The sequence below is a fragment of the Mycobacterium sp. E1715 genome (assembly GCF_001667625.1).
Lineage (GTDB): Bacteria > Actinomycetota > Actinomycetes > Mycobacteriales > Mycobacteriaceae > Mycobacterium.
The window spans coordinates 1-42,846 of the sequence record NZ_LZJJ01000050.1; the positions used below are offsets into that span (position 1 = coordinate 1).

The window sequence follows — 42,846 nt, forward strand, 5'->3', positions numbered from 1 at the left end:
CCGGTGCCGGCCCGCTGGACCCAGGTGCCCGACCCCAACGTGCCCGACGCGTTCGCGGTGATCGCCGACCGGCAAGGCAGCAGCATCTACACCTCGAATGCACAGGTGGTGGTGTACAAGCTGGTCGGCAACTTCGACCCCCGCGAGGCGATCAGCCACGGCTACGTCGACAGCCAGAAACTCCTGGCCTGGCAACCGACCAACGCCTCGATGGCCGATTTCGGCGGCTTCCCGTCGTCGATCGTCGAAGGCACGTACCGCGACGGCGACATGCTGCTGAACACCTCCCGGCGCCATGTCATCGCCACCTCCGGGAACGACAAGTACCTGGTGTCGCTCGCCGTGACCACCGACCGTGCGGTGGCCGTCGCCGACGCGCCCGCCACCGACGCCATCGTCAACGGCTTCCGGGTGACCGTTCCCGGCGCTCCCGTTCCCGCGCCGGTCCAGACCCCGGCAGCCTCGCCGGTCGGGCTGGCCCCGGCCCCGGTCCCGGCCGCGCAGGTGCCCCCGGTCGCGCAGGTACCGGCTACCGCTCCGGTGGCGCAGGTTCCGGCGACCGCTCCGGTGGCGCAGGTTCCGGCGACCCCGCCGCTCGGGCAGGCGCCCGCCGCGGCTCCGCTGCGGCAGACATCGGCGACGGCTCCGACGGGCCTGCCGGTACAGGGACCCGTGCCCAGCCGCCAGCCCATGCCGAACCTGTTGACGCTGGTCCCCGGCCTGCCCCCACTGCCGAACTTCTCGTTTCTGCAGCACTAGGGCGGTCCCGCGGCACCGCTGGAGCCCGCTGAGCGAACCGGCGGCCGGGCTCGTATTGTGAGGCCATGCTGATTGCGGGGGTGCTGTGCTTATGCGCGGCGGTGGCTTCGGCCGGGTTCGGAACGTGGTCGCTCGCGCGCGGCCAACATGTCGATCCCACCGCGTTGGCGTTGCGATCGGTGGCCCCCGCGCAACTGGCGGCGGCGATCATGCTGGCCGCCGGCGGGGTGGTGGCGCTGGCGGCCCCGCCGCACACCGCGCTGGTGGTGGTGATCGTCTGCGTAGCCGGCGCCTTCGGAACGCTGGCCGCCGGGTCGTGGCAAAGCGCGCGCTTCGCGCTCCAGCAGGAAGCGGCGGCGCCGACGTGCACCGGTACCTGCTCCGGCTGCACGCAGTCCTGCCACTGAGCTAGCGCGGACCCCCCGGGCGTGGGGGAGTGGCGTTAGTTGCGGCTGAGGTCGATCGGATGGGTCGCCAGCAATGACAGCGGCAGCGGCTGGCGACGCAGCACCTGCCCCCACAGATCGGACCTCGCCCCAACGAGAACGTCAGATGGCAACGCCGACAAGACAATCCAGTCGTCGCGTTCAATCTCGCCTTCCAGCTGACCGATGGTCCAGCCGGAGTAGCCGGCGAAGATTCGCACCCCCTCCACCACGGGCGCAATCGTGTCGGGGTCGGCGTCGAGATCGACCATCACCACCCGGCCGGCCACGTGCCGCAGGCCGGCCACACCCTGGGGGTCGGCACCGACCCGCAGCGTCGCCAGGCAGAGGGCCGCGTCGCGCTTCACCGGGCCGCCGATGAACATCGTTTTCGGCTTGGCGGCCAATTTGGTCCACTGCGGCAGCACGTTGTACACCGCCGTTTCGCTGGCGCGGTTGAGCACTACTCCCAGGGTGCCGCCGTCGTTGTGCTCGACGATGTAGATGACGCTGCGCCGGAACGTCGGCTCGAAAAGATCGGTGTTGGCAAGCAACAAGGTCCCCGCCCGCACCCGCTGCGCGGCCGGCGCGACATAGTCCTCTGGATCCTCGGGCGGCGGCACCACACCATCATCGCATCCAGCACTTGCCGCCCGGGGGAATCAAGCGCGGGACGCAAATATTTGTACTGTTGGTAAGTCAGCTCGGGCCGTGACGAGCTTGCTAGACCCTAATCGTGGAAGTCGGTTTTGTGATCCAATCCCGGATGCACTCAAGCGCACCCGCCGAAATCTGGCGGTCGGTGCGCGGTTTGCCGGACTTCTGGCGGTTGCTGCAAGTGCGCATGGCGAGTCAATTCGGCGATGGGCTGTTTCAGGCGGGTCTGGCCGGCGCGTTGTTGTTCAATCCCGACCGAGCCGCCGATCCCATGGCGATCGCGCGGGCGTTCACGGTGCTGTTCCTGCCCTACTCGTTGTTGGGTCCGTTCGCCGGCGCGCTGATGGACCGTTGGGACCGGCGGCTGGTGATCGTCGGCGCCAACGCCGGCCGCCTCGTCCTCATCGCCGCGATCGGCACGATCCTGGCGGTCAGAGCAGGCGACCTGCCGCTGCTGTTGGGCGCGTTGTTTGCCAACGGCTTGGCCCGATTCGTCGGCTCCGGGCTGTCGGCTTCCCTGCCGCACGTCGTGCCGCGCGAACAGGTGGTGACGATGAACGCCGTGGCCAACGCGTCGGGGGCGATCGCCGCCTTCATCGGCGCGAACTTCATGCTCGTGCCCCGGTTCGTGTTCGGCGCCGGGGACAAAGGCGCCTCGGCGATCATCTTTCTCACCGGCGTCCCCGTCGCGACCGCCTTGCTCCTGACCTTGCGATTCGGCGCCCGCGTGCTGGGCCCGGACGACACCAAGAGGGCAATCCACGGACCGGTTTTCTACGCAGTGATCACTGGCTGGTTGCACGGCGCGCGCACGGTGGCGCAGCGGCCCACGGTGGCCGCCACCCTGTCCGGATTGGCCGCCCACCGCATGGTGATCGGCATCAATTCGCTGCTGGTCTTGCTGCTGGTCCACCACATGAGAGACCCGCAGGCCGGGGGATTGGGCACCGCGCTGGTGTTTTTCGGTGCCGCCGGCCTCGGGGCGTTCCTGGCCAACGTGCTCACTCCGCCGGCGGTCCGGCGCTGGGGCCGCTACGCGACGGTGAACGGTGCGCTTGCGGCGTCGGCGGGCATCGAGGTGGCGGGAGCGGGATTACTGCTGCCGGTGATGGCGGTGTGCGGGTTCTTTCTCGGTGTGACCGGGCAGGTGGTCAAACTGTGCGCCGACTCTGCGATGCAGATGGACGTCGATGACGCCCTGCGTGGACACGTCTTCGCGGTGCAGGACGCGCTGTTCTGGGTCGCGTTCATCGCCTCCATCACGGTGGCCGCGGCGCTGATTCCCGCCGACGGGCATGCGCCCGCATTCGCCTTGTTCGGCTCGGGGCTCTACCTGGCCGGGCTGGCCATGCACAGTTTCCTGGGCCGGCGCGGCGATCAGGCGAATAATCGTTCCCCGGCGGGGGCGACCGACGAGCGGAGGCAATGATGGCGGGTCCCGAATCGATCGTGGCCGACCTTCGCGCCGAGAGCCACGACCTCGATGCCCTGGTCGCGCCGCTGCCGGCCGACCGCTGGGCCGACCCGACGCCCGCGCCGGGATGGTCGATCGCCCACCAGGTCGGCCACCTGTTGTGGACCGACCGGGTCGCGCTGACCTCGGTCACCGACGAGGCGGGGTTCGCCGACGCGCTCCGGGCCGCGGCCGCCGACCCGACGGGCTTCGTCGACGCGGGCGCCGAGGAATTGGCAGCTCTACCGCCGGCCGAACTGCTCGCCGACTGGCGGGCCACCCGGGGCCGGCTGCATGAGGAGCTCCTGACGGTTCCCGCCGGACGCAAACTTCCCTGGTTCGGGCCGCCGATGAGCGCGGCCTCGATGGCTACCGCTCGGCTGATGGAGACGTGGGCTCACGGACTGGACGTTGCCGATGCGCTGGGGATCAAGCGGGCCGCGACCGATCGGTTGCGGTCGATTGCTCACCTGGGGGTGCGCACCCGCGACTACGCCTTCTCCGTCAACAATCTGCCCGCCCCGGCCGAGCCCTTCCTGGTCGAACTGCGCGGACCCGGTGGGGACACCTGGACCTGGGGGCCGCCTGACGCGACGCAGCGGGTCACCGGTTCGGCGGAAGACTTCTGCTTCTTGGTCACCCAGCGGCGCCCGCTCAGCGCCCTCGACATCACTGCCGACGGGCCCGACGCCCAGCGTTGGCTGGAGATCGCGCAAGCCTTCGCGGGCCCGCCCGGCGCCGGTCGATGAGCGCGGCTACGCGCGAAGAGAGCCGGCGCCCATCCCAACCAAGCGCCGGTCGATGAGCGCGGCTACGCGCGAAGAGAGCCGGCGCCCATCCCAGCCAAGCGCCGGTCGATGAGCGCGGCTAGTGCAGCGGGCCGCCGTAACTCGCCCGGTTCTCGGCCTCGGCCTCTTCGCGCAGCGCCGAGATAGCAAGGTTCAGCCGGTCCGCCAGCTCACCGTGCGCATAGCCCGTCATCACGCCCGGGTGCAGAGTCAGCTTGAGCAGCCGGCCATCAGAGTTGGCCACCGCATAGATATCACCGAGATCGACGCTGTAGGTGACCGCCTCAGCCTGGGCCACGAGGGCTTCCCACTTGTCGGCCGCGGCGCTCAATTCGCGGAGAACTGATTCGACGAGATCCTTGTCGCTGAGATTCGCGCGACCGCCCGAATCCGACACGATCACAGTATGTCGACCCCTCCAACCAGCGTCAATTCAAACTCGCAGGCCACGAAAGCGCGTCGCGTCGGAGCTACGCGCCCGGTACCTGGGCGACGAGTTTCCGATACCAGGAGAGGTGGTAGTTCGCCGAAACCGGGTCTCCACTCGCGAGGCCTTCGGTTGCGGCCATCAGCAAACACTTCAGCAGGAGTGCCGGGTTCACGGCCGGATACTGGACCAGGAGCTGATAGCGCGCCGTATCGAGGTGCACCCGCAGCACGTCGACCTCCTGGTCGATGATGACGGCTTCGGCCGCAGCAGCATCCGCGAGCCTCTGCACAATGCGGGGGAGTCCGTCGAACCGGCGGGTGGTCTCGCTCAGCACTCTGCCCAGGTCCTCGATCGCGGGCAGCTCCCGCGGCTCGACCGACGACTTCGTCGTCGCGAAGTCCGCCGAGCGGCGCAGCGAATCACCGGGAGCGTAGGTCACGACGCGCGCAGCGTCGCCGATCAACGCGGCGACCCTGCCGGTGCGACGCTCGGGCCCCAACAGCCGCACGCCGGCCGGAAGGTTGATGCCCGCCGGTATCCAGCCGTGGGCCAGATCGGTTACCAGAACGGTCGCGCCGTCCGGAAGGTCGCCCACCGCCCAATTCAGCCGCGGCTCTTGGCGGACCACGAACTCAAGCAGTCGATTCAGCCGCTCTGCATCGAAACCCGTTGTAGTGAAACTTTTTTCGCGAGATAGGTGGGTGGGCTCCGGTTCATCCCGCGCAGCGACGGGTTCGTCGACGATAGCGTGATGGCGACCGCTGTCCGTCGGCTCGTCGACGACAGGGTGGGACTCGGTGATCGCCGGGATAACCTGGGTCTCCTCCATCGAAGCCGCCGGTGCGGCGTCGGCGGGCTCCGCCTCCTCAGCCGGCAGCGCCTCCGGGCCCGGCGCCGCCTCCTCGTCGACATGGTGGCGGCCGTTGGAAACCGGCTCCCACTCGGCCGCCGGGGTCGCGACCGGCGGCTCGACGACCGGACCGACCTCGGTCAACGCGGGAATGACCTGCGTCTCCTCCGTCGAGGCGAACGCTGATTCGTCCTCATCGAACGCTGATTCGTCCTTCTCGAAATGGGGGCGAACCGGCTCATCGAGCAAGGGTGGGCGCTCCCAGTCCGCCGCAGGCACGCTCTCGACCGGCTGGTCAGCGACCTGCTCGACTTCGGTGATCGCGGGAATGATCTGCGTCTCCTCGATCGCGGTCACCGCGGCGTCGGTGTCCGCCGCCGAATCCGGGTCATCCCGCTCCGGCGCCGGCTCCTGCACCTCCACCTGGCGATGACCGTCGGCGACGGGCTCCCGGCCGGGCTCTGCGCGATCGGCCGGCGCTTCGACGATGTGCTTCACGTCAGTCACGCTCGGAATGACCTGCGTTTCGTCCATATCCGGCGTTTTCGGGGTGGTGGCAACCTCCGCAGCGACCTCTTGTGCAGTGGTTTCCGGTTGCGGCCCCGGCTCGACCGCACCGGGGTCCGGCACCATGGGAGCCGGCTTGTCGACCCGCCAGCGCGGCCTACTCGTCGTCCTGGTGGGCGCTTCGGAAGGTCTGGCGCCGCTGACCGCGGGAAGGATTCGGGTCTGCGTCATGTCCGGTGGCGACGGTTCGGCGAGCTGCCTGCGGGGATATCCGGCGCTCACTCCGCTCTTCGCCGCGTGCAGCTGGCGCATCGTCGACTCGACTCGCCGCACGGCGCGGCCGCGCGCTTCATCGATCACGCGGGCTTCTTCCGCCTGGCGGGACAGGTCGGCCAAGCCCGCGCGCTTGATCATCTTCAGCTGCTCGTTCGCGCTTTCGGCGATCCGCTGCAGGTCGGCTTTGAGATACTCTGCGAGCGTGGCGTTTTCGGCCGTCACCGTCGACAGTTCGGCAGGCCAAAGTCCACCGATCACCCATGGGGTGCAATCGATGGGAGAGCTGAAAGCCGGCATCGCCAGTGATTCCCGGGTAGCTCTCCGGAGGCGCTGGCGCGCCGTCATCCGACCGAAGATCGCCACCGGTTAAGGGTACCGGTATTTGATGGATCGCTTATTCGGTGAGTGAATTGTGCAGGTGTGAGGGCCTGGGTAGCGTGGGGACATGGCTGAATCTGCGCTGCAGCAGCAACTCGATGAAGTGCGTGCCTTGCTTGCCCGTGCGCGAGAGTTGTTCGGCCCCAACCCTGTAGAGCCGCCCACCGATATCGCTCCAGATCCCGAGGCGGCCAAGACATGGCTGTTGTAAGCCCTGCGAACCGGCTAGATGGCCCTGTTGCGGCGACGCAGTTTGTGTGCCAGTAGCTTCTCGATCGCCGCGTCGAGGTCTCGCGGGGTCGGAACCTCGGCCGAGGGCGTGTGTCCGGCCGCCACGATCTCGTCGCGGATTTCCAGCAATGCCTTGAGGCAAGAGACGTCGGCGGTCAGCAGAATGCCTCGTGCCAGCGTCTCGGCGTCGGTCTCCATCGCCTCTTCGCTCAGCGCAACGCTGTGCATATAGCCGCCGCGACAAGAGCGGACGAGGATGTGCCCACTCGGATGAACGGTGTCAAAAGCGGGATTCGCGTCCGTCATCGACCGCGGTCAGCGATGCCGCCGAGGTTGCGAGCCGCATCCTGCTCGTGCTGTTCCCAGATCGCCGCCGAGGCCGTCAGTTTGTCCGCCAGGTCGGCGTGGTCCGCGGCCTGTTGCTCGTAGCACTGGCGCCTGAGCTCGAGCAGTTCCCGTCCGGCGTCGCGAAGTTCACCGAAGATCGGCCCGAGCGAATCCAGGCTTTCCTGGATCGCCTCGTGCGACGAAGGAACCGTCCGCAGGTAATCGGAGGTTTCCTGGTGGCGCGCGGCGGCTTGACGCAAGTGCGCGGGTACCACATGGATCGAATCTGCCATCCGCTGTCTCCTGTTCCCGGCCGCCGGCGAAAACCGGCGAGATCACTATTGTCAGGTGGTCGACGAAGCCGCCGGCCGCGTGGGTGTGGGTGTATCGGGTCTCGTCGGCGGGGTCACGGCTGCGGCCGGCGCCGGCGGATGCTCCCAGCCTAGAAAGCTTGGCCCGGTCACGGTGGCGATGTCTTGAATTTGGCCGTCGAGAAGGGCCTTACCTGGACCGAGGGCAAGAGCATGCCGGTCGATGAAGATCCCGATATCCGCCGGGCTCACCCGCGTCGGCTCGATCGGGTTGGTGACCGCGGAGCCCGGGGGCGGAATCGTTATTCCCTGCTGTTGGAACGCATCTGGTATCGCCACTCCGCCGACCGCGGCTTTGATCGCCGCTGCCAATTGGGGGCTCGCGGCCGTCACCGACTCGCCGTCGGGCAGGGTCACCGTGGTGGGACCGGCCGCCGCCGGTTCATTCTCGGCCGCGGCCGCCTCCCGACCACCGTCGTCGTGCTGGTCGCCCGGTTCGTCTGATCCGGACTCGGTCTTCGGATCCGGCCGCTCGGAGGGGTCCACCGGGCCTTCGTCGTCGAGGCCTCGCAGCATCGGGTCCGTTCTCTCCTCACCGCCCAGCGCGGGAAGTGGCAGTCCGGTCGGTGTCGCGCCGAAGCTCGGCAGGCCTGGAGCGACGCTGGGCATCGGCGGCGGCACGGGAGCGATGGGCGCCGTCGGGGCGGTCCCGGCCTCCGGGGTACCCGTGCCCGATAGGTCATCGGTCGCCAGTCCCGGGTCGTCGGCCAGCATCGAGTCCAGCAGCGGATCCCAGTCCGAGTCCCCTGTCGACGCTGCGGTTTCCGCATCGGTGCCAACCGCGCGGTCCGACGCACGCTCGTCGGGACTCTTGGATGCGTCGTACAGCGACGTCCATGCGGCCATCAGTGCCGACTTCGACGTGTCGTCGAGGCGAGCGTTGAGGACCACCGAGCGAATGTCGCGGAGCTTGCCGATCAGGAAGCGCTGGAAGTCGCGTGCGCCTGCCGGGGTGTCGAGGTCCGATCGCATTCGGACCGCGGCTTCCGTGTCTTGCTGCAACCTCGTCAGCGCCTCGCTGCCATCGACGGCATTGAGATGGGCGTTCAGGATAGCCGTGATCACTTGCATGTCCAGCTGAGAGCTGGCCGAATTCTGGTGGGCGAGGGCTGCTTCGGCGTGCGCGATGGCTTCGGCCGCCTCACCCCTCTCTCGATCCGGCGGACCCGCGAGTTGTTGGCGGATCTTCCCCGCGATCGCCTGGAGTTGTTCGGGACGTGTCGTCGGGGTGATCACGGCGGCCAGCTCACCGGGCGACAGGCCCGCCTGCCACGCGTTCGGGTCACCGGTGCGGTCTCGGACATCTTTCACCGCCGCGAGAAGCTCCTCATGCGCCGACATCAGCTACGCGACCACGGTTGCAGTCACGCGAAATGCGTGCGGGATGCGTTGCGACCTCTCCATGCCCGACGACCGTACCCAGGCGTTCGGACGTCGACAATTCACCGTGCCGTGCGGTTGTGGACGACACTGCGACCGTGCCTGCTAGCCGCCGCCGGCGCTGTACTGGTCCCGAAGCGCTTCCAGCACAGCCTTTTTCGCTCGACTGAGTTCGCGCGCGTCCTCGACGACGGAGGTGATCTCGCGGTGTTTGGCCAGCAAAAAGCGCTGAAACTCGCGCGCGCCCATCGGGGTATCGACGGCGAGGCTCGCCTGGTGCGCGGTGGCGTGGTCGAGCTGCTCGGCGATGGCATCCAGTCGACGGGCGCCTTCGCGCATCGCGGCGTGCGCACTAGAGAGCACTTCTCCCAGCACGCGGTCGGCGTCGGCTACCGTGCCGTGCTGGCCGGCGAGCGCCGACTGGCGCGCCTGTATCGCGGCGACCGAAGGTCCGCTTTGTTCCGTCATCGGCTCACCCTGTTCGTCATAGCGGTCGGCGAATAGCGACGTGGGGGCCCAGCGGGCTGATCCGCACCGAGGCACCCGCGTAGGGCGCCTCAATTACCAGATCGTTTCCGATGGCCAGCTGGACGTGTCCGGCGTGCGGGAAGACGAGATCACCGGGCCGGACCTGTGAGCGGGGCACCGGCATCCCGTCGTTGATCTGCTGATAAGTGGTGCGGTCCAAGTGAATTCCCGCCTGTGCGTAGCTCCATTGGACTAGACCCGAACAATCGAACTGGTCGGGCCCCGTCGCACCCCACACGTACGGGCAACCCAGACGCGACAGGGCAGCGCGCACCGCGGTCGCCGCCCGCGCGGTCAAGCCCAATCCCGCGGCGCGCCGGCGCCATAGTTGGTAGCGCAGCGCACGTAATTCGGCGAGGCGCCGACGAGCCCGCAGCCGGGCCGACACGACATGGGCGTGCTGCGCCCGTAGTCGTGCCGCGCGGCGGCGCATCGCTTCGCGCTGGGCCATCGGGGTCGCCGAAATGACGGCGGGTTCGGCGCGGGCTTCATCGACGACGTTTCGGGTCAGCTCGCGGGCCTGGGCCCGGTCCCGGTCGGCGCCGGCGATGACACCCGCCATCGCGGCGTCCGTGGCCGCGGCGGCGCCGAGCCGTTGCCGGCTGTGTTCCGCGGCGAACAGGTAGCCGCGAGCCAATCCGTCGTTCGCCCCGGCAGCCCCGAGCAGCACCTTGCGGTAGTGCGCGGCGCCCGCGTCGAGCGGCGGCTGCCGTGTGCCGCCGGCGAACAGGTCATGGGCGCGGCTCAACAGCGCGATTTCGCTTTGATTCACTGCGGCCCCTCGCCCTGTTGGTTTCCCGATTCGACGGCGTCGACGAACGCGCGCACGCGGGGGAGCGCTCCGGGCGGAATAACCCCCCGGTTGCGGATGTCCCACATCTCGTCGAGGCCGACACCGATCAGCGTGGCGACGATGGCCTCGGGCAAGGCCGACTGCGCGCACGCCCGGTCAAACCGGGCACTCAAGCTGGTCGGCATCCGTTTCAGCAGGGCGGTCCGCGTCGCCTCGAGGGCTTGGAGGTGGTCCATCAGCCGGCCCGTGGAGTCCGCGCCGGCGTTCACCGCGACCCGCCAGGAACCGGCGGCCAGCATCTCTGCCTTCACGCACTGAGCGATCACAGACAGAATATACGTCTCATATTCGTTTGATGTTGTCGCTGGCAACCGATCGATGACCGATTTGAGCGCTTCGAGCTGAGCTTCGGCATACCCTTCCAGCACTTCGGTGTCGCTGTGACGGTCCACGACCACGGGCCCGCTGCGCCTGGCGGGTACGGCGGCAGGCGGCTGCGCGGCCATCAGGCGCGCCAGTTCCGCATCCGGATCGGCCGCCACGAGCAGGCGAGAATAGGTGCCCGGCGGCAAGCCCAGCCCGTTCTCAACCTTCTGAACTGTGCTTTTGTGTGGCTTGCGGGCACCGCGCTCCAGGAAGCTCAGCCCCATGATGCTGACTCCGGTCGCGGCGGCAAGGTCGGCTAGGGACCAGTCGCGCGACTCTCGCAAAGCGCGGATGGCCGCGCCGGCCGATTCACGGCTCACCGCACGCTCCGGCCATAGGCCGGATATTACACAGCCGGTCCCGTATCGCTACGTGTATACGTTTCCGTCACGTTTCTCTTGCGCACCGCACCCGTCTGTGTATACGCTTTTGCCTACGTTTCACGTTCGACCAAGGAGACCGACATGGGACACCCGTGCGCTGCCAACCCGGAACTGTGGTTCGGCTACCCCGACGACGACGGTGGCGACGGCGCGGCGAAGGCCCGCGCGTATGAGCGGTCGGCCGTCGAGGCGCGTCTCCAGTGCCTGCGCCGCTGCCCGTTGGCGCAGCAGCGACGGTGCGCCCAACACGCCATCGCGCACCGCGAGGAGTACGGAGTCTGGGCCGGCGTCAAACTTCCCGGCGGCCAGTACCGCAAGCGCGACCAGTTGGCCCAGGCCCACGACGTCCTGCGGCGCATCGCGTCCGGAGAGATCAACTCCCGCCAGCTGCCGGAGAATGCGGCTCTGCTCGCCAATCATGAGCACGAGGCGGTTGCGGTGACCGCGGTGGTGCTGCACCTGCCCCTCGCAAAGGTGGGGCCTCGCTCGGCGGCCTGACGCTCCGTCGTCCTCAGGGGCCGTTTGCTGGCGTAGCCAACGGGGTAGAGCTTCGGCACGACCGAGTCTGTCGACCCGAAGGCGGGATCCATGACGTTCGACCTGACCCCGACCGCAGCACAGCACGACCTGGCCCGGCGGGCCCACGAGTTCGCCGAAGACGTGATCCGGCCCGTGGCGCTCCACTACGACCAACGGCAAGAGTTCCCGTGGCCGGTCTTGGAGCAGGCGGCCCAGCGCGGCTTCTACAGCCCGCTGTTTTACCGCGATCTGATCGGCGACCCGACCGGCCTGTCGTTGCCGATGTTCATGGAGGAGCTGTTCTGGGGTTGCGCCGGGATCGGGCTGGCAATCGTGATGCCGGCGTTGGCCTTGTCGGCGATCGGCCAGGCAGCGTCACCGGAACAGATGTTGGAGTGGGCACCCGAATGCTTCGGAACCCCAGGCGATCTCAAGTTGGCGGCGCTGGCCATCTCGGAGCCCGAGGGCGGCAGCGACGTGCGGAATCTACGTACCCACGCTCGCCGCGACGGTGACGACTGGATCATCGATGGCCACAAGATGTGGATCGGCAACGGCGGAATCGCCGACGTGCACGTGGTCAACGCCGTCGTCGACGAGGAACTCGGTCATCGCGGGCAGGCGCTGTTCGTCGTGCCCGGTGGAACGCCCGGGCTCAAGCTCGTTCGTAAATTGGACAAGCTGGGCTGTCGCGCGTCCCACACCGCCGAGTTGCTGTTCGAGGGCGTCCGCGTCCCCGGCGCCAATCTGCTTGGCGGAGAAGAGAAGCTGGAGCACAAGCTCGCCAAGGCTCGCGAGGTCGTGGCGGGCGGCAAGCGGTCGGGCTCCGCCACACTGGGCACCTTCGAACAGACCCGCCCGATGGTCGCCGCGCAGGCTATCGGCATCGCGCGCGCTGCGCTGGAGTACGCGACGGCATACGCCACCGAGCGGGAGGCATTCGGCGCGCCGATCATCGACAACCAGGGCATCGCCTTCCCGCTGGCGGAGCTGGCCACCCAGATCGACGCGGCGCGGTTGCTGACCTGGCGAGCGTCGTGGATGGCCGCCAACAACGTGCCCTTCGAACGCGGGGAGGGGTCGATGTCGAAAATGGCCGCCAGCGAGGTGGCTGTCAAGGCCACCGAACGCGCCATTCAGACCATGGGCGGCTGGGGCTACATCACCGATCACCCGGTGGAGAAGTGGTATCGGGATGCGAAGCTATACACCATCTTTGAGGGCACCAGTGAGATCCAGCGTATGGTCATCGCCAATGCGCTGGGAGCCAGCGTCGGCACTCCGCCGCTGCACGTGGTGCTCGAACCGTCCGGCGGACCTTTGAACCGCGTCTTCGGTCGAGGCACTCCGCTGCGCTCCCGCGCCGCCGACACCGCGTTGTCGATGCAGGACCGGGTGCCCGAGCCCGTCATGCGGCTGGCGATGAAGGTGCTCCGACCCCCACGTAAGTAGCGAGTATGGGTACGGTCGGTGTGGACGATGAGCAACCTCGAGCCGGCGCCGATCGAAGTTGCCTGCGCTGCAGCACCGAGCGCGGGCACCGAGGTGCTGCGCCCCCGCGAGGTGCCGTTGGGCGGACCCCGGGCGATGCGCGTACGACGCTCGCTGCCGCAACGGCAGCGCTCGCTGATCGGCGCCTGGTGCTTCATCGACCATTACGGCCCGGCGTCCGCGCGCATGGACGTCCCCCCGCATCCGCACACCGGACTACAAACCGTCAGCTGGTTGTTCAGTGGGGAAGTGGAGCACAACGACAGCGCCGGCGTGCACGCGGCTGTACGTCCCGGCGAGTTGAATCTCATGACCGCCGGCGCCGGTATCTGCCACTCGGAGGTATCGGTTTCGTCGGCGGCGGCCTTGCACGGTGTCCAGCTCTGGGTGGCGCTGCCCGATTCCGATCGGGACACCGACCGGGGCTTCGATCACTATGCCCCCAAACCCGTACCGCTCCGGGGCGGGACGGCTCGCGTGTTCCTCGGGGACCTGGCAGGCAGCCGAAGCCCGGTGCCCACCTTCACTCCCTTGCTGGGAGCCCAGCTCGATCTCGACGCCGGAACTCACCTGGACCTCGACGTCGATCCGGCTTTCGAGCATGGCGTGCTCTGCGATTCGGGTGCGGTCCAAGTGGAGGAAGCCGCTCTGACTGTCGCCGAACTGGCCTACCTCAGACCCGGCCGCTCGTCGTTGCGTCTTCGCAACGAGGGGGAGCGGCCCGCGCGGGTATTACTGCTCGGCGGGACACCGTTCACCGAAGAACTGGTGATGTGGTGGAACTTCGTGGGACGAAGCCACGACGAGATCGTGGCTTACCGCCATCTGTGGGAGGCCGGCGACGAACGCTTTGGCGCCGTCAACGGCTACCGGGGTTCGCTCACCCGACTGCCCGCCCCGCCGCTGCCGACCACCCGGCTGCGGCCTCGACCGATACCGCAACGAAAGGAAGACACCAATGGCCACCGATAAGACCGGGGCAGAGACGACCGTCAGCCTCGAGGAGGGGCGATACACCATTGCCGTGGATGGCAAGCAGGTCGGCCTCGCCGACTTCGCCGACCGCGGCGACCAGCGCGTCTTCTACCACACCGAAATCGACCCGGCGTATGGCGGACGCGGCCTGGCAACCATCCTCGTCGAAGAGGCGCTCAACGAGGCGCGCGGCGAGGGCAAACGCATAGTTCCCGTGTGCTCGATGATCGGCACCGTGCTCAAGAAGCACCCCGAGTACGACGACATCACCGACGCCGTGACGCCGGATATTTTGCGGTGGGTGAATTCTTAGGGCAGATGAACCATGGGCCAAGAACGCCATGGATTGGTGCCGTATCGGACTACTCCACTCCTGTGGTGATGATCCGCTCGATCTCGGCCAGGGATTCCAGCATGAGATGACTGAAAATCTTTGCGTCCGGCTCCGTCAGAAGCGCACGGCCGTCCTCGGAGCGCAATTCGACTCTACCGTTGGTTAGAGCGATCGATTTCACATGCGGGTTGAAACCTCGTGAATACAGCCGCGGCCAAAGACTCGGCTTGCCGATAGGTGTGTAGGCGATGCTCATCCAGTCCCATATCAGGTACTTTTCAGCCAGGTCGAAGGTTGAGAACCTTGCAGTGTCATTACGCCTATGCCCACGGTCGTCGACGGTATCGACTATCCACCAGCGGCCACTCTGACGGAGGTGTAGGGAAAAATCGGCGGTAGCGAATAAGATCGCGCAGTCTGCACAATTGGTCGAAACCGATACCGGATCGCCTCCTAGCCATTTGGCGAACCGGTACCATCGTTCCGTCAGGCGAGAAAAATCCGCCGGGCCACGTTTCGGCGAGTTACGCGCATATTGGAACATCTTCAACTTTCCGATGTCCTTCGCCTACTCTCCGGCGGCGCCGAAATACTTGTTTGCAAGCGATTTTGCGAGGTTGAGAAGTGCTTCACAGGATTGAGCGGCCCTCGCGTCGTCAAAAAGGCCCTCTATTCGGTCCGCGTTATCCCGAATCCACCCCACCATCGCCTCCGGAGATACAGTGTTTGTCTCATCGTAGCCATCCAGGTACTGTCGAATAAGCGATGCGCGGAACCAGTTGTCGGGTTGTGCGGCTAGCTTGGTCGGTGCGAAGGTAAAGCCAATTTGACCTCGATCATTAGAGATATGCCAAATGAGCAGTGGCCCGGTCATGGTCAATGATGCATTGATGGTTGGATTTCCGGATGTCGTTGAATCGGTGATGTGATAACGCGGGTCCAAGTAGAGGAAGCTCAGGTATTGCAGATAGAACTGCAGCAATGTTTTCACTTTACCGGCCTCCTTCAATCGGCGGTAGAAGTACATTTTCGCCCGCCCGCTGATATCCATGTGCCTCGAGATAGCGTACTTCTGCAGCCGTGAAAGTATCGGGGCCAACGCGATAGAACGGGACCGACAACGTGATCTTATCGCCATTTGCGATTGCGACGTCGAGTACATGTTGATTCGCGGCCAGCCGCTGGACGTCGGTGGCTGCATCCCATGCATCCCCGATATCGAAGTAGCTGGCTCCGCGTTGTTCCGCCACCTCGATGTAGGAAGGTCCCCCTGTCGAGGGCTTGAACGGGCCGAGCACGGTTTCACCGCTCCCGGTCAGGTGTTGCTCAGACAGCGCCCGCAACTCCGGCGTCATGTAGTCGAGGGGGTTGTGGAGGGTGAACTCCGGGTGGGCTGGGTCGATCACGACCGGTGGAGGCCCTTCGGGTTCCACCGGCACATGCGGTCCCGCCGGAGGTCCGGCATCGGGCGGAAGCTCACCTCCGCCACCACCCCCCGGGTGCGGCGTGTGCTCCACCACGGGCGCGGGACCGGGGTGGGTGCCCGGCACCGGTTCCCCGCTCACGCCGGAAGTTGGCGAGCCATGCGGGCTCAGGTCCTCTTCGGCACTTGCCGCGCGCTCCTCCGCACCGACCAATGCGCGAGGAAAAACATTTTCGCCGGTCACGCCCTCAATCGCTTCGCGAGTGAAAAGCGTCTTCAGCCCCTGCCAGGCCACCTGACCGCCCGCCTTCAGCACAGCGCCGCCGCCGACCGCGGTGGTGATCGCGCTCCACAACGGCTCAGGGGTGGCTACCACCTTCCCGGGATCCAGCGTGCGCATGCCGGTCAACTTGCCACCGCTGAAGGCGTAGGACGTGCCCATGGCCTGATCGAAGAACTCACCCGTGCCGTCCTTGAGTTGCCCGTAGACCTGCACCGGCTGTCCATCCACGGTGTGGGTGAACATGAAATGACCGTCGGGAGCGATCGTGATCGACGCGGGGTCGACGTCCCTGTAGTCGGGGATCTTGCCCAGGTCGTCGAGCGCGTGAGCGAGGTCCTCCCTGAGCTTGGGCAGCCTCCCGCTCGCGGCCTCGCCCTCGGGCGACCCCGGGCCGTGCGTATAGAGGTCGGCCATCGCCTTGTTCAGGGCATCCTGCGCGGCACGCACCTTGCCCATTTGATCCACCACCGCCTGGTCGGTGCTCCGGCGCAGGTCGGCCAGCGCCTGCAGCTGGGCCTCAGTTGGCTTCGGTGAGCCGTCGGCGTCGAGATCGTGAAGGCGAGCCGGATCATAGCCCTCGATTCGTAGGTTGGTCAGTGAGTTCCGCAAGCCATCGGAGTAGCCATTCCGTATCGAATTGAGCTGTGCCAGTGCGGCTTTGGTGTCATCGATGGCATCCCTCTCGCAATTGCGGATGAGGGCATCGAGGGTGTGCCGGTCCTCCGCGCTCAGGTTGCCGGATCGTTCCATTGCGACGGCCTGCCCGATCAAGTCGTCGAGTGTTTGCAACTGGTTCTCGAGGGTCGCGATCTGTCCCGCCGCGGCCTTCTGCGCCTCGGCTAAGGAGGCCGCGATACTTTCCAGGTCGACGCCGATCTTGGGCAGCTGAAGCGACTGGGCACCAAGCGACTGCGTCACCCGTTGCACATCGGCGGAGTCGGTGATCGGATTGCCGCCGCCGCCCTGGCGATTCCATGCGGCGTCGAAGCGGTTGCGCGCTTGCTCGAAGGCGTGCTGGGCCTCGTCGGTGCATCGGCCCGCTCGGTGGAAGGCCTCGGCGAGCGAGGAGATCTCCCCGGGCCTGCCGGCTTGCAAGCTTCGGTTGATTGCCCACGGATCACCGCCGGCCTCGGCGATCAGCGCCGCAATGCTTATGTAGCGCAGCTGCATCGCATCACCCGTAGCTGCGCAGCGCCACACGCCGCGACGACCATTGCCACCCCTCCTGAGCTGGCAATTACGCTACTAACGCGATAGCAGACGTCAATTCACTGCCGCGGCCAAGCGCGCAGGGCTCGGCACAACATGGCGGAAAACACGAAGGCCACGAACTCCTCGAGTCCGTGACCTCAGCGCATCGGTTCGGAGAACCGCTCAAATGTGGGCGAAGGGGGACTTGAACCCCCACGTCCCGAAGGACACTGGCACCTGAAGCCAGCGCGTCTGCCATTCCGCCACTCGCCCGGAAAAACAACCGATGGACCATACCACTCTAATGGCCGCGTCCCCCAACCCGCCTGGTCGGGCCCGGACGCCGTGGGGCGCTGGGAGACAACGCGTCTGAGCAGGGCCGACCAAGTTCTCAGAGTTTCGACGGTGCCGCGCCGTCGCGCTGTCCCGATAACATGCTGGGGTGAGGGACACGCGCCGAATCGTTTGCCGCGCGCCAGCGGCATGCTGCGGCAAGTGCATGCGAACGGCGGAGCATGAGTAGCCAACGAGGGTTGGCCGCGCGGATCGAGCGCAAGCTCGAGGCCACCGTCGACAACGCGTTCGCCCGCGTCTTCGGCGGATCGATCGTTCCGCAGGAAGTCGAGGCGCTCCTGCGCCGCGAAGCCCGCGACGGCGTCCAGAAACTCCACGGCAATCGGCTTTTGGCCCCCAACGAATACATCATTACCCTCGGTAGGCACGACTTCGAGAAGGTGGGCGCCGACCCTGATCTCACGTCGGGTGCTTTCGGTAGGTACTTGGTCGACTACATCCATGAACAGGGGTGGGAAACGTATGGTGATGTGGTCGTCCGGTTCGAGCGGTCGTCGGATTTGCGTACCGGGCAGTACCGCGCCCGCGGTGCTGTCAATCCCGATGTGCAGCCCCGCCCGACGGTCCACGATCCCGTCCCGCCACAATCAAATAGTGCGTTCGGCGCAGAACGAGGAGTAGCACCAATGACTGACGATTCGAGCTACCGCCCTCCGGGGCCGGGGCGGCCTGGCGACGAGTACTACGACGAGCGCTACGCGCGCCCGCAGGACGACGCGCGCGCCGGTGACCAGCCACAGGGCGGCCCTGACCCGCGCGCGGGGTACCCGCCCGAGCAGGGCGGCTACCCGCCGCAGCAGGGCTACCCGCCGCCACGCCACCCCGAGCAGGGCGGCTATCCGGAGCAGGGCGGCTACCAAGGTCAGGGCGGCTACCCCGATCAGCGCGGCTACCAAGGCCCCGGCGGCGGCTATCCCGACCAGCGCGGCTACCAAGATCAAGGGGGCTACCCCGACCAGCGCGGCTACCAAGGCCCCGGCGGCGGCTATCCCGACCAAGCTCAGGGCGGCCCCCCGCCGCAGTATGAGCAGCGTCCTCCCGCGCCCACGGGATACGGCGGCCAAGGCTACGACCAGGGCTACCGTCAGGGCGGCGGCTACGCCCCGCCGCCCGGGGGAGGCCAGCAGGGTTATGGCGGCTACGGCGATTACGGCCGCGGGCCGGCCCGCCAAGACGAGGGCTACGCTCCGCCCGAGCAGCGGCAGGCCTATCCGGAGCAGGGCGCCGGCTATGAGCAAGGCGGCGGCTACGAGCAAGGCGGCGGCTACGAGCAGGGCTACCAACAGGGCGGCGGCTACGGCCGGCAGGAGTACGGGGCCGGCGACTACACGCAGTATGCCGAGAACGTGCCGGCCGGGGGATACCCCGGTCAGGCCGGCGGATACCCCGAGACCGCCCACCGCGACTACGAGTACGGCCAGCAAGCCGATTACGCCCAGCCGAGCGAGTACGGCCAGCCCGCCGACTACGGGCAGCCGGCGGACTACGGCCAGCAGGCCGGCGGCTACGGCGCTTACGGCGCCGGCGGTTACGGCGCGGCCGGAACGACGGTCACCCTGCAGCTCGACGACGGCAGCGGCCGCACCTACCAGCTGCGTGAGGGTTCCAACATCGTGGGCCGTGGACAAGACGCGCAGTTCCGGTTGCCCGACACCGGCGTCTCCCGGCGTCACCTCGAGATCCGCTGGGACGGGCAGGTGGCGCTCCTGTCGGACTTGAACTCCACCAACGGCACCACCGTCAACAACGCGCCGGTTCAGGAATGGCAGTTGGCGGACGGCGACGTGATCCGCCTGGGTCATTCGGAGATCATCGTCCGGATCCACTAAACCCGCTGGGCTCAACGCTGCCGTGCTTCGCCCCGCGTCGACCGCCGTCCAAGTATCGTGACGTTGCCGATGTGCTCGGGGTCACGGGCGCCAGGGGGACGCTGGATTTCGGGGCCAGGACGGAAAGGACGCCAGATGCAGGGACTCGTACTGCAGCTGACGCGCGCCGGATTTCTAATGTTGTTATGGGTATTCATCTGGTCCGTGTTGCGAATTCTGCGGACCGATATCTACGCGCCCACCGGGGCCGTCATGGTGCGCCGCGGCTTGGCGCTGCGCAGCACCCTGCTGCCCTCGCGGCAACGCAGGCACGCGGCGCGCTACCTGGTGGTCACCGAGGGCGCGTTGGCGGGGGCGCGCATCACACTCAGCGGGCAGCCGGTGTTGATCGGAAGAGCTGACGACTCGACGCTCGTGCTGACCGACGATTACGCCTCGACGCGGCACGCCCGCCTATCGCAGCGCGGTTCGGAATGGTACGTCGAGGATCTAGGATCGACCAACGGCACTTACCTTGACAGGGCAAAGGTGACGACTGCGGTACGAGTTCCGATAGGGACGCCGATTCGGATCGGCAAAACGGCGATCGAGTTGCGCCCGTGACCCTGGTCCTGCGATATGCCGCGCGCAGCGACCGCGGCCTGGTGCGCTCCAACAACGAAGACTCCGTATACGCCGGCGCGCGGCTCCTCGCGCTGGCCGACGGGATGGGCGGTCACGCCGCCGGCGAGGTGGCCTCCCAGTTGGTGATCGCCGCACTGGCCCACCTCGACGACGATGAGCCCGGCGGCGACCTGCTGGCCAAGCTCGACGCCGCGGTGCGCTCGGGCAACGCGGCCATCGCGGCGCAAGTGGAGGCCGAGCCCGAGCTCGAGGGGATGGGCACCACGCTCACCGCAATATTGTTCGCGGGCGACCGAATCGGGTTGGTGCACATCGGCGACTCGCGCGGCTATCTGCTGCGTGACGGCGAACTGACGCAGATCACCAAGGACGACACGTTCGTCCAAACCCTGGTCGACGAAGGGCGGATCACCCGGGAAGAGGCGCACAGCCACCCGCAGCGGTCGCTGATCATGCGCGCGCTGACCGGTCACGAGGTCGAGCCCACGTTGACCATGCGCGAGGCGCGCGCCGGTGACCGCTACCTGCTCTGCTCCGACGGGCTCAGCGACCCGGTAAGCGACGAGACCATCCTCGAGGCGCTGCAGATTCCCGACGTCGCCGAAGCCGCCTACCGCCTCATCGAGTTGGCGCTGCGCGGCGGCGGGCCGGACAACGTGACCGTGGTGGTGGCCGACGTCGTCGACTACGACTACGGCCAGACCCAGCCGATCCTTGCTGGAGCTGTTTCCGGGGACGACGACCAGATGACGTTGCCCAACACCTCCGCGGGCCGCGCCTCGGCGATCAGACCGCGCGAAGAGGCAGCGAAACGGGTTGCGCCGCAACCGGAAACGCCGAGCCGGCCGCGGTGGCCCCGTCGGCGGATGTTCTTCGTGGTGACGCTGGCGGTGCTGTTCGCCCTTTCCGGACTGGCCATCGGATGGTGGGTGATTCAGCGCAACTATTACGTCACCGAGTACGACGGCAAAGTTTCGATCGTCCGCGGAATCCAAGGGTCCTTGCTCGGCGTGCCCCTGCAGCAGCCGTATCTGGTGGGCTGCCTGACCGCGCGCAACGAACTCTCCCTGATCAGCTACGGCCAATCCGACCACTCGAACTGTCAGCTGATGACGTTGCGGGACTTGCGCCGTCCCGGCCAGGTCCAGGTTCAGACCGGACTGCCGGGCGGCAGCCTGGATCAAGCCGAGTCACAGCTGCGTCAACTGCTCGCCGAATACCTGCTGCCCACCTGCCCGTCCCCGCGCGCCACGTCACCGCCGGGGCAGCCGGCCCCCGGGAGCGGCACCCCCGAGTCCAGTGTCGCGACATCTCCAGCACCGACCACGCCACCGACCACCGCCCCTCCCGGCTCCAGCACCCCAGCTCCTACCAGTGCCACAAGCGGCCCCGCGCCCTCGTCGCAGGCGGGCCCCACGACCACATCTCAGACGGTCACCGCGCTTCCAGCGCCTCCACTTCAACCGGGCATCGACTGCCGGACGGTGGCATGACGACCCAACTCCAGCCGCCCGTCGCGGTCACGCCTCCGCTGCCCACCCGTCGCAACGCCGAGCTGCTGCTGCTGTGCTTCGCCGCAGCGATCACCGTCGCGGCGTTATTGATCGTCGAGGCAAACCAGGACCGTGTCTTGCGCTGGAACGTCATCAGCTACGGGCTGATATTCCTGCTCGTGTTCGGCTCCGCGCACCTGGCCATCAGACGGTTCGCCCCATATACCGATCCGCTGCTGTTGCCAATTGTGGCTCTGCTCAATGGACTTGGGCTGGTGATGATCCATCGGCTCGACCTCGTCAACAGCCAGACAAGCGGCCGCAATCATCCCAGCGCCACCCAGCAGTTGATGTGGACGGTGGTCGGCGTGGTCACGTTCGCGCTCGTGGTCACGTTTCTCAAAGACCATCGACAGTTGGCTCGCTACGGCTATATATGCGGCATCACCGGCCTGGTGCTGTTGGTGATTCCCGCGCTCCTGCCGGCTTCGCTGTCCGAACAGAACGGCGCAAAGATCTGGATCCGCCTCCCCGGCTTTTCCATTCAGCCCGCCGAATTCTCCAAAATCCTGTTGCTGATCTTCTTTTCCGCCGTGTTGATCGCCAAGCGGGGGCTATTCACCAGCGTAGGAAAGCATTTCATGGGTCTAACCCTGCCGCGCCCGCGAGACCTCGCGCCGCTGCTGGGCGCCTGGGTGGCCTCGATCGGTGTGATGGTCTTCGAGAAGGACCTCGGCACCTCGTTGTTGCTTTACGCGTCGTTCCTGGTGGTGGTTTACCTTGCGACGCAACGGATCAGCTGGGTGCTGATCGGCCTGGTGCTGTTCGCAGTGGGCAGCGTCATCGCCTACTTCATCTTCGCCCACGTCCGGGTCCGCGTGCAGATGTGGTGGGACCCGTTTTCCGACCCCGACGGCAACGGCTACCAGATCGTGCAGTCGCTGTTCAGCTTCGCCACGGGTGGAATCTTCGGCACCGGGCTCGGCAACGGTCAGCCGGACACCGTGCCGGCCGCGTCGACCGACTTCATCATCGCCGCATTCGGTGAAGAGCTCGGGCTCGTCGGGCTCGCCAGCATCTTGATGCTCTACACCATCGTCATCATCCGCGGCATGCGCACCGCGATCGCGACGCGAGACAGCTTCGGCAAGTTACTGGCCGCGGGCCTCGCCTCCACCCTGGCCATCCAGCTGTTCATCGTCGTCGGCGGCGTCACCCAACTGATCCCGCTGACGGGCCTGACCACACCGTGGATGTCCTACGGCGGATCGTCGCTCCTGGCGAACTACATACTGCTGGCGATCCTGGCTCGCATCTCCAACAGCGCCCGCCACCCCCTGCGCGGACGCGACCGCAAGGATTCCCCGATCGCGGCGGCCAAGACCGAGGTGATCGAGAAGGTATGAACACCTCTCTGCGCCGCATCTCGGTCACCGTCATGGCGTTGATCGTCCTGTTGCTGCTCAACGCCACCATGACGCAGGTGTTCGCCGCCGACTCGCTGCGCGCCGACCCGCGCAATCAGCGCGTGCTGCTGGACGAGTACTCGCGCCAACGCGGGCAGATCATCGCCGGCGGCCAACTGCTGGCCTACTCGGTGGCCACCGACAGCCGGTTCCGCTTCCTGCGGGTGTATCCCAACCCGTCGGTGTACGCGCCGATCACCGGCTTCTACTCCCTGCGCTATTCGAGCACCGGCTTGGAGCGCGCCGAGGATGCGCTGCTGAACGGATCCGACGAGCGGCTGTTCGGCCGCCGCCTGGCCGATTTCTTCACCGGCCGCGACCCCCGGGGCGGCAACGTCGACACCACAATCCGGCCGCGGGTCCAGCAAGCGGGGTGGGACGCAATGCAGCAGGGCTGCGGCGGGCCGCCGTGCAAGGGCGCCGTGGTCGCCCTCGAACCGTCCACCGGCAAGATCCTGGCCATGGTGTCATCGCCGTCGTATGACCCCAACCTGCTCGCGTCGCACGATCCTCAAGTGCAGGCGCAAGCATGGCAGCGGCTGCGCGACGACCCCGACAACCCGCTGACCAACCGCGCCATCTCGGAGACCTATCCGCCCGGTTCCACTTTCAAAGTCGTCACCACCGCGGCGGCGCTTGAGGCCGGGGCGACCGACGCCGAACAGCTCACCGCCGCTCCGTCAATCGCTCTGCCCGACAGCACCGCGACGTTGGAGAACTATGGCGGCCAGCCCTGCGGCAGCGAGGCCACGGTGTCGCTCAAGCAAGCGTTCGCCCTGTCGTGCAACACCGCCTTCGTGCAACTCGGCATGCACACCGGCGCCGACGCGTTGCGCAGCATGGCGCGCGCGTTCGGCCTGGACTCCACGCCGAGCGTCATCCCGCTGCAGGTCGCCGAATCGACCGTCGGAATCATCCCGGACGCCGCCGCCCTGGGCATGTCCAGCATCGGCCAGAAGGATGTCGCGCTGACACCGCTGGAGAACGCCGAGATCGCCGCGACCATCGCGAACGGCGGGGTACAGCTGCAGCCTTACCTGATCGACAGCCTCAAAGGGCCCGATTTGGCCAACATCAGCACCACCGTTCCCTATCAGCAGCGCCGCGCGGTGTCGCCCCAGGTCGCCGCTAAGCTAACAGAGCTGATGGTCGGCGCCGAGAAGGTCGCACAGCAGAAAGGGGCCATTCCCGGCGTGCAGATCGCATCGAAGACTGGTACCGCAGAGCATGGCACCGATCCGCGTAATACGCCGCCGCACGCGTGGTACATCGCCTTCGCGCCCGCGCAGACGCCGAGAGTCGCCGTGGCAGTGTTGGTGGAGAATGGCGGCGACCGCCTGTCCGCGACGGGAGGTGCACTCGCCGCGCCGATCGGACGGGCTGTGATCCAAGCCGCGCTACAGGGAGGACCATGAGCCCGCGAGTTGGTGTGACGCTGTCTGGCAGATACCGCCTGCAGCGCCTGATCGCCACCGGCGGCATGGGCCAAGTGTGGGAGGCGGTGGACAGTCGGCTCGGCCGGCGCGTGGCGGTCAAGGTGCTCAAGCAGGAGTTCTCCCAGGATCCGGAATTCATCGAGCGGTTCCGCGCCGAGGCGCGCACCACCGCGATGCTCAACCACCCCGGCATCGCCCAGGTCCACGACTATGGCGAGAGCCAGCTGGACGGGGAGGGCCGCACCGCCTACCTGGTGATGGAGCTGGTCAACGGCGAGCCGCTGAACTCGGTGCTCAAGCGCACCGGCCGGCTGTCGTTGCGGCACGCGCTGGACATGCTCGAACAGACCGGTCGTGCGCTGCAGGTCGCGCACGCGGCCGGTCTGGTGCACCGCGACGTCAAGCCGGGAAACATCCTGATCACGCCGACGGGCCAGGTGAAGATCACCGACTTCGGTATCGCCAAGGCCGTCGACGCCGCGCCCGTCACGCAGACGGGGATGGTGATGGGAACCGCCCAGTACATCGCCCCCGAGCAGGCCCTGGGTCATGACGCGACTCCCGCCAGCGACGTGTACTCGCTGGGAGTCGTCGGCTACGAGGTCGTCTCGGGGAAGCGGCCGTTCACCGGTGACGGTGCCCTGACGGTGGCGATGAAGCACATCAAGGAGCCCCCGCCGCCGCTGCCCGCGGAGCTGCCGCCCAACGTGCGCGAGCTGATCGAGATCACGCTGGTCAAGAACCCGGCGATGCGCTACCGCAGCGGCGGGCCGTTCGCCGACGCCGTTGCGGCGGTGCGGGCCGGCCGCCGGCCGCCGCGCCCCAGCCAGTCGCCCCCGCCCGGGCGGGCGTCGCCGGCGGCCATTCCGTCGAGCCCGACCACCAGGGCGGCCGCTGTGTCCAGCACCCGGGCCGCGGCGCCGCGCCGATCCCGGCCCGCCACCGGGGGCCATCGGCCACCCCCGGCCCGGCGCACCTTCTCGTCGGGCCAGCGCGCGTTGTTGTGGGCCGCCGGAGTGCTGGGGGCGCTGGCGATCATCATCGCGGTGCTCATCGTCATCAATTCCCGCGCCGATACCCAGCAGGCACCGCCGCCGCCGACCGTCACCGACACCGGGACTCCGCCGGCGCCGCCGGCCACCAACACCCCGAGCGGTGCCGCGTCCGGCCCCGTGCTGCGGCTGAATTGGACGGATCGCGGGACGATAGGTAATTCTGGACTGCAACGAGGGCCGGCCGAATACGGGCGGGTTGAACCACTGACGCCCAGCGCGTCACCGGCCCGACACGAGATACCACGATGACCACCCCTCAGCACCTGTCTGACCGCTATGAACTGGGCGAAATCCTCGGCTTCGGGGGTATGTCCGAGGTTCACCTGGCCCGCGACGTCCGGTTACACCGCGATGTAGCGGTCAAAGTGCTGCGCGCCGACCTGGCCCGCGATCCCAGCTTCTATCTTCGGTTCCGTCGCGAGGCCCAGAACGCCGCCGCGCTCAACCACCCGTCCATCGTCGCGGTGTACGACACCGGCGAGGCGGAGACCCCGACGGGTCCGCTGCCCTACATCGTCATGGAGTACGTCGACGGCGTCACCCTGCGCGACATCGTGCACACCGACGGCCCGTTACCCCCTCGCCGGGCGATCGAGATCATCGCCGACGCGTGCCAGGCGCTGAACTTCAGCCACCAGAACGGCATCATCCACCGCGACGTCAAGCCGGCCAACATCATGATCAGCAACACCAACGCGGTCAAGGTGATGGACTTCGGCATCGCGCGGGCGATCGCGGACAGCGGCAACAGCGTCACCCAGACCGCGGCGGTGATCGGGACGGCGCAGTACCTCTCGCCCGAACAGGCCCGCGGCGACAGCGTCGATGCCCGGTCCGACGTCTACTCGCTGGGCTGTGTGCTCTACGAAATCCTCACCGGCGAACCGCCTTTCACCGGGGACTCGCCCGTCGCGGTCGCGTACCAGCACGTGCGCGAGGACCCGATTCCGCCGTCGCAGCGGCACGAGGGCATCTCTGCCGACCTCGACGCGGTCGTGCTCAAGGCGTTGGCCAAGAACCCGGACAACCGCTACCAGACCGCGGCCGAGATGCGCGCAGACCTGGTGCGGGTGCACAACGGCGAACCGCCCGAGGCGCCCAAGGTGCTCACCGACGCCGACCGCAGCGGCCTGATCGCCTCCGGCGCAAACCAGCCCGGGCCGCGCACCGATCCGCTGCCCCGGCAACCCCTTCGTCGCATCGACGACGGCGACGGCGGGGGGGTCGGCCGGTGGATCGTCGCGGTCGCCGCGCTGGCGGTGCTGACGATCGTCGTCGTCATCGCCTTCAACACCTTCGGCGGCACCACCCGCGATGTCCAGGTCCCCGACATGCGGGGCCAAGTGTCCGCCGACGCGATTGCCGCGCTGCAGAATCGCGGCTTCAAGACGCGTACCTTGCAGAAGCCCGACTCTACGATCCCGCCCGACCATGTCATCAGCACCGATCCCGGCGCGAACGCGTCGGTCGGCGCCGGCGACGAGATCACGATCAACGTTTCGACGGGTCCCGAGCAGCGCGAGGTGCCCGATGTCTCCTCGCTGAGCTACTCCGACGCGGTCAGCAAGCTCAAAGCCGCGGGATTCAGCAAATTCAAGCAGGCCAATTCTCCGTCGAGTCCCGAGTTGCTGGGCAAGGTGATCGGCACCAACCCGCCGGCCAACCAGACGTCCGCGATCACCAACGTGATCACCGTCATCGTCGGCTCCGGCCCCGAGACCAAGCAGGTGCCGGACGTCGCCGGTCAGACCGTCGACGTCGCACAGAAGAACCTCACGGTCTATGGCTTCACCAAGGTCACCCAGGCACAGGTGGACAGCACCCGCCCCGCCGGCGAGGTGATCGGCACCAATCCGCCCAAAGGTCAGACCGTTCCGGTGGATTCGGTGATCGAACTGCAGGTGTCCAAGGGCAACCAGTTCGTGATGCCCGACCTGAGCGGCATGTTCTGGACGGACGCCGAGCCGCGGTTACGGGCGCTGGGCTGGACCGGCGTGCTGGACAAGGGCCCGGACGTCGACGCGGGCGGCTCCCAGTCGCACCGGGTGGTCTATCAGAACCCGCCGGCCGGCACCGGCTGCAACCGGGACGGGATCATCACGCTGAAGTTCGGCCAGTAGCCGCGGGATCGGCCGGGAGATAGGGCTGCACCGCCGCCCGGACCTCGTTCTCGAGCCGGCGCACCAGCGTGTCGTTGCGGGCCCATCCGCAGTAGGCCAGCCAGTTGGCCAGCATGCGGTGGCCGCCCTCGGTCAGGATCGACTCGGGATGGAACTGGACCCCGTGGATCGGCAACTCCCGGTGGCGCACACCCATGATGACGCCGCCGCGGGTACGGGCCGTCACCTCCAGCACCGGCGGAAGCGACTCCGGAAGTATGGTCAGCGAGTGGTAGCGGGTCGCCGTGAAGGGATCTGGAAGTCCTTGCAGCACACCGGCGTTGGTGTGAAAGACGCTGCTGGTCTTGCCGTGCAGCAGTTCGGGGGCCCGGTCCACGGTCGCGCCGAAGGCGACGCCGATGGCTTGGTGGCCGAGGCAGACTCCGAGTAGCGGGGTGCGCTCCGCGGCGCACGCGTTCACCAGTCCGATGGACGCACCCGCGCGTTCCGGGGTGCCCGGGCCGGGGCTGAGCAGCACACCGTCGAACCGCTGGGCGATGGCGGCCTCGTCGGAGAGTCTGGCGTCGTCGTTGCGCCACACCTCGGCCTCGACGCCCAGCTGGCCGAGGTACTGCACCAGGTTGAACACGAAGCTGTCGTAGTTGTCGACGACCAGGATCCGCACCGTGCCAGGTTACAGTCCGGCCGAAATCAGTAGCCGATGGTTCCCATGGGCTGCGCGAAATGCAGCCGATCGGGCTCGGTGTGGCCGACGATCTGCACGTCCGGTTTGACCTCTTCGCGGTAGCCCAGCCCGAATCGGACCACGTACTGGCGGTACAGGGTGACCAGGGGAGCGGCGGCCAGGGCGGCCTGCATGGTGGCCGCGTTGCCGATCGCGGTGATCGTGTAGGGCGGGCTGTAGGTCCGGCCGTTGAGCAGCAGCGTGTTGCCGACGCAGCGGGGGACCGAGGTGGCGATGATGCGCTGGTCCTGCATCTGAATCGCCTCGGCGCCGGCGCTCCACAAGGCGTTGAGCACCGCCTCGATGTCCTGCTGATGCACCACCAGGTCGTCGGGGGACGCATCCCGCGGGAAGCGGCCGTTGGCGTCGCGCGGCGCGTCCTCCAGGGTGACGGTCAGCCCCGGGCCGTGCACCGGGTTCATCCCCGCATCGGCGGCCAGCTCGGCCGAGCGGCGCAGCATTGCCGCCAACGCCCGATCCGAGGACCGGCCGTGCGCGGCGTCGATCTTGCCGGCCAGCTCGTCGCGCTGGGCGTTCAGGTGATTCACCGAGGCCTGGGCCTCCCGGACCAGGTCGACCAACCGGGGCGCGTCGCTGCGGCGGATCTCGGCGCCGCCGGACACCCCGTGCGTGGCAGCCAGGAGCAATCCGGCCAGCAGGCACACCACCGGGACGCCGAAGCGCCAGGGTGACCGGCCTCCGTCGCTCATCTGCTCTCCAATTTCCTGGTCGCCGTGCCAGGTGGGTTAGTCTCGTAGCCAAGCTGTGCGTGCAGCTGCGGTCGTTATCGTTGCACCCCGTCCCGCTCACCGTCTTGTTGAGGTAATCATGCCCAAGTCCAAGGTCCGCAAGAAGAATGACTTCACCGTCAGCGCGGTCAGCCGCACGCCGGTGAAGGTGAAGGTCGGGCCGTCGAGCGTGTGGTTCGTCGCCTTGTTCGTCGGTCTCATGCTGATCGGATTGGTCTGGCTGATGGTCTTCCAGCTGGCGGCCGTCGGGAGTCAGGCGCCCGCCGCGCTCAACTGGATGGCACAACTGGGGCCGTGGAACTACGCCATCGCGTTCGCTTTCATGATCACTGGTTTGTTGCTGACGATGCGCTGGCACTGAGCACGACCAGCGGCCGAATGAATTCATTTTTGGGTTGCCCCGTTACTGCGCCAGCAACATTGCCGCCACCCAATCACACGCGTGTGATTTATCCCCACTGTTGATAGCGTCTGTGGATAACTCCATAGGCCGTGGTGGGAGGGCCTGAGCGGCGCATGCAGCAAACACAATGGGAGCCGCGTGTCCCCGGAATTGCTGGTTGTGGCCTTGCCGGGCTGCTGATGGCTATCGCGTCTGTGACCGTGGTCACAGACGCGCCGGGGCGCATTCTGACGGGGATTGCCGCGGTGGGTCTGATCTTGTTTGCGGGCGCGACGTGGCGCGCGCGGCCCAAGCTGGCAATTACCGCCGACGGCTTGGCGCTCCGGGGATGGTTCCGGACGCAGTTATTACGGCCGTCCGACATCAAGATCATCCGGATCACCGAGTTCCGCCGCTACGCACGCAAGGTGCGGCTGCTCGAGGTCGAGACGGCCGACGACAGCCTGGTGCTCTTCTCTCGGTGGGACCTCGGGACGGACCCGCTCGAGGTGCTCGACGCGCTGACGGCCGCCGGTTACGCGGGCCGAAACCCGCGTTGAGCGGACCGGGAAGGGCCGGGCTTAGGAGATCGTGATCGACTCGATGACGACCGGCTCGGTGGGGCGGTCGTTACTGTCGGTGGACGTCGTCGAGATCGCCTCGACAACCCGCTGCGACTCCGGGTCGGTGACTTCGCCGAAGATGGTGTGCCGGCGGTTCAGGTGCGGGGTCTTGCCGACCGTGATGAAGAACTGGGAGCCATTGGTGCCCGGACCCGCGTTCGCCATCGCCAGCAGATACGGCTTGTCGAATTGCAGTTCGGGGTGGAACTCGTCGGCGAACTTGTAGCCCGGGCCGCCGCGACCCGTTCCGGTCGGGTCGCCGCCCTGGATCATGAAGCCCTGAATCACCCGGTGAAAGACCGCGCCATCGTAGAACGGACCGGAGGAGCCACCCGAGGCGTTCTGGGTCGAGTACTCCTTGGTGCCCTGGGCCAGGCCAACGAAGTTGGCGACGGTCTTGGGTGCGTGGTTTCCGAACAGAGCGACTTTGATGTCGCCGCGGTTGGTGTGCAGCGTGGCGGTAGCGGTCTGAAAGGGGCTGTTGGTCACGGCATGAGAGTCTGCCACTCCGCGCCGGGATGCCCGCACCCGGTGTCACCCCGAGCCGGGCGACGACCGAAAAGGCGGCGCGCGCAGAACAGTTCCGCCGGCATCCCTATGCTGGCAGTCTGTTCGAGTACCCACGAGCCGGTCCCGCGACGGGCTTGCCCGGCGGCGCAGAAAGGCGGCAGATGAGCGCGAAGGCGGAATCCCGGCTGACCCCGCGCGAGCGACTCGCTCGCGGGCTGACCTACTCGACGCTGGGCCCGGTGGACGTCACCCGGGGGATCGTCGGCCTGAGCGCCCAGTCAGCGCAGTCGACCGCGGCGCAGATTCGTCGCAAATATCAAGAGGGGCGCCTCGCCAAGGAACTCGCCGCTGCCCAGGAAACCCTTGCGCAGGAGCTGGCCGCCGCGCAGGAGGTCGTTTCGAACCTGCCTCAGGCGCTGCAGGACGCGCGGCGCGCACAGCGTCGGACCAGGCGCCCGTTGGTGTTCGCGGGAGCGGCCGTTGTGGTCCTCGCCGGCGGCGCAGTCGCGTTCAGCCTGGTGCGGCGCTCGGTTCGCGCCAAGCCCCAAGAGCCGCAGTCCCGCCCGCCCAGCGTCGACGTGCAGCCGCGCCCCTGACGGCGGTCGGCCCTACCGCATCGCCTCGGCCCAGTCGGCGTGTCCTACGAAGCCAAGCGTCCTCGCCATGTCGCGGTAGCGATCTCGGAAACACGCGTAGGCGTCCGACTCGCCTCGCGCCCGCGCCATGAGGGCGCGCATGCGGTACAGCCAGATTTCACGTATCGCCAGGCCCTCATCGGCCGATGCGGCGGCTAACCGCTCGATTGCCGCCTCGGCGTCGGCGACGTCACGGTCGCTTCCCCGGTCCAGCAATGTCTCCACCAGTACCCCCGTCGCCAGAATGCCCCAGGACAGCAGCTGCCCCCCGCGGGCGAGGTGGTCGACCGCGGCGGACATCAGCGGTATCGCTTCGTCATGCTCCCCGCGGCGCGCCGCCTGACGCGCCACGTAGACATCGATCATCGGTAGATCGCACAAGAAGTGGCCCCCGCGCACGAACACGTCGCGAACCCCCAACAACAGCCGCTGCCCGCGATCCCGGTCGGCATCCGTATCGCGGTGCAGCAGCGCAAGGCCCAAGGTCAGCCATGCCACACCCACCTGGAGGTTGTCGCCGGACCGTTCGGCGATCGCCAGCGCGTCCTGGATCTCGCGGACGACGGAATCGTCCGGCCGCAGCGCGCCGGCCGGTACCGCGGCCGTATACACGTAGCTGACGACCGTAACGTAGGACAGCGAGTCGGCGCCGTGGGCCACCGCCAGGCCCCGCCGCTGATCGTCTCGCCAGCCGGCAAGGCCCAGCGCGTAGCGGGCGGTCGCCCGCTGCGCGTAGGCAAGCGCCAGGGGCGACCCGAAAAGAAAATTGCCCTTCGCGGGATCGCCGTCGGCCAGGTCGATCACCCGCTGGGACAAACGCAGCATCTCTGACCACTCGCCGCTTGCCATCTTCGCGCGGATCGGCGTGAAGGACAGCCCCACCGTCAGGGTCGGATCGCCAATGGACTCGATCAGGGCGATGGCTTCGGAGGCCAGCCGTGACGCCTCGCCCACCCTGTCCTGGAAGGCGTGGTCCACGACCAGCCCCGCCATCGCGATGGCCAGCGACGGCTTGTCGCCCGCGTCGCTGCACAACTTGCGCAACTCGTCGAACCGGTCGCCGACGTTGTTGACGTGCAGCCGCCAGGCGATCCCGCACAACATGGTGCGAGGAGCAATGCACATGGCCGCCAGGTCCGGGTCATCGGCAGTCAATGCGTCGGCGATCGTCGTGGCGCTCTCCCAACTCAGACGCGCCGCGGCGATATCGCGGTACGTCGCCCACTTGGCCGCGCGCATGTGCCAGCCGTAGGCACCCCGCAGGTCACCCGCGGCTTCCAGATGTTCGGCGATCAGCGCCGCATTCTGGTCGGCCGATTCCGGCTCGCGGGCCTCGATAGCGGCGGCGAGCCGACCGTGCATCTCCGCGCGATCGGATTTCAGTTGTGATTCATAGGCCACCGCCCGTATCAGCGGGTGGCGGAAGGCGAACTCCGCACCCGGGGTGAACCGGACCTGATCGATCAGCGCGGCGCTGAGCAGTGCGTCGAGGGCAGGGGCGTTGCCCACCGCAGCGAGTAACTCGGGGGTGAACCGCGACCCGATCACCGCGGCGGCGTTCAGCGTCTGCTTGGCATCCGGATCCAACCGATCGATCCGCGCCGCGATGGTTGCCTGCAGGCTGGCCGGTACGGTGACGTCGGCCACGTCTGTGCTGCAGGTGAATTCGCCGCGCTCGCCCTCGAGCACGCCGCGCTCGGCGAGCTCGTGAATCATCTCCTGCGCATAAAACGGGTTCCCGCCGGCCCGTTCGGCGACGAGCGCTTTGATTCCGGAGACCGACGGATCCGAGCCCAACAACTCGTCGAGCAGCGCAGCGGTTTCCGAATCACTCAAAGGGGCGAGCGAGATCGTTTGGGTGCCAGGGACTCTCGCCAAAGCGCCGTGATAGTCGGGGCGATAGGTGATCAGGACCATCGACGGCGTCTGGGGGATGACGGTGAGGAACTCGGCCAGCATCGAGTCGCTGACCTCATCGATCCAGTGCGCGTCCTCGATGACGTAGAGGACCGGTTGGGTGCGGTTCAGCGACAGGGAGTTGATCAATGCGGTCAGCCGACGCCGCCGCGCGTCGGGATGGATCGTGGGAGGCGGCGTCTCGGGGTCTCGAATGCCCATCAGGTCATAGAGCAGCAGCACGTCCTCGTCGGAGGCGTCGGGGAGGCCCGCGCGCACCTGTGCTCGCGCCGCCTCGTCGTCGAGCTCGGTGATCCGGGCGGCTTCGCGCAACAGTCCTGCCGCGACCAGGAAGGGGACATCGCTGGTGTGCGACTCGCAGTACACCGAGGACACTTCGACACCGCGCCGGCTGGCCATCGCGACAACTTCGTCAGCGAGTCGCGTCTTGCCGATGCCCGGCGGCCCGGCAACGCAGACCACACATCCCCGCCCGCTCATCGATCGGTCCAAAAGCCCTGCGGCCGTTGTCACTTCGAGGTCACGCCCTACCAATGCGCCTTGGGGCAGGCCGGTTCGGCGGTGCCCGTCCGTCATGCGCAGCAGACGCCGGGCCAGCACCGGGCCGTCGCTGCCCTTGAAGCGCACCTCCTCGGGATCGCCTAGATCGGTGGCGTGTTGGACGAGCCGGGCGGTCGACTCGCTGAGCATCACCCCACCCGGCGGTGCCACAGACTCCATCCGTTGGGCCATCCCGACTTGCTCGCCGATCGCGGTGTAGCGGAACGGACCGGACCCGATTTCGCCCGCTATCACCTGACCGGAGTTCAGTCCCACCCGCAACTGCAGGTCCACACCGTCGCGCTGTCGGACCTCGCCCGCCAGCCCCTTGATCTCCTCCTGAACCCCTAAGGCCGCCAGACAGGCGCGAACCGCGTGGTCCTCCATTGCTACGGGCGCCCCGAACACCGCCATGATTCCGTCACCGGTGAAGTTGTCCAGGGTGCCCCCGTAGTGCTGCACGACGTCGGTGCAGCGGTCGACAAGCTCGGCCATGATTTCTCGCAACCGCTCCGCACCGACGGCCGCGGCGATGTCCATGGAGTGCACCACGTCGGCGAACAGCACCGACACCTGCTTGTACTCCGCATGCGCGGCGGGCTGGGCAACCGGCGAACCACACCCGTGACAGAACCGCGCATTCTCGAGAAGCTCGGTGCCACACGCGTGGCACGCCGCTACGGCCGTCATCCGACCTCCGCCAATCCGGCCCCCTGCGTTTGCTGTGGTGATCAAAGAATAGGCCGTCGGGCACGGCGCGAGGGAGTGTTGGCTTCACACGGGGTGACGCCGACGTGAAGTCTCAAGACCCGGACGGATCAGTCCTTGGCAAAGCAGAACAACCGGTACGAAGCCTCGCCGTTCTCCAGACGCCGGTAGATCAGCGAACCGCGCCCCCCTGCATAGTCCTCGGCGATGCCGCGTACGAATGGGACGCTGGGCAGACGCCGGGTGATCTGGTCGAACAACCGATTCTGCTCGAGCCCGCGCATGACTTCCGCGTTGATCGTCGTCGCTGAAATCCGGCGCATCGCGATCCCGGCGAGGTCCGCTTCCCAGGAGGCGATCTCGTCGGCATAGCGGATATCCGCGTACAGGAAATGCCCTCCCGGCCGCAGCACGCGTTTCACTTCGGCGAAGAACCGGCGCACGTCGCGGTAATTTATCGCGGCTTCCACATTGATCACCGCGTCGAAGGACCCCTCGGGAAAGGGCAGGCTTTCGGCGTTACCCTGCACGAAGTTCAGGCCGGGCAGACGATGCCTCTTTTGGCAGAACGCTATGCCGACCGTATTGAGATCCAGGCCCGTGTAAGACGCCGGGTGCAGCGTCCGCATCAGATACGAGGCCCCACCGCCGTGGCCGCAACTGACTTCCAGCACATCCTTGCCGGTGAGATCCACCTGGGTCGCGGTGCGGTGATAGAGCTGGATGGGGAACCGGTCGGGCTCGTCGGAGGCCGCCAGCGGCAGGGCCATCGGCGGATCCTCCTCGTACCCGTAATTGAGGAATAGGACGTCATCTCTTGTGAGGAGACGGCTGAGGAACCGGTACCCGTATTTGAAGCGCAAATCCAACAGCGCCACCAAGATTGGCGTGCCGTTCAGCTGGCTGATGACGTTTTCTATAGGCGTACGTTGCAACTGCCCATCGTCTCGAGCCCAAAGCCGACGCAGTGTTAATGGCCCGGGTAACCTGACGCCCATGCTTAAGTGTCCCATTCCGACACTGCTGCGCGAACGCGCCAGTCTGCAGCCCAATCGGACAGCGTTCACGTTTATGGATTACGAGCGCGATCGCAACGGAATCGCCGAGAGCGTGACATGGTCACAGCTCTACCGGCGAGTGCTTGACGTCGCACAGGAGTTGAGGATTCACGGATCGCCGGGCGACCGCGCTGTGATCCTGGCGCCGCACGGGCTCGACTACATCGCCGCGTTCCTTGCGGCATTACAGGCAGGGCTGATTGCGGTTCCACTCGGTGGGGCCAGCGACGAACGCGTCGCCGCCGTACTGAAAGACACCGCACCCTCCGTCGTTCTCACGGTATCGTCCGCCGCAGGCGATGCCGCCCGGTACGTCGAGTCGGGGGCCGGGAGATCCGTTCCGTCGATCGTCGCGGTTGATTCGCTGGCTTCGGGCTCGAGGGCCGGGCCGCGCGGCCGGGTCGGCAGCGGGATCGACACCGTCTATCTGCAATACACGTCCGGGTCGACGCGCACCCCCGTCGGAGTGATGGTCTCCGACAGGAACATCCTGGCCAATTTCGAGCAGATCAACGCCGCCTTCTTCGGCGACCACGGCGGCGTTGCGCCACCGGACACCACCGTGGTGTCCTGGCTGCCCTTCTACCACGACATGGGGTTGCATCTCGGAATCATCTTTCCGGTGCTCACGGGATTCCACACCGTACTCACGACTCCAGTGGCGTTCCTGCAGCGGCCGGCCCGGTGGATTCAACTGCTGGCCGGCAACAGTCACGCACTTTCGGCAGGACCCAACTTCGCCTTCGAACTAGCCGCAAGAAAGACCTCCGACGACGACCTGGCAGGGCTTGAACTCGGCAACGTGCTCAGCATCCTCAACGGCAGTGAGCGAGTCCAGCCCGCGACGCTGCGGCGCTTCACCGAGCGATTCGCCACCTTCGGCCTCCAGGACCGGGTGTTGCGGCCCTCATACGGAATGGCGGAGGCGACGTTGTACATCGCCACCCGCGAGGCGGGTCAAACACCACGAGTCGCGCATTTCGACTCCGAAGAACTGACCGCCGGCCGCGCGAAGCGGTGTGCGGGCGGGGGCGGTACAGCACTGATTAGTTACGGCGCGGCGCGCTCACCCCTCGTGCGCATCGTCGATCCGGAGACGAGAATCGAATGTCCGGCCGGAATAACCGGCGAAATCTGGGTGCAAGGCGACAACGTCGCTTCCGGCTACTGGCAGAACCCACAAGCGTCTGAAACGACGTTCGGCGCAACGCTTGTCGATCCGTCGGCCGGCACGCCGGAGGGACCGTGGCTGCGTACCGGTGACATGGGCTTCTTCGCCGACGGCGAACTGTTCATCATCGGCCGGATCAAGGATCTATTGATCGTGTACGGACGCAACCACTCTCCCGACGACCTCGAGGCAACGATCCAAAGCATCGCGCCGGGGCGTTGTGCAGCCATCGCCGTTCCGGACGAGGGCACGGAGAAACTCGTCGCCATCATCGAGTTGAAGAGCCGCGACGATTCCGGCCAGGAGGCTTTCGATCTCGTCCGGCGCAAGGTCACTTCCGCGATATCCACCGTCCACGGGTTGAGCATCGCCGATCTCGTTGTGGTAGCGCCCGGTTCGATCCCCATCACCACCAGCGGCAAGGTCCGACGGGCGGCCTGTGTCGAGCGGTATCGACAGAATCAGTTCGCCCGGTTGGATGCGCAGCGCCGAGGGCCGGCCGTTCACGCCGACTGAGCACTCACGGACGCCACGGGGACGTGATGAAATTCTCGGAGATGCTGCGCACCGAAAGCGAGCGCGCTTCGGCCGCGGCGCGTTACCGCCGCAGCGGCAACGCTTTCCGCTTCCTATGCGAAACCCACCTGGAGCTTCCGCCGGATCCTCCACCCGGCCGCCGCACGCTTGCCCTGTTTGCGCACTTCGACCCGCAGGGCGTCGTCGATCCGTACGTCGCCTATTACCTGAAAGCCTTGCGGGAGCAGGGCGCGGCCATCGTCTTCGTCTCCGGCTCGCCCACTCTCACACCGGAGTCGGTGGCTTCCATCCGCTCCCTCTGTGATGGCATCTACACCCGCCGAACGCTTTCCTACGATTTCGGCTCGTGGCACCTCGCGTGGTGCATTCTCACGCACCACGGGTGGTCGCTCAATCACTTCGACCGGTTTCTGGTCGCCAACGACAGCGTCTTCGGTCCGCTCTTTCCCCTGGAAGACATGTGGAGTTCGTTTCACGGCGCCGACATGTACGGCGCTGTCGAGAACACCCAATTGGTTCCGCACCTCCAATCTTTCTTTCTCGTCTGGGATCTCGACTCGCACACCCGCACGTTCCTCGAAGACTTCTGGGATGGCTTCCAGTACGTGGTCCACAAGGGGATGGTCATCTGGCGATACGAGATCGGCATATCCGCCCGCGCCCGTAGAGCCGGACTCAGCCTCAACCCGTTCGTCTCCGCCGCCGCCATCGAACTCACCTACGGCCGCCCATCGGCCCGCCCGTGGGCCACCAGACGCTCTGCTCGCAACAACGGCACCCTGCACTTTTGGGATGGCCTCATCGAGGACTTCCGGTTTCCGTTCCTCAAGGCGAACCTGGCCCGCTACGACATGCCGTGGCACGCGTCCATGTCGGACCTGCGCGACGTCATCGAGCGACACACCGACTATCCCTTCCAGCTCATCCAGTCGAACGTGGACAGGCTCGGCCGGAGAGCGCCGTCCCTGATGAGCGGCTACGCCCGGCCCGGCGCCGGGCGGATGAACGGGCGCATGGGATCTGCTCGGCGAGGGCCGCGCGGTTCGAACTGAACGACATCGACCGCTCAGAGGCTGCTGACGCCCGAGGCCACCAGCATGATCCCGGCGAGAGCGGGTGCGGCGATCAGAAGCCGGCGACGGTGAATGGCAAACCACCTTTGCAGCTGCACCATCGCCAGCTGGGTCTGCGCCGGCGCGAGAAGATAGCTGACGAGGGGGACCTCTACCAGGACGAGGACCACGATCGTGAAGATCACGACCGCGCCGAGCTGAGCGCCGATCGCTGCTCTCGAGGAGACGATGATGGTGAGCACCACGAGATAATCGGCGAGTGGCATGGTCGTCACCAGTCCAATCCCAAACGCCACCCACGGGTTCCCGCCTTGCAACGCGCGGCGGACGCGGGCCGTCAGCCGGGCGGCCGCGGTCGGTCGGGGCGGCTGCGGGGCTCGGGACGGTGGGGCGCCGCGGTACGCCCACACTCCGGTCGCGATCGCCAGGGCGAGCACGCCGATCGCGATTTGGAAGTACCCGCCCGTGAAGCGCACGACCGTGGACCTCGCGTCTTCCATAACCGTCGCTGGCGAATCCCGCAGGAGTACGAAGGCGCCGACGCCCGGGGCTACGCCCGCTGTGAGGCCGCCCCACCAGTAGGCGAGGAGGTTGTGCCGGGGCCGGGGGCGTGACATCAAGATTCCGCCGATGACCAGTCGCGTCGGGTCCAGCGACAGCCAAACTGCGATCGGCAGCACCGTTCCCCACATCATCAAGCACGCTCCCCGACGGCGACCTTCTCCAAGAGATCCGCTGCCGCGGCAACACTTTCGGCGGGCTGTGTCATCTGGGCGGCGAATTCACGGGCTCGGCCGGCGTAGTGCGGCGCGAGGATCTCGCGGAGATGCCGGGCGAGTGACTCCACGGTGGTGCTCACCAACCGCTGGGCGCGGCCAACTCGCATCCGGCTGACCTGCGCGGCCCACAGCGGCTGCTCGGCCACATCCCAGAGGATCAGCATCGGGATTCCGGCTCGCAGGCCGGCGGCCGTGGTGCCCCCGCCACCGTGGTGGACCATGGCGCGGCAGAGTGGAAGCGTGGCCGCGTAATTCAGCGGGCCGACGAGCTTTATTCGGTCGGATTGTGAAGTACGTTGTGGGGCGCCCTCGCCCGAATAGACCAAGGCCCGTTCGCCAAGCTGCGTGCAGGCGGCGGCGATCATGGCGATCGTGTCGGCCGGGGATCGGACCGGTGTGCTGCCAAACCCGAAGTAGACGGGGGGCGTTCCCGCGGTAGCCCAGGCGGCCGCCTCACCGTCGTCACAGGTCGGTAAATCCATCGTGAGCGCACCGACGAACGGTCGCCGGCCATCCCATTCCTTCGCCAGGCCCGGAAAACAGGCTCGGTCGTAGGCCTGGATTTCGAGCGCTCCGCGATGCGCCATTCGCTTCGCCGCCGGGGCGGCGGCCCGCGGAAGGCCCAGTTGACGGCGTTGCTCGTCGTCGACCTCCTTGGTGATGCGCCAGTACAGCCACCACGCCGTCCTCAACGCGGTGCGGACCAGGGGGGCCGGCGATGGTACCGACGGAAGGGCCAGCTGGCCATTGACGCAGATCGGCATGTGATGCAGTGTCGCCACTGGGATGTCGTAGTACTCAGCCACATTGGCGACGACCCCGTGGTAGGTCTGGCCGGTTACCAGCAGGTCTGCGCCGTCCGCCACCGAAGTCAGCGTCGTGCCCATCTGCGCCCAGCCCTCGATGAAGAGCTCCCTGCCCGAGCGGACCAAGCTGAGCGGATTCTGCGGCTTGAAGGCGCGGTGGTGGAAGTCCGCGAGCGCGTTCACCTGCTCCTGCGAATCCGGCCCGTAGGCGACCGCAGGCAGCCCGGCGGCCTCCATGAGGCCGATCAGGTTGGGCGGCACCGCCATACGCACTTCGTGGCCGCGCCGCATCAGCTCGAGGCCGGCGGCGGCGCAGGGCTCGACGTCACCGCGAGTTCCGTGGGCGGCCAAGACAACCTTCATCGCTGCTACCGGCTCCGTCAGTCGTCGTCCGCGTAGGCGAGGTCCGTGGTTTTGGTCGGCGCACTCGAGCCGGGGCCTTCCAAGACTCGCTTGAACACGCCTTGCAACGCGTTCAGAAATCGGATGACGGAGTCCCTGGCCACCGGATTGTTGGGGAAATTCACCCATATCGATACCGCATCGAAGAGACGGATCACCGAGATGTACAAGTGCGCCGGATCCCGTGGATCGCAGTAGATTTTGAGATTCGCGTTCTTCATGTGGGAGGAGACGGTGGCAGAGAACGGCGGCAGGCCGGCATCCATGTAGTTGACCATGGTGCAATTCGGCCCCCACGGTCTGAGCCAGGGCGCCAACTTCAGCACGTCGTTGAACGACACATTCGCGAGATCCAGATTCGAGTCGAAGGATGCCTGCGCGGCACGCGCGGTCTCTGCAAACGATGTCGGGTCGACGGGGACGGTGAACGGGACCACGCCGGTGAACCAGCCCATGGTCGAGAATTCCGCCAGGGTTCTGCGTTTGTCGATGGGTGCGAGGCCGTAATACGTTGTCGCACCGGTTAGCTCGTATTGCGCGAGAGCAACGCAGGCGAACAACCCCCCGCTGATGCGCGCGGCCGCCCGGATGCAGAGTGATTCGAAAGCCGCGGTCTGTTCCTGGTCCATCAGCCGTTCGACCATGAGGTCACCACCGGAGGACACCGACAAGTCACCGAGGGGAAGCGGGAAGTCCGGGAGCGTTCCGCCATTCCGTTCGGCGAATTCGATCCATTTCCGCACCTCGGGGGAAGCGGACGTCAGGCCGGCCAGGTGTTGCTTCTCGCGCACGCAGAAGTCGTCGTGGCTGGCGGGCGGGGGGGAGGCGACGAGCGCGCCGCCGGTGATCAGGACCCGGTAGTTCATCAAGATTTCCGTGTACAGCCCCGAGATGATCGTCGGATCGCAGTGCACGTGGTCGACGATCGCAAAGAAGCTGAAGTGGTCCGCGCGCTGGATGATGCCGAACCTGAAGCAGTCCCATTGCACCGGGTCCGGGGTGGACAGCACGAACTGGCGCCACTCGTTGGGTGTCATCGCGTCATGCCGGATCGGAACGAACTCGATATCGGCGGGATCTTGGATGGTGTGGCGCACAATGCGTTCCGCGTCTTCGTACGCGAACCAACTGTGATACGTCTTGTGCCGGCGCAGGTGTGCATTGATGACGTAATTCATCGCGCGGACGTCGCACCGGCCCGGTTCGTCGCCGCACCCGATGACCAGCCGGGCATAGTCTAGGCCCCGAGCGGCGTATCGCGAAAAGCCGCGCAGGTGCGCCTCCTGCATGGCGCTCAGCGGCACATCGCTTGCCGGCGCGTGCCGGGCTTTCTCGAGGGAGGCCGGAGCTGCTTGCCAGGACACGATTCTGCCCGCCTCCGGCATCCAGTCATGAACGGTTCCCACGAACAGCCCGCGCGCCGGCCCTGCACCTACGAACACCCTGCCCCCTTCGGCACGTTTGCTCCGGCGTCGAGATCGGCGGTGGCGGAGAGAGTCTCACACAGCAGCCCGGCCAAACCGCGGATCGTGGTGATGTCGTTGGTGGTGACGCGGACCCCTGTTTCCGCCTCGATACGGGTCCGTAGCTCCAGGTTGCCCATTGAGTCGAGGCCATACTCGGACAGTGGGTGATCCGGGTCTATGGTTCGCCTGAGAATCAGGCTGACCGCGTCGGAAACCATGCGCCGGAGCCGGGCCGGCCAGTCCTCGCGCGGTAGCGCGTGCAACTCGGCCACCAATTCGCCTGCCCCCTTGGGGCTTTGGCTTCTGGAGCGAAATAACTCGGCGAACCTGCTGCGCTGTGCGTATGCGGCGAACCACGGTGTACCCGTCAACTTCGCATAACCGGCGTACGGCCGGTCGTGGCGCAAGAGCGCCTGAAACGCGTAGGCGCCCTCCTCGGCGGTGAAGGCCGTGTCCCGCCAGTGCGCAATCGCGGTGCCTTCGCCGTCCTGCCCGGGAGTCACCTCTTCGCCGGTCTCCGACCTGACCTCGGCGGCGCGACCGACCTCTGCCCACAATGCCCAGCCGATCGCGGTGGCTGGAAGGCCGCGGGCGCGGCGCCACCGCGCGAACGCGTCCAGCCAGCTGTTAGCCGCGGCGTACGCCGTTTGTCCGGGCGAGCCCACAAGACCCACCGCCGAGGAGAACACGCAGAACCAGTCCAGGTGGAGGTGGGCCGTCGCCTGGTGTAAGTTCCACGCCCCGAACACCTTCGGAGCCCAGTTGCGGTTGACGAGCTCGTCGCTCATGGTGGCGAGCATCGCGTTCTCGAACACCGCGGCGGCGTGCAACACCCCCCGCAACGGCAGACCGGTGGCAGTCGCCGCCCTCACCAAACGCGTAGCCGTGCCGTCCTCGGCGATGTCGCCGCACTCCACCTCGATGTCGGTGCCCATCGCCCGGATGAGTTCGATCGTTTCCAACGCCTTGGCATCCGGCCGCGACCGGGAGCTCAGTACGATGCGGCCGCAGCCGGCCGCGGCCATCCTTTCGGCGAGGAAGAGCCCGATGCCGCCCAGGCCACCGGTAATGATGTAGGAGCCGTCGTTCCGGAAGGTCCGGGCTTGACCGGGTGGTACGACGACGTTGGTGTGACCGGTCTGCGGCACATCGAGGAGGACCCTGCCCGTATGCTCGGCCTCGCTTTTCGCTCGGAGGGCCGCGGCGGCATC

Annotated in this window: 42 protein-coding genes, 1 tRNA gene and 1 pseudogene; 21 read left to right on the top strand and 23 right to left on the bottom strand. The window is 67.1% G+C overall.

The features are described 5' to 3' along the window. Both A9X03_RS02745 and A9X03_RS02750 read left to right on the top strand, forming a co-directional pair. Positions 1 to 759, top strand: a 759-nt coding sequence (locus tag A9X03_RS02745) for an LpqN/LpqT family lipoprotein (RefSeq protein ID WP_197696002.1), incomplete at its 5' end; no start/stop codon positions are given. Between the two features lie 65 nt (positions 760 to 824). Beyond that, entirely contained in the window at positions 825 to 1,166 is a 342-nt protein-coding gene (locus A9X03_RS02750; RefSeq protein ID WP_067756197.1) for a hypothetical protein, read from the top strand. 35 nt (positions 1,167 to 1,201) lie between these two features. On the opposite strand, the gene A9X03_RS02755 is transcribed toward A9X03_RS02750, so the two are convergent. Continuing rightward, a complete protein-coding gene (locus A9X03_RS02755) occupies positions 1,202 to 1,810 on the bottom strand; it encodes a YqgE/AlgH family protein (protein ID WP_156670136.1) in 609 nt (202 codons plus the stop codon). 140 nt (positions 1,811 to 1,950) lie between these two features. Between A9X03_RS02755 and A9X03_RS02760 the strand changes: the two genes are divergently transcribed. Continuing rightward, positions 1,951 to 3,270, top strand: coding sequence for an MFS transporter (locus A9X03_RS02760; protein WP_067756199.1), 1,320 nt, complete (start codon positions 1,951 to 1,953; stop codon positions 3,268 to 3,270). Then, positions 3,270 to 4,043, top strand: coding sequence for a TIGR03084 family metal-binding protein (locus A9X03_RS02765; RefSeq protein ID WP_067756348.1), 774 nt, complete (start codon positions 3,270 to 3,272; stop codon positions 4,041 to 4,043). The genes A9X03_RS02760 and A9X03_RS02765 overlap by 1 nt, the downstream gene beginning before the upstream one ends. 118 nt (positions 4,044 to 4,161) lie before the next feature. Here the strand turns inward: A9X03_RS02765 and A9X03_RS02770 are convergent, their stop codons facing one another. The 3 genes and pseudogenes from A9X03_RS02770 to A9X03_RS30745 form a co-directional block, all read right to left on the bottom strand. After that, positions 4,162 to 4,482: a DUF2710 family protein gene (locus tag A9X03_RS02770; protein WP_369807431.1), complete on the bottom strand. Its 321-nt coding sequence runs from the start codon at positions 4,480 to 4,482 to the stop codon at positions 4,162 to 4,164. Between the two features lie 70 nt (positions 4,483 to 4,552). Continuing rightward, positions 4,553 to 5,995, bottom strand: a complete 1,443-nt coding sequence (locus A9X03_RS02775; RefSeq protein WP_197696004.1) for a DUF5631 domain-containing protein — start codon at positions 5,993 to 5,995, stop codon at positions 4,553 to 4,555. 54 nt (positions 5,996 to 6,049) lie between these two features. Continuing rightward, positions 6,050 to 6,508: pseudogene (locus tag A9X03_RS30745) on the bottom strand (hypothetical protein); the annotation flags it as partial. A gap of 82 nt (positions 6,509 to 6,590) precedes the next feature. Between A9X03_RS30745 and A9X03_RS29640 the strand changes: the two are divergent. Continuing rightward, positions 6,591 to 6,734, top strand: coding sequence for a hypothetical protein (locus tag A9X03_RS29640; RefSeq protein ID WP_167374087.1), 144 nt, complete (start codon positions 6,591 to 6,593; stop codon positions 6,732 to 6,734). 14 nt (positions 6,735 to 6,748) lie between these two features. On the opposite strand, the gene A9X03_RS02780 is transcribed toward A9X03_RS29640, so the two are convergent. From A9X03_RS02780 to A9X03_RS02805, 6 genes are all read right to left on the bottom strand, one after another. Next, on the bottom strand, positions 6,749 to 7,060 hold the full coding sequence (locus A9X03_RS02780) for a DUF2694 family protein (RefSeq protein ID WP_067279683.1): 312 nt from the start codon (positions 7,058 to 7,060) through the stop codon (positions 6,749 to 6,751). After that, the gene (locus tag A9X03_RS02785) at positions 7,057 to 7,374 is read right to left on the bottom strand and encodes an ESX-1 secretion-associated protein (RefSeq protein ID WP_067756202.1); all 318 of its coding nucleotides are present in this window, start codon (positions 7,372 to 7,374) and stop codon (positions 7,057 to 7,059) included. The genes A9X03_RS02780 and A9X03_RS02785 overlap by 4 nt, the downstream gene beginning before the upstream one ends. A 51-nt stretch (positions 7,375 to 7,425) precedes the next feature. Continuing rightward, positions 7,426 to 8,793, bottom strand: a complete 1,368-nt coding sequence (locus A9X03_RS02790) for a DUF4226 domain-containing protein (RefSeq protein ID WP_067756205.1) — start codon at positions 8,791 to 8,793, stop codon at positions 7,426 to 7,428. Positions 8,794 to 8,937: 144 nt separating this feature from the next. Further along, on the bottom strand, positions 8,938 to 9,300 hold the full coding sequence (locus A9X03_RS02795) for a DUF4226 domain-containing protein (protein WP_067756208.1): 363 nt from the start codon (positions 9,298 to 9,300) through the stop codon (positions 8,938 to 8,940). A gap of 16 nt (positions 9,301 to 9,316) precedes the next feature. Beyond that, positions 9,317 to 10,132 (bottom strand): C40 family peptidase, encoded by an 816-nt coding sequence (locus tag A9X03_RS02800; protein ID WP_068259583.1) that lies wholly within the window; start codon positions 10,130 to 10,132, stop codon positions 9,317 to 9,319. Further along, entirely contained in the window at positions 10,129 to 10,899 is a 771-nt protein-coding gene (locus tag A9X03_RS02805) for a helix-turn-helix domain-containing protein (RefSeq protein ID WP_067756216.1), read from the bottom strand. The genes A9X03_RS02800 and A9X03_RS02805 overlap by 4 nt, the downstream gene beginning before the upstream one ends. A 144-nt stretch (positions 10,900 to 11,043) precedes the next feature. Here A9X03_RS02805 and A9X03_RS02810 point away from each other — a divergent pair, with 144 nt between their 5' ends. The 4 genes from A9X03_RS02810 (at position 11,044) to A9X03_RS02825 (ending at position 14,260) form a co-directional block, all read left to right on the top strand. After that, a complete protein-coding gene (locus A9X03_RS02810; protein WP_067756218.1) occupies positions 11,044 to 11,460 on the top strand; it encodes a WhiB family transcriptional regulator in 417 nt (138 codons plus the stop codon). A 90-nt stretch (positions 11,461 to 11,550) separates the two neighbouring features. Continuing rightward, positions 11,551 to 12,933 (top strand): acyl-CoA dehydrogenase family protein, encoded by a 1,383-nt coding sequence (locus A9X03_RS02815; RefSeq protein WP_068259585.1) that lies wholly within the window; start codon positions 11,551 to 11,553, stop codon positions 12,931 to 12,933. A 27-nt stretch (positions 12,934 to 12,960) separates the two neighbouring features. After that, positions 12,961 to 13,944 carry a pirin family protein gene (locus tag A9X03_RS02820; protein ID WP_068259588.1) on the top strand — a complete coding sequence of 328 codons (984 nt, stop codon included), beginning with the start codon at positions 12,961 to 12,963 and terminating at the stop codon, positions 13,942 to 13,944. After that, on the top strand, positions 13,931 to 14,260 hold the full coding sequence (locus A9X03_RS02825; protein ID WP_068259591.1) for a GNAT family N-acetyltransferase: 330 nt from the start codon (positions 13,931 to 13,933) through the stop codon (positions 14,258 to 14,260). The genes A9X03_RS02820 and A9X03_RS02825 overlap by 14 nt, the downstream gene beginning before the upstream one ends. A 49-nt stretch (positions 14,261 to 14,309) precedes the next feature. Here the strand turns inward: A9X03_RS02825 and A9X03_RS28995 are convergent, their stop codons facing one another. The 4 genes from A9X03_RS28995 to A9X03_RS02835 form a co-directional block, all read right to left on the bottom strand. Then, positions 14,310 to 14,831 carry a hypothetical protein gene (locus A9X03_RS28995; RefSeq protein ID WP_156746452.1) on the bottom strand — a complete coding sequence of 174 codons (522 nt, stop codon included), beginning with the start codon at positions 14,829 to 14,831 and terminating at the stop codon, positions 14,310 to 14,312. A gap of 18 nt (positions 14,832 to 14,849) precedes the next feature. Further along, a complete protein-coding gene (locus A9X03_RS28125) occupies positions 14,850 to 15,272 on the bottom strand; it encodes a hypothetical protein (RefSeq protein WP_082974411.1) in 423 nt (140 codons plus the stop codon). 1 nt (position 15,273) lies between these two features. Beyond that, a complete protein-coding gene (locus A9X03_RS02830; RefSeq protein ID WP_068259595.1) occupies positions 15,274 to 17,157 on the bottom strand; it encodes a hypothetical protein in 1,884 nt (627 codons plus the stop codon). Positions 17,158 to 17,368: 211 nt separating this feature from the next. Beyond that, positions 17,369 to 17,451, bottom strand: a tRNA-Leu gene (locus A9X03_RS02835). A gap of 242 nt (positions 17,452 to 17,693) precedes the next feature. Here A9X03_RS02835 and A9X03_RS02840 point away from each other — a divergent pair. The 7 genes from A9X03_RS02840 (at position 17,694) to pknB (ending at position 27,555) form a co-directional block, all read left to right on the top strand. Next, positions 17,694 to 19,361 (top strand): DUF3662 and FHA domain-containing protein, encoded by a 1,668-nt coding sequence (locus tag A9X03_RS02840; protein WP_067779081.1) that lies wholly within the window; start codon positions 17,694 to 17,696, stop codon positions 19,359 to 19,361. A 135-nt stretch (positions 19,362 to 19,496) separates the two neighbouring features. Further along, positions 19,497 to 19,964, top strand: a complete 468-nt coding sequence (locus A9X03_RS02845; protein ID WP_046183038.1) for an FHA domain-containing protein — start codon at positions 19,497 to 19,499, stop codon at positions 19,962 to 19,964. Next, the gene (locus tag A9X03_RS02850; protein WP_067779084.1) at positions 19,961 to 21,478 is read left to right on the top strand and encodes a PP2C family serine/threonine-protein phosphatase; all 1,518 of its coding nucleotides are present in this window, start codon (positions 19,961 to 19,963) and stop codon (positions 21,476 to 21,478) included. The genes A9X03_RS02845 and A9X03_RS02850 overlap by 4 nt, the downstream gene beginning before the upstream one ends. Next, a complete protein-coding gene (locus A9X03_RS02855) occupies positions 21,475 to 22,884 on the top strand; it encodes an FtsW/RodA/SpoVE family cell cycle protein (RefSeq protein WP_067756239.1) in 1,410 nt (469 codons plus the stop codon). The genes A9X03_RS02850 and A9X03_RS02855 overlap by 4 nt, the downstream gene beginning before the upstream one ends. Then, positions 22,881 to 24,359: a D,D-transpeptidase PbpA gene (pbpA, locus tag A9X03_RS02860; RefSeq protein WP_067779087.1), complete on the top strand. Its 1,479-nt coding sequence runs from the start codon at positions 22,881 to 22,883 to the stop codon at positions 24,357 to 24,359. The genes A9X03_RS02855 and pbpA overlap by 4 nt, the downstream gene beginning before the upstream one ends. Further along, complete coding sequence (locus A9X03_RS02865; protein WP_067779088.1) at positions 24,356 to 25,684, top strand: serine/threonine-protein kinase; 1,329 nt, start codon at positions 24,356 to 24,358, stop codon at positions 25,682 to 25,684. Before pbpA ends, A9X03_RS02865 begins: the two co-directional genes overlap by 4 nt. Next, on the top strand, positions 25,681 to 27,555 hold the full coding sequence (gene pknB / locus A9X03_RS02870) for a Stk1 family PASTA domain-containing Ser/Thr kinase (protein ID WP_067756246.1): 1,875 nt from the start codon (positions 25,681 to 25,683) through the stop codon (positions 27,553 to 27,555). Before A9X03_RS02865 ends, pknB begins: the two co-directional genes overlap by 4 nt. On the opposite strand, the gene A9X03_RS02875 is transcribed toward pknB, so the two are convergent. Both A9X03_RS02875 and A9X03_RS02880 read right to left on the bottom strand, forming a co-directional pair. Then, on the bottom strand, positions 27,533 to 28,219 hold the full coding sequence (locus A9X03_RS02875; RefSeq protein ID WP_067756248.1) for an aminodeoxychorismate/anthranilate synthase component II: 687 nt from the start codon (positions 28,217 to 28,219) through the stop codon (positions 27,533 to 27,535). The two genes, pknB and A9X03_RS02875, sit on opposite strands and share 23 nt — an antisense overlap. A 26-nt stretch (positions 28,220 to 28,245) precedes the next feature. Continuing rightward, a complete protein-coding gene (locus tag A9X03_RS02880; protein ID WP_067779094.1) occupies positions 28,246 to 28,989 on the bottom strand; it encodes a DUF881 domain-containing protein in 744 nt (247 codons plus the stop codon). A 118-nt stretch (positions 28,990 to 29,107) separates the two neighbouring features. Between A9X03_RS02880 and crgA the strand changes: the two genes are divergently transcribed. Both crgA and A9X03_RS02890 read left to right on the top strand, forming a co-directional pair. Further along, the gene (gene crgA, locus A9X03_RS02885; protein WP_067756253.1) at positions 29,108 to 29,389 is read left to right on the top strand and encodes a cell division protein CrgA; all 282 of its coding nucleotides are present in this window, start codon (positions 29,108 to 29,110) and stop codon (positions 29,387 to 29,389) included. A gap of 155 nt (positions 29,390 to 29,544) precedes the next feature. Further along, complete coding sequence (locus tag A9X03_RS02890) at positions 29,545 to 29,970, top strand: PH domain-containing protein (protein WP_067756360.1); 426 nt, start codon at positions 29,545 to 29,547, stop codon at positions 29,968 to 29,970. Between the two features lie 21 nt (positions 29,971 to 29,991). Here A9X03_RS02890 and A9X03_RS02895 read toward each other — a convergent pair whose 3' ends face one another. Beyond that, positions 29,992 to 30,540 carry a peptidylprolyl isomerase gene (locus A9X03_RS02895; RefSeq protein ID WP_067756256.1) on the bottom strand — a complete coding sequence of 183 codons (549 nt, stop codon included), beginning with the start codon at positions 30,538 to 30,540 and terminating at the stop codon, positions 29,992 to 29,994. A 164-nt stretch (positions 30,541 to 30,704) separates the two neighbouring features. Here A9X03_RS02895 and cwsA point away from each other — a divergent pair, with 164 nt between their 5' ends. Then, entirely contained in the window at positions 30,705 to 31,139 is a 435-nt protein-coding gene (cwsA, locus tag A9X03_RS02900; RefSeq protein WP_068016483.1) for a cell wall synthesis protein CwsA, read from the top strand. Positions 31,140 to 31,151: 12 nt separating this feature from the next. Here cwsA and A9X03_RS02905 read toward each other — a convergent pair whose 3' ends face one another. Further along, positions 31,152 to 34,325, bottom strand: a complete 3,174-nt coding sequence (locus A9X03_RS02905) for an adenylate/guanylate cyclase domain-containing protein (RefSeq protein WP_068259599.1) — start codon at positions 34,323 to 34,325, stop codon at positions 31,152 to 31,154. Positions 34,326 to 34,453: 128 nt separating this feature from the next. After that, a complete protein-coding gene (locus A9X03_RS02910; protein WP_369830990.1) occupies positions 34,454 to 35,278 on the bottom strand; it encodes a phthiotriol/phenolphthiotriol dimycocerosates methyltransferase in 825 nt (274 codons plus the stop codon). A 61-nt stretch (positions 35,279 to 35,339) separates the two neighbouring features. On the opposite strand from A9X03_RS02910, the gene A9X03_RS02915 reads away from it, so the two are divergent. Further along, positions 35,340 to 37,088, top strand: coding sequence for an AMP-binding protein (locus tag A9X03_RS02915; RefSeq protein ID WP_068259605.1), 1,749 nt, complete (start codon positions 35,340 to 35,342; stop codon positions 37,086 to 37,088). A 41-nt stretch (positions 37,089 to 37,129) separates the two neighbouring features. Then, positions 37,130 to 38,161, top strand: coding sequence for a rhamnan synthesis F family protein (locus tag A9X03_RS02920; protein ID WP_197696003.1), 1,032 nt, complete (start codon positions 37,130 to 37,132; stop codon positions 38,159 to 38,161). A gap of 14 nt (positions 38,162 to 38,175) precedes the next feature. Here the strand turns inward: A9X03_RS02920 and A9X03_RS02925 are convergent, their stop codons facing one another. The 4 genes from A9X03_RS02925 to A9X03_RS02940 all read right to left on the bottom strand — a co-directional run. Further along, complete coding sequence (locus A9X03_RS02925) at positions 38,176 to 38,877, bottom strand: GAP family protein (RefSeq protein ID WP_067756276.1); 702 nt, start codon at positions 38,875 to 38,877, stop codon at positions 38,176 to 38,178. Continuing rightward, positions 38,877 to 40,130: a glycosyltransferase gene (locus A9X03_RS02930; RefSeq protein WP_068259611.1), complete on the bottom strand. Its 1,254-nt coding sequence runs from the start codon at positions 40,128 to 40,130 to the stop codon at positions 38,877 to 38,879. Before A9X03_RS02930 ends, A9X03_RS02925 begins: the two co-directional genes overlap by 1 nt. Positions 40,131 to 40,147: 17 nt before the next feature. Further along, on the bottom strand, positions 40,148 to 41,611 hold the full coding sequence (locus A9X03_RS02935) for an acyltransferase (RefSeq protein WP_082974413.1): 1,464 nt from the start codon (positions 41,609 to 41,611) through the stop codon (positions 40,148 to 40,150). After that, positions 41,602 to 42,846 (bottom strand): SDR family NAD(P)-dependent oxidoreductase (locus A9X03_RS02940; protein ID WP_156746453.1); only part of this gene is annotated, 1,245 nt, incomplete at its 5' end. The genes A9X03_RS02940 and A9X03_RS02935, both read right to left, overlap by 10 nt.

Bases quoted from the DNA above. Each gene is read 5' to 3' on its own strand.
- A9X03_RS02760 (WP_067756199.1), top strand. From the start codon at position 1,951: ATGCACTCAAGCGCACCCGCCGAAATCTGGCGGTCGGTGCGCGGTTTG.
- A9X03_RS02930 (WP_068259611.1), bottom strand. From the start codon at position 40,130: ATGAAGGTTGTCTTGGCCGCCCACGGAACTCGCGGTGACGTCGAGCCC.
- A9X03_RS02920 (WP_197696003.1), top strand. From the start codon at position 37,130: ATGCTGCGCACCGAAAGCGAGCGCGCTTCGGCCGCGGCGCGTTACCGC.
- A9X03_RS02855 (WP_067756239.1), top strand. From the start codon at position 21,475: ATGACGACCCAACTCCAGCCGCCCGTCGCGGTCACGCCTCCGCTGCCC.
- A9X03_RS02880 (WP_067779094.1), bottom strand. From the start codon at position 28,989: ATGAGCGACGGAGGCCGGTCACCCTGGCGCTTCGGCGTCCCGGTGGTG.
- crgA (WP_067756253.1), top strand. From the start codon at position 29,108: ATGCCCAAGTCCAAGGTCCGCAAGAAGAATGACTTCACCGTCAGCGCG.
- A9X03_RS02840 (WP_067779081.1), top strand. From the start codon at position 17,694: ATGAGTAGCCAACGAGGGTTGGCCGCGCGGATCGAGCGCAAGCTCGAG.
- A9X03_RS29640 (WP_167374087.1), top strand. From the start codon at position 6,591: ATGGCTGAATCTGCGCTGCAGCAGCAACTCGATGAAGTGCGTGCCTTG.
- A9X03_RS02905 (WP_068259599.1), bottom strand. From the start codon at position 34,325: ATGACGGCCGTAGCGGCGTGCCACGCGTGTGGCACCGAGCTTCTCGAG.
- A9X03_RS02820 (WP_068259588.1), top strand. From the start codon at position 12,961: ATGAGCAACCTCGAGCCGGCGCCGATCGAAGTTGCCTGCGCTGCAGCA.
- A9X03_RS02890 (WP_067756360.1), top strand. From the start codon at position 29,545: ATGCAGCAAACACAATGGGAGCCGCGTGTCCCCGGAATTGCTGGTTGT.
- A9X03_RS02825 (WP_068259591.1), top strand. From the start codon at position 13,931: ATGGCCACCGATAAGACCGGGGCAGAGACGACCGTCAGCCTCGAGGAG.
- A9X03_RS02865 (WP_067779088.1), top strand. From the start codon at position 24,356: ATGAGCCCGCGAGTTGGTGTGACGCTGTCTGGCAGATACCGCCTGCAG.
- A9X03_RS02915 (WP_068259605.1), top strand. From the start codon at position 35,340: ATGCTTAAGTGTCCCATTCCGACACTGCTGCGCGAACGCGCCAGTCTG.
- A9X03_RS02845 (WP_046183038.1), top strand. From the start codon at position 19,497: ATGCAGGGACTCGTACTGCAGCTGACGCGCGCCGGATTTCTAATGTTG.
- A9X03_RS02775 (WP_197696004.1), bottom strand. From the start codon at position 5,995: ATGGTGCCGGACCCCGGTGCGGTCGAGCCGGGGCCGCAACCGGAAACC.
- A9X03_RS02810 (WP_067756218.1), top strand. From the start codon at position 11,044: ATGGGACACCCGTGCGCTGCCAACCCGGAACTGTGGTTCGGCTACCCC.
- A9X03_RS02790 (WP_067756205.1), bottom strand. From the start codon at position 8,793: ATGTCGGCGCATGAGGAGCTTCTCGCGGCGGTGAAAGATGTCCGAGAC.
- A9X03_RS02750 (WP_067756197.1), top strand. From the start codon at position 825: ATGCTGATTGCGGGGGTGCTGTGCTTATGCGCGGCGGTGGCTTCGGCC.
- A9X03_RS02765 (WP_067756348.1), top strand. From the start codon at position 3,270: ATGGCGGGTCCCGAATCGATCGTGGCCGACCTTCGCGCCGAGAGCCAC.
- A9X03_RS02780 (WP_067279683.1), bottom strand. From the start codon at position 7,060: ATGACGGACGCGAATCCCGCTTTTGACACCGTTCATCCGAGTGGGCAC.
- A9X03_RS02925 (WP_067756276.1), bottom strand. From the start codon at position 38,877: ATGATGTGGGGAACGGTGCTGCCGATCGCAGTTTGGCTGTCGCTGGAC.
- pknB (WP_067756246.1), top strand. From the start codon at position 25,681: ATGACCACCCCTCAGCACCTGTCTGACCGCTATGAACTGGGCGAAATC.
- A9X03_RS02795 (WP_067756208.1), bottom strand. From the start codon at position 9,300: ATGACGGAACAAAGCGGACCTTCGGTCGCCGCGATACAGGCGCGCCAG.
- A9X03_RS02830 (WP_068259595.1), bottom strand. From the start codon at position 17,157: ATGCAGCTGCGCTACATAAGCATTGCGGCGCTGATCGCCGAGGCCGGC.
- pbpA (WP_067779087.1), top strand. From the start codon at position 22,881: ATGAACACCTCTCTGCGCCGCATCTCGGTCACCGTCATGGCGTTGATC.
- A9X03_RS02815 (WP_068259585.1), top strand. From the start codon at position 11,551: ATGACGTTCGACCTGACCCCGACCGCAGCACAGCACGACCTGGCCCGG.
- A9X03_RS02785 (WP_067756202.1), bottom strand. From the start codon at position 7,374: ATGGCAGATTCGATCCATGTGGTACCCGCGCACTTGCGTCAAGCCGCC.
- cwsA (WP_068016483.1), top strand. From the start codon at position 30,705: ATGAGCGCGAAGGCGGAATCCCGGCTGACCCCGCGCGAGCGACTCGCT.